General features: G+C 68.3%; 45 protein-coding genes and 1 riboswitch (2 of these 46 running past the window's edge). Of the genes, 14 read left to right on the plus strand and 31 right to left on the minus strand.

Features of this window, described 5'->3' with window-relative positions:
• A protein-coding gene (locus ACFFGN_RS30735; RefSeq protein ID WP_380054846.1) for a 3-methyladenine DNA glycosylase crosses the window boundary here: on the plus strand, window positions 1–325 show its end. Its footprint begins 545 nt before the window's first position; the window shows 325 of its 870 coding nt (coding positions 546–870); the start codon falls outside the window, past its left edge; the stop codon is at window positions 323–325.
• Between the two features lie 681 nt (window positions 326–1,006).
• Here ACFFGN_RS30735 and ACFFGN_RS30740 read toward each other — a convergent pair.
• Entirely contained in the window at window positions 1,007–1,462 is a 456-nt protein-coding gene (locus ACFFGN_RS30740; RefSeq protein ID WP_380054849.1) for a GNAT family N-acetyltransferase, read from the minus strand.
• A gap of 112 nt (window positions 1,463–1,574) precedes the next feature.
• On the opposite strand from ACFFGN_RS30740, the gene ACFFGN_RS30745 reads away from it, so the two are divergent.
• From ACFFGN_RS30745 to ACFFGN_RS30760, 4 genes are all read left to right on the plus strand, one after another.
• On the plus strand, window positions 1,575–1,937 hold the full coding sequence (locus tag ACFFGN_RS30745) for a hypothetical protein (protein WP_380054851.1): 363 nt from the start codon (window positions 1,575–1,577) through the stop codon (window positions 1,935–1,937).
• A gap of 187 nt (window positions 1,938–2,124) precedes the next feature.
• The gene (locus tag ACFFGN_RS30750) at window positions 2,125–2,706 is read left to right on the plus strand and encodes a DinB family protein (RefSeq protein ID WP_380054854.1); all 582 of its coding nucleotides are present in this window, start codon (window positions 2,125–2,127) and stop codon (window positions 2,704–2,706) included.
• 117 nt (window positions 2,707–2,823) lie between these two features.
• Window positions 2,824–3,065: riboswitch (cobalamin riboswitch) on the plus strand.
• Window positions 3,066–3,105: 40 nt separating this feature from the next.
• Window positions 3,106–5,622: a ribonucleoside-diphosphate reductase subunit alpha gene (locus tag ACFFGN_RS30755; protein ID WP_380054856.1), complete on the plus strand. Its 2,517-nt coding sequence runs from the start codon at window positions 3,106–3,108 to the stop codon at window positions 5,620–5,622.
• On the plus strand, window positions 5,619–6,674 hold the full coding sequence (locus ACFFGN_RS30760) for a ribonucleotide-diphosphate reductase subunit beta (RefSeq protein ID WP_446685227.1): 1,056 nt from the start codon (window positions 5,619–5,621) through the stop codon (window positions 6,672–6,674). Before ACFFGN_RS30755 ends, ACFFGN_RS30760 begins: the two co-directional genes overlap by 4 nt.
• Here the strand turns inward: ACFFGN_RS30760 and ACFFGN_RS30765 are convergent.
• Window positions 6,671–7,342, minus strand: a complete 672-nt coding sequence (locus ACFFGN_RS30765) for a response regulator transcription factor (protein WP_380054859.1) — start codon at window positions 7,340–7,342, stop codon at window positions 6,671–6,673. The two genes, ACFFGN_RS30760 and ACFFGN_RS30765, sit on opposite strands and share 4 nt — an antisense overlap.
• Window positions 7,343–8,566: a sensor histidine kinase gene (locus ACFFGN_RS30770; RefSeq protein ID WP_380054862.1), complete on the minus strand. Its 1,224-nt coding sequence runs from the start codon at window positions 8,564–8,566 to the stop codon at window positions 7,343–7,345.
• A gap of 211 nt (window positions 8,567–8,777) precedes the next feature.
• On the opposite strand from ACFFGN_RS30770, the gene ACFFGN_RS30775 reads away from it, so the two are divergent.
• Window positions 8,778–9,749, plus strand: coding sequence for an SDR family NAD(P)-dependent oxidoreductase (locus ACFFGN_RS30775; protein WP_380054865.1), 972 nt, complete (start codon window positions 8,778–8,780; stop codon window positions 9,747–9,749).
• Window positions 9,750–9,759: 10 nt separating this feature from the next.
• On the opposite strand, the gene ACFFGN_RS30780 is transcribed toward ACFFGN_RS30775, so the two are convergent.
• The 6 genes from ACFFGN_RS30780 to ACFFGN_RS30805 all read right to left on the minus strand — a co-directional run bounded on the left by ACFFGN_RS30780 (window position 9,760) and on the right by ACFFGN_RS30805 (window position 14,763).
• A complete protein-coding gene (locus ACFFGN_RS30780) occupies window positions 9,760–10,080 on the minus strand; it encodes a hypothetical protein (protein WP_380054867.1) in 321 nt (106 codons plus the stop codon).
• Window positions 10,077–11,666 carry a citramalate synthase gene (cimA, locus tag ACFFGN_RS30785; RefSeq protein WP_380054869.1) on the minus strand — a complete coding sequence of 530 codons (1,590 nt, stop codon included), beginning with the start codon at window positions 11,664–11,666 and terminating at the stop codon, window positions 10,077–10,079. The genes ACFFGN_RS30780 and cimA overlap by 4 nt, the downstream gene beginning before the upstream one ends.
• 243 nt (window positions 11,667–11,909) lie before the next feature.
• Window positions 11,910–12,305, minus strand: coding sequence for a hypothetical protein (locus tag ACFFGN_RS30790; RefSeq protein ID WP_380054872.1), 396 nt, complete (start codon window positions 12,303–12,305; stop codon window positions 11,910–11,912).
• A 122-nt stretch (window positions 12,306–12,427) separates the two neighbouring features.
• Window positions 12,428–13,519 carry a branched-chain amino acid aminotransferase gene (locus ACFFGN_RS30795; protein WP_380054875.1) on the minus strand — a complete coding sequence of 364 codons (1,092 nt, stop codon included), beginning with the start codon at window positions 13,517–13,519 and terminating at the stop codon, window positions 12,428–12,430.
• Between the two features lie 51 nt (window positions 13,520–13,570).
• Window positions 13,571–14,614 carry a 3-isopropylmalate dehydrogenase gene (locus ACFFGN_RS30800; RefSeq protein WP_380054878.1) on the minus strand — a complete coding sequence of 348 codons (1,044 nt, stop codon included), beginning with the start codon at window positions 14,612–14,614 and terminating at the stop codon, window positions 13,571–13,573.
• Window positions 14,611–14,763, minus strand: a complete 153-nt coding sequence (locus tag ACFFGN_RS30805) for a hypothetical protein (protein WP_380054881.1) — start codon at window positions 14,761–14,763, stop codon at window positions 14,611–14,613. Before ACFFGN_RS30805 ends, ACFFGN_RS30800 begins: the two co-directional genes overlap by 4 nt.
• A 254-nt stretch (window positions 14,764–15,017) precedes the next feature.
• Here ACFFGN_RS30805 and ACFFGN_RS30810 point away from each other — a divergent pair, with 254 nt between their 5' ends.
• Complete coding sequence (locus tag ACFFGN_RS30810) at window positions 15,018–15,584, plus strand: O-methyltransferase (protein ID WP_380054884.1); 567 nt, start codon at window positions 15,018–15,020, stop codon at window positions 15,582–15,584.
• Between the two features lie 216 nt (window positions 15,585–15,800).
• Here ACFFGN_RS30810 and serA read toward each other — a convergent pair whose 3' ends face one another.
• The 5 genes from serA to ACFFGN_RS30835 form a co-directional block, all read right to left on the minus strand.
• Window positions 15,801–17,402 carry a phosphoglycerate dehydrogenase gene (gene serA / locus ACFFGN_RS30815; protein WP_380054887.1) on the minus strand — a complete coding sequence of 534 codons (1,602 nt, stop codon included), beginning with the start codon at window positions 17,400–17,402 and terminating at the stop codon, window positions 15,801–15,803.
• 121 nt (window positions 17,403–17,523) lie between these two features.
• Window positions 17,524–18,651: a S1 family serine peptidase gene (locus ACFFGN_RS30820; protein WP_380054890.1), complete on the minus strand. Its 1,128-nt coding sequence runs from the start codon at window positions 18,649–18,651 to the stop codon at window positions 17,524–17,526.
• Window positions 18,652–18,838: 187 nt separating this feature from the next.
• A complete protein-coding gene (ilvC, locus tag ACFFGN_RS30825) occupies window positions 18,839–19,858 on the minus strand; it encodes a ketol-acid reductoisomerase (RefSeq protein ID WP_380055119.1) in 1,020 nt (339 codons plus the stop codon).
• Between the two features lie 36 nt (window positions 19,859–19,894).
• On the minus strand, window positions 19,895–20,551 hold the full coding sequence (gene ilvN, locus ACFFGN_RS30830; RefSeq protein WP_446685228.1) for an acetolactate synthase small subunit: 657 nt from the start codon (window positions 20,549–20,551) through the stop codon (window positions 19,895–19,897).
• 13 nt (window positions 20,552–20,564) lie between these two features.
• Window positions 20,565–22,310 carry an acetolactate synthase large subunit gene (locus ACFFGN_RS30835; RefSeq protein WP_380054893.1) on the minus strand — a complete coding sequence of 582 codons (1,746 nt, stop codon included), beginning with the start codon at window positions 22,308–22,310 and terminating at the stop codon, window positions 20,565–20,567.
• Window positions 22,311–22,682: 372 nt separating this feature from the next.
• Between ACFFGN_RS30835 and ACFFGN_RS30840 the strand changes: the two genes are divergently transcribed.
• The gene (locus tag ACFFGN_RS30840) at window positions 22,683–26,417 is read left to right on the plus strand and encodes a S8 family peptidase (RefSeq protein WP_380054896.1); all 3,735 of its coding nucleotides are present in this window, start codon (window positions 22,683–22,685) and stop codon (window positions 26,415–26,417) included.
• 59 nt (window positions 26,418–26,476) lie between these two features.
• Here ACFFGN_RS30840 and ilvD read toward each other — a convergent pair whose 3' ends face one another.
• Complete coding sequence (ilvD, locus tag ACFFGN_RS30845; protein ID WP_380054899.1) at window positions 26,477–28,174, minus strand: dihydroxy-acid dehydratase; 1,698 nt, start codon at window positions 28,172–28,174, stop codon at window positions 26,477–26,479.
• Between the two features lie 142 nt (window positions 28,175–28,316).
• Between ilvD and ACFFGN_RS30850 the strand changes: the two genes are divergently transcribed.
• Window positions 28,317–29,123: a metal-dependent hydrolase gene (locus ACFFGN_RS30850; protein ID WP_380055122.1), complete on the plus strand. Its 807-nt coding sequence runs from the start codon at window positions 28,317–28,319 to the stop codon at window positions 29,121–29,123.
• Window positions 29,124–29,432: 309 nt separating this feature from the next.
• Here the strand turns inward: ACFFGN_RS30850 and ACFFGN_RS30855 are convergent, their stop codons facing one another.
• The 6 genes from ACFFGN_RS30855 to ACFFGN_RS30880 form a co-directional block, all read right to left on the minus strand.
• Entirely contained in the window at window positions 29,433–31,205 is a 1,773-nt protein-coding gene (locus tag ACFFGN_RS30855; RefSeq protein WP_380054902.1) for a DNRLRE domain-containing protein, read from the minus strand.
• Window positions 31,206–31,353: 148 nt separating this feature from the next.
• On the minus strand, window positions 31,354–37,488 hold the full coding sequence (locus ACFFGN_RS30860) for a DNRLRE domain-containing protein (protein ID WP_380054905.1): 6,135 nt from the start codon (window positions 37,486–37,488) through the stop codon (window positions 31,354–31,356).
• Between the two features lie 254 nt (window positions 37,489–37,742).
• Window positions 37,743–38,741: a helix-turn-helix transcriptional regulator gene (locus ACFFGN_RS30865; protein WP_380054908.1), complete on the minus strand. Its 999-nt coding sequence runs from the start codon at window positions 38,739–38,741 to the stop codon at window positions 37,743–37,745.
• 219 nt (window positions 38,742–38,960) lie between these two features.
• Window positions 38,961–39,245, minus strand: a complete 285-nt coding sequence (locus ACFFGN_RS30870; RefSeq protein ID WP_380054911.1) for a ubiquitin-like small modifier protein 1 — start codon at window positions 39,243–39,245, stop codon at window positions 38,961–38,963.
• Window positions 39,245–40,333: a WD40/YVTN/BNR-like repeat-containing protein gene (locus ACFFGN_RS30875; protein WP_380054913.1), complete on the minus strand. Its 1,089-nt coding sequence runs from the start codon at window positions 40,331–40,333 to the stop codon at window positions 39,245–39,247. The genes ACFFGN_RS30870 and ACFFGN_RS30875 overlap by 1 nt, the downstream gene beginning before the upstream one ends.
• 21 nt (window positions 40,334–40,354) lie before the next feature.
• Window positions 40,355–41,284, minus strand: a complete 930-nt coding sequence (locus ACFFGN_RS30880; protein ID WP_380054916.1) for a 2-hydroxyacid dehydrogenase — start codon at window positions 41,282–41,284, stop codon at window positions 40,355–40,357.
• 97 nt (window positions 41,285–41,381) lie between these two features.
• On the opposite strand from ACFFGN_RS30880, the gene ACFFGN_RS30885 reads away from it, so the two are divergent.
• From ACFFGN_RS30885 to ACFFGN_RS30895, 3 genes are all read left to right on the plus strand, one after another.
• Window positions 41,382–42,737: an FAD-binding oxidoreductase gene (locus ACFFGN_RS30885; protein WP_380054918.1), complete on the plus strand. Its 1,356-nt coding sequence runs from the start codon at window positions 41,382–41,384 to the stop codon at window positions 42,735–42,737.
• The gene (locus ACFFGN_RS30890; protein WP_380054921.1) at window positions 42,734–44,026 is read left to right on the plus strand and encodes a class I SAM-dependent methyltransferase; all 1,293 of its coding nucleotides are present in this window, start codon (window positions 42,734–42,736) and stop codon (window positions 44,024–44,026) included. The genes ACFFGN_RS30885 and ACFFGN_RS30890 overlap by 4 nt, the downstream gene beginning before the upstream one ends.
• 73 nt (window positions 44,027–44,099) lie before the next feature.
• Window positions 44,100–45,263 (plus strand): PQQ-dependent sugar dehydrogenase, encoded by a 1,164-nt coding sequence (locus tag ACFFGN_RS30895; protein ID WP_380054924.1) that lies wholly within the window; start codon window positions 44,100–44,102, stop codon window positions 45,261–45,263.
• Window positions 45,264–45,346: 83 nt separating this feature from the next.
• On the opposite strand, the gene gatB is transcribed toward ACFFGN_RS30895, so the two are convergent.
• The 3 genes from gatB to gatC are packed head-to-tail and all read right to left on the minus strand — an operon-like array spanning window position 45,347 to window position 48,650.
• On the minus strand, window positions 45,347–46,849 hold the full coding sequence (gene gatB / locus ACFFGN_RS30900) for an Asp-tRNA(Asn)/Glu-tRNA(Gln) amidotransferase subunit GatB (RefSeq protein ID WP_380054927.1): 1,503 nt from the start codon (window positions 46,847–46,849) through the stop codon (window positions 45,347–45,349).
• On the minus strand, window positions 46,846–48,351 hold the full coding sequence (gene gatA, locus ACFFGN_RS30905; protein WP_380054930.1) for an Asp-tRNA(Asn)/Glu-tRNA(Gln) amidotransferase subunit GatA: 1,506 nt from the start codon (window positions 48,349–48,351) through the stop codon (window positions 46,846–46,848). The genes gatB and gatA overlap by 4 nt, the downstream gene beginning before the upstream one ends.
• On the minus strand, window positions 48,351–48,650 hold the full coding sequence (gatC, locus tag ACFFGN_RS30910) for an Asp-tRNA(Asn)/Glu-tRNA(Gln) amidotransferase subunit GatC (protein WP_380054932.1): 300 nt from the start codon (window positions 48,648–48,650) through the stop codon (window positions 48,351–48,353). The genes gatA and gatC overlap by 1 nt, the downstream gene beginning before the upstream one ends.
• A gap of 257 nt (window positions 48,651–48,907) precedes the next feature.
• On the opposite strand from gatC, the gene ACFFGN_RS30915 reads away from it, so the two are divergent.
• Window positions 48,908–49,555, plus strand: coding sequence for an ACT domain-containing protein (locus tag ACFFGN_RS30915; protein WP_380054935.1), 648 nt, complete (start codon window positions 48,908–48,910; stop codon window positions 49,553–49,555).
• Window positions 49,556–49,747: 192 nt separating this feature from the next.
• Here the strand turns inward: ACFFGN_RS30915 and ACFFGN_RS30920 are convergent, their stop codons facing one another.
• The 3 genes from ACFFGN_RS30920 to ligA form a co-directional block, all read right to left on the minus strand.
• Complete coding sequence (locus tag ACFFGN_RS30920; protein WP_380054938.1) at window positions 49,748–49,981, minus strand: hypothetical protein; 234 nt, start codon at window positions 49,979–49,981, stop codon at window positions 49,748–49,750.
• The gene (locus ACFFGN_RS30925) at window positions 49,981–51,342 is read right to left on the minus strand and encodes a PT domain-containing protein (RefSeq protein WP_380054940.1); all 1,362 of its coding nucleotides are present in this window, start codon (window positions 51,340–51,342) and stop codon (window positions 49,981–49,983) included. Before ACFFGN_RS30925 ends, ACFFGN_RS30920 begins: the two co-directional genes overlap by 1 nt.
• A gap of 102 nt (window positions 51,343–51,444) precedes the next feature.
• Window positions 51,445–53,574: an NAD-dependent DNA ligase LigA gene (ligA, locus tag ACFFGN_RS30930; RefSeq protein ID WP_380054943.1), complete on the minus strand. Its 2,130-nt coding sequence runs from the start codon at window positions 53,572–53,574 to the stop codon at window positions 51,445–51,447.
• A 100-nt stretch (window positions 53,575–53,674) separates the two neighbouring features.
• On the opposite strand from ligA, the gene ACFFGN_RS30935 reads away from it, so the two are divergent.
• A complete protein-coding gene (locus ACFFGN_RS30935) occupies window positions 53,675–54,319 on the plus strand; it encodes a flavin reductase family protein (RefSeq protein ID WP_380054946.1) in 645 nt (214 codons plus the stop codon).
• On the opposite strand, the gene ACFFGN_RS30940 is transcribed toward ACFFGN_RS30935, so the two are convergent.
• The 4 genes from ACFFGN_RS30940 to ACFFGN_RS30955 all read right to left on the minus strand — a co-directional run.
• Window positions 54,284–55,081: an alpha/beta fold hydrolase gene (locus ACFFGN_RS30940; RefSeq protein ID WP_380054950.1), complete on the minus strand. Its 798-nt coding sequence runs from the start codon at window positions 55,079–55,081 to the stop codon at window positions 54,284–54,286. The genes ACFFGN_RS30935 and ACFFGN_RS30940 overlap by 36 nt on opposite strands.
• Before the next feature lie 65 nt (window positions 55,082–55,146).
• The gene (locus ACFFGN_RS30945) at window positions 55,147–56,151 is read right to left on the minus strand and encodes a uroporphyrinogen decarboxylase/cobalamine-independent methonine synthase family protein (protein WP_380054953.1); all 1,005 of its coding nucleotides are present in this window, start codon (window positions 56,149–56,151) and stop codon (window positions 55,147–55,149) included.
• Window positions 56,148–57,236: a tRNA 2-thiouridine(34) synthase MnmA gene (gene mnmA / locus ACFFGN_RS30950; RefSeq protein ID WP_380054956.1), complete on the minus strand. Its 1,089-nt coding sequence runs from the start codon at window positions 57,234–57,236 to the stop codon at window positions 56,148–56,150. The genes ACFFGN_RS30945 and mnmA overlap by 4 nt, the downstream gene beginning before the upstream one ends.
• A gap of 3 nt (window positions 57,237–57,239) precedes the next feature.
• On the minus strand, window positions 57,240–57,671 hold the 3' end of the coding sequence (locus ACFFGN_RS30955) for a cysteine desulfurase family protein (protein WP_380054959.1). The gene runs 774 nt beyond the window's last position; only the last 432 of its 1,206 coding nucleotides appear in the window; its start codon lies beyond the right edge, outside the window — the gene reads right to left on this strand; its stop codon occupies window positions 57,240–57,242.

Genomic DNA, 57,671 nt, shown 5'->3' on the forward strand with positions numbered 1-57,671 from the left:
CCTGCAGCCGCGTCGCGAGACCCAGCCGTTGCTGGAACAAGGTGGTTGCCTGCACGCGAACATGGACCTCTACAAATGGGCGTCCAAGCTGATCCCGTTCACGCCGGGCGACCTGCTGCTGGACTGCTTCGAACTGGCCCGCGACATCCGCGAACTCGACATGCGCGCCTCGCCGTACGACCTCCAGCCCCTCGGCTACGACCCCATCCCCATCGAAACCCCCGCCGGCAAAGCCGGCTACGCCACCGCCCAACGCACCTTCGCCACCCGAGCCCACCCCCTCCGCCACCGCCTCACAGCCCTCTGCGAAACCCTGCTCCCCTAACTTCTCTCGCTTACGCCCCGCCGCGCGGACGCGTCTGGCCCCGGACCGCGATGGTCGGCGGGAGTGTGCCCAGCGAGGCCCGCCGAGGTGCGCCCGGCAGAGTGGCTGGCCACCGTCGAGGTGGGTTACCACCTCGGATTCCGAGGTGGTAACCCACCAGCCCAATGGCTAGCCACGCGCAGGACACACCGCGACGGGGTTCGGCGCGACTGCCGGGGTTCGGCGCGGCTGCCGGGTTTTGCGCGGCTGCCGGGGTTTTGCGCGGCTGCCGGGTTTTGGGGTGCCCGCTGCCGAGTTGTTTGACCGCTACCCGGTTGCAGCCAGGTACTCGCACAAAAACTCGGCAGCCGACCGCAATCACCCGATCACCAACCACGCGGTCCAACTGGCAGCCAACCCGACCCACAGCCCGCCAAACCTCGACGCGTGGCGCACGGCAACCCTGGCCCGCAGCGCGGCAGCCCGTCGCGTGGCACGTGGCGGGTGGCGGGTGGCCAGCCTGATGCGAAGCGCGATAAGCCTGCGCAGCGTCCGCGCCAACCCGGCGCGGGACGTGCGGGACCTCCCGAAACCCGGCCAAATCCCACCCGATTCCCGCCCGCCTTAAGCGGATCCAGGCCAAACGCTCCATACCGGATCGATCTAGCGACACCGCACGCCAGTGAGACGCAGGGCGCAAACTCAGAGGTCGCGGAGGAAGCGGGAGGACTTGCCTGCCTGGTCGAGGTAGCCGCGGGCTAGGTAGAAGTCGTGGGCTCGCGCGCGGCGGTCGCTGCTGGTGACCTCCATGCGGGAACAGCCGCGTTCGATGGCGAAGGCCTCCGCGGCGGCGACCAATTCTGCGCCGATACCGCGGCCGCGCGCTTGGTCCGCGACAACCAGCGCCACGATCCGGGCCCAGGAGCCATCCTTCTCGAAGAAGGGGCTGACATGTACGGCGATCACGCCCAGCAACTCGGCAGCTTCGGTCGCTTGCTCGACGGCCTGTTCGGCCACGAGGACCATGCTGGCGGGGTTGTCGGCGAAGGTCTTGAGGCGGGCCTCGACTGATTGCACGCCGTCCTGGGGATAACCCAACTCGTCCAGCAGGCTGGCGATCGGGGCAGCGTCGGCACTCTCGGCTGGTCGTATCCGCATGGCTGGGAATCCTGCCACGGCATGGCAGGTCCCGGACACGTACCGATGGCGGAGGTCAAACGCTTGTAGGTTCTGGCGGTCTGATCGGCCGTCGCCTGAAACCGGAGAGTGCATGAACCGCCTGAGCAAGTTGACCCTCGCCGCCGTCGTTGCCGCCGTGCCCGCGATCCATGGCGGCACCGTCGCCGAGGCGGCCCCGGCCGCCGAGACCGGCGCGGCGATCCAGTGCTACGCGATGCCAGGTGGCGGGTGGATTCACAACGCCCGGACCACCAGCGCCGCGCCGAACCGCATCGGGCCGTACGAGGCGTGCCGCAACACCGGCACGATCGCATCCGGCCGTACGGTCGCGCTCGCCTGCTGGCTCTACAACGACTACAACAACCTCTGGTACAAGACGAACAGCAACACCTACATCTACAGCAGCCACTTCAGCTCATCGGTGAAGGACCGCCTCTCCCCCTGCGAGGGCTGACAACACCACCAACGCCCGGGTCCTCCACGCGAGGCCCGGGCGTTTTCACGTGCCGGCAGGACCTGGGCGCACGCTTGTAGCAGACGGCTGCAGTCAAACGCGTGATCGACACGCCAAGGGTTTGACTTCGCCATCTTCGCCAACAATACTTCGAACATACGTTCGATACGGGGTGAGGAGAAGTGGCATGCCAGAGCCGTTTGACTGGGAGATCCTGCACCGGCAGTCGGCGATGGCGATGGTGCGAGGGCAACTCGGGTTCAGCTGGCTCGTCCTGTCGGGGCGACTGGCCGAATTGACCGATGAGCAATACTTCTGGCGCCCAACTCCAGAGGCGCTGACCGTCGTACGGCGGCACTATGCGGGCCGCTTCCGCCTGCACGGGACAGGCGAGTGGACGGCGCAATGGCCGAACGAGCCGGATCATCGCGGGCCACGGACGATCGCCTGGCTGATCGCGCATCTGACCGAGACGTTCTTCGAGCGCTGGGAGTGGACCTTCGGCGAGAGCAGGCAGAGCCGGACGGACATCACCCTGCACGGCAACGCGCGTGATGCCGTCGCCTGGCTCACGCACTGGGTCGAGGCCTGGCAGCAGTCGATAGCCGAACTGCCTGAGGAGGATGTGATGCGAATAGGCCTGAGCCAGGCCACCGGACTGGACGCGGCATCACCATTCGGCCACGTCGTTCTGCAGCTGAACCGCGAGCTGATCCACCACGGCTCCGAGATCATGACACTGCAAGACCTGCACGCCCTGGCGGCCTGACCCACCCTGGCGACCCACCGGCCCGACCAGCCTGACTGGCCGTGGCGGCCTGACCGGCGGCCGAACTCGGCGGCGACACGCGTGTGCCGGTGGCCAAGATTTGCCCAGCGCGCGGCTAGCATCACTACCGCTAGTGGTCCTGAGCGACTAGCACCACAAGGTGTAGTAGTTCAGGGGTAAGAGGGAATCCGGTGGAAAACCGGAACTGCCCCGCAGCGGTGACCGGGAACGACAGCCGTCCAACGGTTCCAGCAGGAACCGCCGACAGCACTGGACCAGCCAGGTTCGGGAAGCGACGGCCGGTAGGACCGAGAGGTATGCCCGGGAGTCCGAAGACCTGCCATTGGCGCGCGCACCGCCGGTGCGCGCCGCCCGAGGCACTCGCGAGGAGAGAGAGCTTTGACCATCACTTCGGTCCCCCGAAGCACCACCGAAAGCAGCACCGCAAGCAGCACCCGAAGCACCACCGTCAGCCCTCAGCTGGAAATGGACCGACTGCGATTGATCGTGGCCGAGGCCGCTGCCGGGCTCGGCTCGGTCGACCCCGAGCTGATCCTGACGGAGACGCTGGCCACCTGCTACGACGACATCACCCAGGACGAGATCGAGCAGGCGCTGATCATGGCCGCGCGCTCGTTCGTCGAGACCGAGCCGGAGTACGGGTTCGCCGCCGCCCGGCTGCTGCTCGACCGGATCCGCCGGGAGGCGCTCGGCCGCGTGCACGGCGAACCGCGCCAGGCGAGCCAGGCCGATATGGCCGCGGCCTACGTCGAGTACTTCCCGGCGTACGTCGAGACCGGTATCGCGGCGGGTCTGCTCGATCCGGCGCTGGCCGGGTTCGACCTCGGCCGGCTGGCCCGGGCGATCCGGCCCGAGCGGGACCTGCAGTTCGCGTTTCTCGGGCTGCAAACGCTGTACGACCGGTATCTGCTGCACATCGACAAGGTCCGGTTCGAGCTGCCGCAGGCGTTCTTCCTGCGCGTGGCGATGGGCATGGCGCTGCGCGAGCACGACCGCGAGGCGCGCGCGATCGAGTTCTACGAACTGCTCAGCTCGTTCCGCTTCATGTCCTCCACGCCAACGCTGTTCAACTCCGGCACCACCCGTCCGCAGCTGTCCTCGTGCTTCCTCACCACGGTGGAGGACGACCTCGCCGCGATCTTCTCCGGCATTCGCAACAACGCGCTGCTCGCGAAGTACTCGGGTGGTCTCGGCAACGACTGGACGCCCGTGCGCGGGATCGGCGCCAAGATTCGCGGCACGAACGGCGAGTCCCAGGGCGTCGTACCGTTCCTGAAGATCGCGAACGACACGGCCGTCGCGGTCAATCAAGGCGGGAAGCGCAAGGGCGCGGTCTGCGCGTATCTCGAGACCTGGCACATCGATATCGGCGAGTTCCTCGACCTGCGCAAGAACACCGGCGACGAGCGCCGCCGGACCCACGACATGAACACGGCCAACTGGGTGCCCGACTTGTTCGTGCAGCGAGTCGAGGCGGACGAGTCGTGGACGCTCTTCTCCCCCGACGAGACACCCGACCTGCACGAGTTGTACGGCGAGGCCTTCGCCAAGCGCTACACCGAGTACGAGGCCGCCGCCGATCGCGGTGAGATCCGGGTCTTCCGCAGGATCCGCGCGGTAGACCTGTGGCGGCGGATGCTGACCGTGCTCTTCGAGACGGGCCATCCGTGGATCACGTTCAAGGACCCGTCGAACCTGCGCTCCCCGCAGCAGCACGACGGCGTGGTGCACTCGTCGAACCTGTGCACGGAGATCACGCTGAACACCAGCGCCGACGAGACCGCCGTCTGCAACCTCGGCTCGATCAACCTGGTCGCCCATCTGACCAGTGACGGCCTCGACGCCGATTTGGTCCGCGCGACCGTGCGGACGGCCGTGCGCATGCTCGACAACGTCATCGACGTGAACCTGTACTCCACGCCCGAGTCCGAGCGAGCCAACCAGCGGCACCGGCCGGTCGGCCTCGGCCTGATGGGCTTCGCCGACGCGCTTTTCGCCCTGCGAATCCCCTACCAGTGCGAAGCGGCGGTCGAATTCGCCGACATCTCGATGGAACGGATCAGCTACCACGCGATCGAGGCCTCGTCCGAGCTGGCCGCTGAGCGCGGGCGTTATGCCAGTTACGACGGTTCGCTGTGGAGCCAGGGCATCCTGCCGATCGACTCGCTGGAGTTGTTGCGCACGGCAAGGAACGGCGATCTCACCGTCGACACCGGCCAAACGCTCGACTGGGACACCCTCAGGGCCAAGGTACGCCGTGACGGCATGCGCAACTCCAACGTGCTGGCGATCGCGCCGACCGCGACGATCTCCAACATCTGCGGGGTGAGCCAGTCGATCGAGCCGATCTACCGCAACCTGTTCGTGAAGTCGAACATGTCCGGCGAGTTCACCGTCGCAAATCCCTATCTGGTCAAGGATCTCAAGGCGCGCGGACTGTGGGACCAGGCGATGGTCTCCGATCTCAAGTTGTACGACGGTGTGCTCGCGCGGATCGACCGGATTCCGGCCGACCTCAAACAGCTGTACGCGACGGCCTTCGAGATCGACCCGCTCTGGCTGATCAAGGCTGGTTCTCGCCGTCAGAAGTGGATCGACCAGTCGCAGTCGCTCAACCTGTACATGGCGGCGCCCTCGGGCAAGGCGCTCGACGAGTTGTACCGGTCCGCCTGGCGCTACGGCCTGAAGACGACGTACTACCTGCGTTCGCTGTCCGCCACGCACGTGGAGAAGTCGACCCTTCAGGGCACCGACGGCCGCCTCAACGCCGTACCCGTCGCCCCGCCAACGTCAACGTCAACGCAGGCGCCGACGCCACCGCCACCGCCACCGCCACCACTAAAGCCGGCCGACGTCTGCTCGATCGAGAACGAGGATTGCGAGGCCTGCCAGTGAGTGTCACCGGGCTGGGCGAGATCACCCTCGGCGCCGGCCGGGTCGAGGTCAGCGACAAGGCGATGATCAACTCGCGCGCGGATGTGAACCAGCTGCTGCCGCTGAAGTACCAGTGGGCCTGGGACAAATACCTTGCCGGGTGCAACAACCACTGGATGCCCACCGAGGTGTCCATGCAGGCGGATATCGCGTTGTGGAAGAGCAGCGACGGCCTCACCGCGGACGAACGGCTGATGCTGAAACGCAACCTGGGCTTCTTCGCGACCGCCGAGTCGCTGGTGGCGAACAACATCGTGCTCGCGGTCTACCGGCAGCTGACCAATCCCGAGTGCCGGCAGTACCTGTTGCGCCAGGCCTTCGAGGAGGCCGTGCACACGCACACCTTCCAGTACATCTGCACCTCGCTCGGTCTCGACGAGGGCGAGCTGTTCAACATGTACCGCGAGGTGCCGTCGATCTCCGACAAGGACGCCTGGGCGCTGAAGTACACCCAGCACCTGGAGGATCCGGACTTCCGCACCGGTACGCCGGGAGCCGATACGGATTTCCTGCGGGACCTGATCGCGTTCTACGTGGTCTTCGAGGGGATGTGGTTCTACACCGGCTTCGCGCAGATCCTGTCGCTCGGCCGGCGCAACAAGATGGTCGGTATCGCCGAGCAGTACCAGTACATCCTGCGCGACGAGTCGATCCACCTGAACTTCGGCATCGACTGCATCAACCAGATCAAGCTGGAGAACCCGCACCTGTGGACGGACGCGTTCCAGGCCGAGGTGCGGCAGATGCTCGCCGAGGCGTGTGAGCTCGAGGTGGCCTACGGCCGGGCCACCCTGCCGAACGGCATGCTCGGGCTGACGGCCGAGCTCTGCGAGCAGTACATGCACTTCATCACCGACCGGCGGGCCGAGCAGATCGGTCTCGCGCCGATCTTCGGCGAGACCCGCAACCCGTTCGGCTGGATGTCGGAGGTGATGGATCTGAAGAAGGAGAAGAACTTCTTCGAGACCCGCGTCATCGAGTATCAGACCGGATCCGGCCTCAGCTGGGACTAGCCGGAGTTGTGCTGGTGAACGAAAACGGCGAGCTGGGTTCGGTCTCGTAGCTTCAGCTGGCCGAGGATGCTGGAGATGTGGGTCTTCACGGTGCCCTCGGAGATGATCAGCTCCCGGGCGATCTCCCGGTTGCTGGCACCGAGCGCGACCAGGCGCAGGACCTCGCGTTCCCGGTCGGTCAGCCGCGCGATTTGCGGCTGCACCGGCCGGGAGGCGGGCCGGGCGGCGGCGGCCGTGAGAACGGCGACGACCTTGGCCGCGGCGGCGGGTGACAGCTGAACGATGCCGCGCTGGGTCAACCGGATCGCTTCGGCGAGGTCGCGGGCGGGCAGGTTCTTCAGCAGGTAGCCGGCCGCGCCCGCCTGCAGAGCTTGCAGCACGTACTCGTCGTCGTCGAACGTGGACAGGATCAGGACCTTGACGCTCGGCCGGATGCGCGCGATCTCGGCGGTCGCCTGAATCCCGTCGAGCACCGGCATCCGAATGTCCATCAGGACGACGTCCGGGCTCAGGGCCTCGACCTGTCGTAGCGCTTCGGCGCCGTCGGCCGCGGTGCCCACGACGTCCAGCCCCGGTTGGCGTTCAAGGATCGCGGTCAGGCCGTCCCGCATCAGTTCCTGGTCGTCGACGACGAGCAGCCGGATCGTGTCGATCGGGTCCGTTTCCACTCAGGCCTCTCCGTTCGCCGCGCGGGGCAGGGTGATCGCCAGCCGCGTGCCACCACCGGGGGCTTCGAGCAGGTTCAGCCGGCCGCTCACCAGCTCGACCCGTTCGCGAACACCGCGCAGACCGTTGCCGGGGGTGATCGGAGGGCCGATCCCGTCGTCGTCCAGCGTCAGCTCGGCCGCCCGATCTCCCAGTTCTACCGTGAGTCGTACGTGCTGGGCGCCGGCATGGCGCTGAACGTTGGTGAGCCCTTCCTGGGCGGCGCGGTACAGGGCGACCAGTTGCTGCCCGGAGTACCGGTGCTCGTCGCCGGTGATGGTCAGTTCCAGCTCGAACGGCAGTACCTCGAGATCGGCCGCCAGTGAGCGCAGGGCCGGCCCCAGCACGAACGGCGCCCGGTCGCGGCGCAGCGTGTCGACGGACTGGCGCACGTCCGTAAGCGCTTGGTCGGCCAGCCGTTTCGCGTTGCCGATCGCGGTTGCCGCGACGTCCTGTTCGGGTGGCAGCAGCACCTGCGCCTTCTCCAGCTGGACGCTGATCACCGTGAGGTGGTGGCCAAGGCTGTCGTGGATATCGCGGGCCAGCCGGTTCCGCTCCTCGATCGCCGCCAGCTCGGCCACCCGGGCTTGGGAGTCGACCAGGTGGTCGTGCGAGGTGCTGAGTTCGTCGAGCAGCCGCTCAGCGCGTCGACGGCTGGCCTGCTCGCGCCGGATCAGCAGCCCCGTGGTCGTGACCAGCATCAGGGCCAGGGCGAACAGCGCGTACAGATGCAGGTCCTCCGCCCCGGCCGTCCAGAGCGTTTTGCCCTTGGAGAACCGGATCGTGAACCAGGCCAGAATGGCCAGGCAGACCGACACACCGGCCCGCGCTCCCAGCCACGACACGGCAGGGTACGGCAGCGCGAGGTACATGATCGAGGCGATCCTCAGCCCGTCGACCTGAGTCAGAACCTCGATCAGCCCGGCCTGAATCGCCAGGGCAGCAACGGCGACACCCAGCGGCGGCTGATCGCGATACCGCCGGTCGACTCCGAACTGCACGGCCAGCACACCGGCGACCGTGGTCAGGGCCAGCGCCGTCGGCAACCACGAGCCGTTCGGACCACGCAGGTCGCGGCTGGCGATGATCGGCAGGAAACTGAAGCCGATCGCCGCGGTCGCCAAGACGGAAACCGGCCATGGCGGCGCGGACAACCGCCGTACCGCGGGGTGCAGGTCGTGGGACATGGTGCCCTTCGCTCCGGAAACCGTCTCAGTGCATCACATCGCAGGCGCACCGCCATCGCCCAGAAGGCCGGATCGGCTCCGACCTAAGGCCTACACCGAAGGTCGTAATGGCCGGAGACCTAGGTCGGAGCAGCTTCGGCCTTCGTGCCGATGTGGCGACCTGCCCGTCGTTTCTAGGGTCGAAGTGATCGACGAGACGAGAGGCACAGCAATGACAGGCACGACGGAAGAGCAGCAGGACCCGGCCCGTACGACGGAGCCGGACCGCCGAGTGCGTCGCAGAGCGGTGATGGTGGGAGCGGCCGCGGCGACCGCGTTGGTGTCCGGCACGGCCGGGGCCGTCGGCGGGCGGCTCACCGCCGACGCGGGCCCACAGATGAGCGCGCCGCCGGCCGACGGTAGCCGGTTCGCGAACAAGGTGGTGCTGATCACCGGCGCGACCTCGGGCATCGGGCGCGCGGCAGCGGTCGCCTTTGCCGCGGAAGGAGCCAAGGTCGGGTTCTGCGGCCGGCGCGAGCAACTCGGCCGGCAGGTCGAGCAACAGATCCGCGCGGCCGGCCACGAAGCCACCTACGTCCGGGCCGATGTCCGCGAGGAAGACCAGGTGGTGCGATTCGTGAACGCCGTTGTCGCCCGCTATGGACGGCTCGACGTGGTGTTCAGCAACGCGGGGATCCATCACGTCAAGCCGGTGCACGAGATCACCACGGCGAACTGGGACGACGTGCAGAACACCAATGTGCGTGGCGCCTACTTCACCCTCAAACACGGCATCCCGCATCTGCTCAAGGACGGCGGCAACGTCGTACTCACCGCGTCGATCAACTCGATCGCGGTGCGACCGGGGTTCGCGGCGTACGGCGCCAGTAAGCATGCGCTGATCGGCCTGATGCAGGCGGCCGCGCTGGACTACGGCGCGCACGGGATTCGGGTGAACGCGGTGCTGCCCGGGCTGACCGATACCGAAATGGCCCGCCGGATTTCCGGGACCGAGTCGCTGCCCGACTCCGTTTACCGGGCCGGGATCGCGGCGGTGGCCCGGTCCCGCGCTCCAGCGGCCGCCCGGGTCGGCAAGCCGGAGGAGATCGCCGCGCTTGTCGTCGACATGGCCTCCGACCGTTTTCCCTTCATGACCGGCTCCGCCCTGGTGATCGACGGCGGCGCCACCGCCTCGCTGCCCTAATGGCCAGCCGTCAGGAGTGGGTGACGTCGAGCACGCCGATGATCTTGCGCAGGCGGGCGGCGACGCGTTCGGCGTGGAAGCCGTCGCCCTCGACGACGGCCCGCAGGGTGCCGGTCTCGAAGCAGAGCCGGAGCTCGCGCACGTCGTACGGGTTGAGCTGTACGGCGACCCGGGCGAACAGGCCTTCCACCTCGACCACGCGAGCGGTGAAAACGGTGAGGGTGCGCTCCGGCAGTGCCTCGACCGCCTGAGCGGCTTCGGCGGCTTCGGCGGCTTCGGCGGCTTCGGCGGCTTCGGCGGCTTCGGCAGTACGAACGGCGAGCGTGGTCATCGCGGAACCTCCTTGTGGCGCAGCAGACCGTAGGTGAAGCCATCGACGAGTGCCTCCCACGAGGCCTCGACGATGTTGTGCCCGACGCCGACGGTGAACCACGAGCCTTCGCCGTCGGAGGTCTCGATCAGGACCCGGATCACCGCGTCGGTGCCGTGGCCCTGGTCGAGAATGCGGACCTTGTAGTCGAGCAGTTCGAACTTGCCCACCACCGGGTAGGCCTTCTCGATCGCGGTGCGCAGCGCGTGGTCCAGCGCGTTGACCGGGCCGTTGCCCTCACCGGTGACGATCTCGCGCTCGCCACCCGCAACGAGCTTGACCGTCGACTCCGACACCGCCTCGCCGTCGGCACGTGACTCGGTGATGACCCGCCAGGACTCGACATCGAAGAAGGTGACCCGCTGACCGGTGACCTCCTCGGTCAGCAACAGCTCGAACGACGCGTCGGCCGCCTCGAACGTGTACCCGCGAGCCTCCATCTCCTTGACCCGATCGGTGACCCGCGAGACCAGTTCACGGTCGCTGCCGAGATCGAAGCCGAGTTCGCGGCCCTTCAGCTCGATACTCGCCCGGCCGGCCATCTCCGAGACCAGCATGCGCATGTCATTGCCGACCAGCGCGGGATCGGTGTGCTGGTAGAGGTCCGGGTCCACCTTGATGGCGCTGGCGTGCAGCCCTGCCTTGTGGGCGAAGGCGGACACACCGACGTACGGCTGCCGGGTCGACGGCGGCACGTTCGTCACCTCGGCGATCGCGTGCGCGATCCGGAAGGACTCGGCCAACCGGCCGGGCGGCAGCAGGGTCATACCGCGCTTGAGTTCGAGGTTGGCCACGACGGCGAGCAGGTCGGCGTTGCCGGTGCGCTCGCCGTACCCGTTGACCGTGCCCTGGACGTGGGTGGCACCGGCCTCGACCGCCGCGATCGAGTTCGCGACCGCACAACCGGCGTCGTTGTGGCAGTGGATGCCGAGCCGCGCGCCGGTCGACTGCAGCACGTCGTGCACGATCTCCTGCAGCTCGCGCGGCAGCGTTCCGCCGTTGGTGTCGCACAGCGCGACCACGTCGGCGCCGGCCTCGGCCGCGACCCGGACCACCTCGAGGGCATACGCACGGTTGGCGCGGTAGCCGTCGAAGAAGTGCTCCGTGTCGAGGAAGACGCGCTGGCCGCTTTCGCGCAGGTGGCGCACGGTGTCGGCGACCATGGCCAGGTTCTCGTCGAGCGTGGTGCGGAGGGCCCGCTCGACGTGGGCGTCATGGCTCTTGGCGACCAGGGTCACCACGGCGGCCCCGGACTCGCGCAGCGCCGCGACCTGCGGGTCGTCCGCGGCCACGGTGCCGGGCTTGCGGGTCGCTCCGAACGCCGCGAACACCGCGTGGCGGAGGTCGAGCTCGGTCCGGGCCCGCTCGAAGAACTCGGTGTCCTTCGGCACCGCGCCCGGCCAGCCGCCTTCGATGAAACCGACGCCCAGGTCGTCCAGGTGCCGCGCGATGGCCAACTTGTCGGCCACGGAGAGCGCGAGGCCCTCCTGCTGGGCGCCGTCGCGCAGGGTGGTGTCGTAGACGTGGAAATCGTCGGCTTCGGTCACGGTTCTTCGCCTCCGCGGCAGCTTGGTTCAGGGCTCAAAAAGGCAAACAAAAAACCTCCCGCGAATGCGAGAGGTCTGCGCGCTCAGGTACTGCTGGCTGAGCGCGCTTAACGAATAATGACCCGGAACTTGTTCATGACATCTCGGATACTGCCATATCCGGCCCAGCCATCGGCGAAGTGTCTCGAAAAGTGAGCAACCAGTACGCCGCGGAGTACTGCCGCGCGTGCGGGCGTCCAGTTTTCAGGCGGTGAGCGACCAGCCCGGGTCGTCCCAGGCGGCGTAGAAGTCGTCGCGGGTCAGGTCCCGAAGGCCCCAGGCCTCCCGGTCGAGCGCCTCGGAGGTGAGATAGCCCGCGTCGTCCTCGATGCGCTTCCACCAGTACCGGGTGATCTCGCCGTCCTCACCGGCACCGAGCTGGCGGACCACGACCCACTCGCCCTCGTGCCAGACGGCCTCGAACAACCAGTCCGTGCCGTACTCGTCCACCCGGGCGCCGTACGTCCTGGCCGTCGTACCGCGGTCGAGGTCCCGGATCAGCTCGACGGTCGCGCGCATCGCCCGCACCGTTTCCGGCGGCCATTCCCGCCGTACTGCCAGCTCCGCGTAATACGCCTCGACGTCCTCGGGAAAGCTCACAAACGCCCTCTCAGCACTGGTACATCCCATCAATTGCACTCATCGGTCCGAATCCGCCCCGAGACGCAGGCCGGATTCGGACCGATGAACGACTTTAGGAAACGACTTTGATGCGAACGGCGTCAGCAGATGCGGGTCATCCAGTTGTGGGTATCGGCCGCGCGACCGTACTGGACGTCGAGCAGGGCGGTCCGGACCGCGGCGGTGACCGGGCCGGCCTCGCCGTCGCCGACCTGGACCTCGCCACCGTGCCACTTCAGCGAAGCGACCGGGGTGATCACCGCGGCGGTGCCACAGGCGAACACCTCGCGGATCCGGCCGGAGGCGGCGCCGTCGCGCCACTCGTCGATCGAGATCTTCCGCTCGGTCACGGTGTGGCCGAGATCGGTGACGAGCTTGAGGATCGAGTCCCGGGTGATGCCCTCGAGAATCGTGCCGGACAGCTCAGGGGTGACCACCGAGTTGTCGTCCAGTACGAAGTAGAGGTTCATGCCGCCAAGCTCCTCGAGCCACTTGCGCTCGATCGCGTCCAGGAAGGCGACCTGGTCGCAACCCTGTTCGACGGCCTCGGCCTGCGCGACCAGCGAGGCGGCGTAGTTACCGGCGGCCTTCGCGGCACCCGTACCACCCGGGGCGGCGCGGGTGTACTCCTCGCTGAGCCAGATCCGGACCGGCTTCACCCCGTTGGGGAAGTACGACCCGGCGGGCGAGGCCATCACCAGGAAGGTGACCTGCGCGGACGGGCGGACGCCGAGGTACGGGTCGGACCCGAACATCACCGGCCGCAGGTACAAGGAGGACTCGCCACCGGCCGGCACCCAGTCCTTGTCGATCGTCACGACCCGGCGGACGGCGTCCAGGAACGCCTCCTCCGGGAGTTCCGGCAACGCGAGGCGCTGGGCGGACCGGTTGAACCGGCGCGCGTTGGCCTCGGGCCGGAAGGCGTGGATCGAGTCGTCCGGATGGCGGTAGGCCTTCATGCCTTCGAAGATCGACTGGGCGTAATGGAACACCGCGGTCGCGGGAGAAAGCTCCAGCGGACCGAAGGCGGTGATCCTCGCGTCGTGCCAGCCCTGCTCCTTGGTCCACGTGGCGATGGCCATGTGGTCGGAGAAGTTTTGCCCGAATCCCGGGTTCGCCAGGATGGAGGCGCGCTGGTCGTCGCTGGCCGGTTTGGTGTTGGGCTCAACGGTGAACTGCAGATCGGCGCTCATAGCCGCACCGTACCTCTAGAGCAAGTGGTCAGGCGAGACGTGCACACGGCGTCACCCGGCCGCGCGCTTGGTGATCGCGTCGCCGATCTCCGCGGTGGTCCGCGGCGCGCCAGTGCGCTCCTCGATATCCGCGGTCACGGCGGCCTCGATCGCCCGGGCGGCCCCGACCAGGCCGAGGTGCTCGCACAGCAGCGCCGCCGACAGGATCGCCGCGGTCGGGTCTGCCTTCTGCTGACCGGCGATATCCGGCGCGGAGCCGTGCACCGGCTCGAACATGCTCGGCACGGACCGGTCCGGGTTGATGTTGGCGCTCGCGGCCAGCCCGATGCCACCGGTGATCGCGGCGGCCAGGTCGGTGAGGATGTCGCCGAACAGGTTGTCGGTGACGATCACGTCGAACCGGGCCGGATCGGTGACCAGGAAGATCGTTGCCGCGTCCACGTGCAGGTAGTCCACCGCGACCTCGGGAAACTCCGTCGCGACGGCGTCGACCGTGCGCTTCCACAGGTGACCCGCGTGCACGAGCACGTTGTTCTTGTGTACGAGCGTGAGCTTGCGCCGTGGCCGGGCCTGCGCGCGGGCGAACGCGTCCCGGACGACCCGCTCGACGCCGTACGCCGTGTTGACGCTGACCTCGGTCGCGATCTCCGCGGGCGTACCGACGCGCAGGGCGCCACCGTTGCCGACGTACGGGCCTTCGGTGCCCTCGCGCACGACCACGAAGTCGACCTCACCCGGGTTCGCCAGCGGCGAGCCGACCGAGGGGTAGATCTTCGAGGGCCGCAGGTTCACGTAGTGGTCGAGCGTGAAGCGCAGCTTGAGCAGCAACCCGCGCTCGAGCACACCGGACGGAACCGTCGGGTCGCCGATCGCGCCGAGCAGGATCGCGTCGTGGCCGCGAATCGCCTCGAGCTCTTCATCGGGCAGCGTGTCACCGGTTTTGTGCCAGCGGGCGGCGCCGAGATCGAACTCGGTCTTGTCGAACGTGATGCCCTGCGTGGCGCTGACCGCGTCAAGGACCTTGAGGGCCTCGGCCGTGACCTCCGGGCCGATCCCATCGCCACCGACCACGGCCAGCTTGAAGTTCTTGCTCACTTGGTGGGTTCTCCCCCATTATCGCGACGGTTCATCGCCTCTTGGACGGCCTCGCGGTCAGCCGGACCCGGCGCGGGACGCCGGCGTCGTTCCGCCTTGCGCTCGCGTGCGTCGATGGTCCGCCACTGGGCCGGATACATGTCGTACATGCTGCTCTCCCGTTGGTTCGCTTCTTGTGGAAAGACGGCCGACGAAAACGCACGGGCGGGAGGTACGCCTCAACCCGCGCCGGGATGTCGGCCTTAGCGAGCCCCGGCGCGGCAGCGAAGAATGCGTACCGCGAACTGCATGATTTGTCGAAGATACTCCGGCGTGCGACTAAATCGCCAGCATGCGGGCATTCCATCTCGGGATGTGGGATGTCGTTGCCAACTCTGGCCCAGAGCTGTGCGAGTCTCAGCCGGTGAGCGCTCCCCCAGAACTCCCCCCGCTGGTCTCAGCGGCCCTCAGCCTGTCCGGTCGTCGCGGTTTTGTCAGTGCGACCAGGAACGAAACAGGCCGTCTGCTGGCCACTCTCGCGGCCTCTCGACGCGGCACTCTCGGCGAACTCGGCACCGGTTGTGGCGTCGGTTCGGCGTGGCTGCGCAGCGGCGCCGCCGAGGGTACGAAGATCGTCACCGCCGAGAGCGATCCCCAGCTGGCTCAGGCCGTGGCCGAGCTTTTCGCCGCGGATGATCGCATCGAGGTGCTGGAGGCGGACTGGACGGCGCTGATCGAGCGCGGCCCGTTCGCGCTGCTGTTCGTGGACGCGCGCGAGGCGAAGCTCTCCGCCCGGGACGTGGTGGCCGAGGCGGTCGAGCCCGGCGGTTTCGTTGTACTCGACGACTTCACGCCGTCGATGGTCTGGCCCCCGATGTACGAGGGGCGCGTGGACACGTTGCGGCAGGAGTGGTTGATGGACAAGCGTTTCACCACCGTCGAGGTGATGGTCGCGCCCGACGCGGCCGTTCTGCTCGCCACCCGGCGCTGACCCGACACCCGTCTCGACGCCGACCCGTCACACGTTGAATTTTGAGGGGTCTCACATCCTGGTCGAGCCAGCCGGGTGGCCCTTGAACTCCGTAGCCTGAACCAACGGTTTGCCGCCCGCAGGCGCATGGCGGCCGACCAGGGCCCGATCCCCTCCCGCCGGGAGGGATCGGGCCCACCTTCATGTCAGGCCGGCTTTGTTGTCAGGCCGGTCGGCTCAGGCTTCGAGGTCGACCGTGCGGGCGGTGTCCGCCTCGACCGCGGTGGCGATGTCCTGCAGCAGGCTCGGGTTGATGCTGGAGTCGACGCTCAGCGCGACCAGCGCCTTACCGCCCTTGCGGTCCCGGCTGACCTGCATACCGGCGATGTTCACGTCGGACTCACCGAGAATGCGGCCGACGGTACCGACGATGCCCGGGCGGTCCTCATAGCTGAGGAACGCCAGGTGCGCGTCGAGCGGGACCTCCACGTCGAAGCCGTCGACCTCGACCAGGCGCTCGTCCTGCTTGACGCCGACCAGCGTGCCGGAGACCGATACCTGCTCCCCGTCGGCCAGCGTGCCGCGCAGCGTGATCAGGTTGCGGTGGTCCGGGCTGTCGTGGTCGGTGACCAGGCGAACCTCGAGGCCACGCTCGGCCGCGAGCAGCGGCGCGTTCACGTAGGACACGTTCTCCTCGACGACGTCGGCGAAAACGCCCTTGAGCGCGGCGAGTTCGAGCACCTTGACGTCGTACTGGGTGATCTCGCCGCGGACCTCGACGTCCAGCTGCTGCGCGACCCCGCCGGCCAGGGCGGTGAAGATCCGGCCCAGCTTCTCGGTCAGCGCGATACCCGGCCGCACGTCCTCGGCGATGACGCCGCCCTGCACGTTGACCGCGTCCGGTACCAGTTCGCCGGACAGCGCGAGCCGGACGGACTTGGCGACGGCGATACCGGCCTTCTCCTGGGCCTCGTCGGTGGAGGCGCCCAGGTGCGGCGTGGCGACGACGTTCTCGAACTCGAACAGCGGGGAGTCGGTGCACGGCTCGGTCGCGAACACGTCGACACCGGCACCGGCGACGCGGCCTTCCTTGAGCGCGGTGTAGAGCGCGTGCTCGTCGACGATGCCGCCGCGGGCCGCGTTCACGATGATGACCTCGGGCTTGACCTTGTGCAGCTGCTCGTCACCGATCAGGCCAAGGGTTTCCGGCGTCTTCGGCAGGTGCACGGAGATGAAGTCGCTGGCCGCGAGCAGCTCGTCCAAGGTGGCGAGGCGAACACCCATCTGGGCGGCGCGACCGGCCTGTACGTACGGGTCGTAGGCGATCACGTTCATGCCGAAGGCCGCGAGGCGCTGCGCGACCAGGACGCCGATCCGGCCGAGGCCGACGATGCCGACGGTCTTCTCGTACAGCTCGACGCCGGTGTATTTGCTGCGCTTCCACTCGCCGTTCTTCAGCGACTTGTCGGCGGCCGGCACGCGACGCGCAGTGGCCAGCAGCAGCGCGACCGCCAGCTCGGCGGCGCTGACGATGTTCGAGGTCGGCGCGTTCACGACCATCACGCCGGCCTGGGTGGCGGCCTTCACGTCCACGTTGTCGAGGCCGACGCCCGCGCGGGCGACAACCTTCAGCTTCTTCGCCGCGGCCAGCGCCTCGGCGTCGACCTTGGTCGCACTGCGGACCAGGATCGCGTCGACATCGGCGATGGCCGGCAGCAGCTCAGCGCGATCGGCGCCGTTCGCGTGCCGGATCTCGAAGTCGGGACCAAGGGCCTCGACGGTGGCCGGAGAGAGCTCCTCGGCGATCAGAACGACCGGACGGGTGGCAGCAGCAGTCATGGGGCAATCCTCAGCAGTTGCGGAAGGGCTCGTTGGAGACTGAGCACCGCGCTGTGCCCGCTGGTAACGATGCTACCCGTTCGGTTCAGCACGTGCAGACGGGGGCTCGCTGTGCGAAACGTCACGCACCGTCACAAGGCTCGACCTTCGGAGACAGACCCGCGAGCTTCAGCACGCCACCGTCGGGCATGAGCGTGTAGACGATGTTCCACCGCGCGCAGGTCAAGCCGCCGTCGATACTGGCCGCCGGCCCGTCGCTGCTGTGGATGGTCGTGAAGATCATCCGCGCCCGGGCCCCGTTGCCGAACTGCGTGATGTCACTGACTCGCGGACCGAACAGGTACGTCGTGCGGTGCTGCTGCCGGATCGCGTCCTCCGGAGCGACGGCCAACTGGCGGCCGGTATAGGTGGCCCGGATGGCTTCCGGCTGGTGCGCGTTGACGGCCCGGACGTAGCGCTGGAACGTCTGCATCACCTGCGCCGACAACTCCGACGGGGCTTCCTCGAGCGTCGGGGTGACCGGGTCGTCCTTGGGGCCCCACGCCTCCGGACAGAGGGTCGCGGTCGGGCTGATCGGTGGCGAGGCACCGAGATACGGTTCGAGCTCGGCAGCGGTCAGGTAGTTCCCACCCGGCGTCGCCATCCCGGCGACCTTGTCGTCGGCGGTCACCAGCGGAGCCCCGTGCAGAGCCGTGTGTACCGAGCTGGCGAGCCGGTTCCCCGGGGTGATCGCCACCTTCACCGTGCCGCTGCCGACATCCTCGGTACCGATGTACCGATTGCCGGTGCCGACGAGGGCCATCTCTGCACCTACGGCCGGCGCCTTTTTTGTCCGTGGGGGCGCCGATACGTCGAGCGGGGCGCTGATCCGCAGCAGCGCCAGGCCATCGTCGTTGGTGCTGGTACCAATCACCGTGGCGCCGCGGACCTGGCCGTCGGCGGTGACGATCGCGACCGAAACCGGGCCGTAGATCGCCGAGGCGACGGTGACGACCTTGTTGTCGCCGACCAGGAAACCCGTCGCGCGGCCCGTGCCTGAGCAGGTGGTCGCCAATACGGTGACCACGCCGGCGCCGACCGCGCGTTCGGCTTCGAGCGGGTCCACGATGCCGTCGTCGGTCTGGAGCAACCAGCCGACGCCCACACCCGCCGCCGCGACCACCAGCACCAGCGGGATCAGGAACCACGCCCGCGGGCCTCGTCGCCGTACGGGAGCCACTGGGACTCGCGGCGTACGGCTCTGGATCACCGTCTGCGGTCGGACAGGTTCCGCGCCGCCGGGCACACGCCGAGGCGGCCGCGGCAGGTCGCGCCTGTCGTCCGAGGCCATCTACCGCCACCCGATGGAGATCACGGCCCCGATTCTCTCATCCGGACAGGGTGATGCCCGGCCATCCAGGCGGATGACCGGGCATCTTTCAGATCTGGCCGAACCGTCAGCGGGCGGCGGTGCCCTCGACGTAGTCGTCGTCGTGCGACTTGACCCACGCCATCAGCGCGCGCAGTTCCTTACCGGTCGCCTCGATCGGGTGCGACTCGCTCTTCTTGCGGAACTCGGCGAACTCCGGCGCGCCCGCGTCCTGGTCGGCGATGAACCGGTTGGCGAAGGTGCCGTCGACGATGTCGTTCAGCACATCCTTCATCCGGGCCTTGACCGACTCGTCGATGACGCGCGGACCCGACACGTAGTCGCCGTACTCGGCGGTGTCGGAGACCGACCAGCGCTGCTTGGCGATGCCACCCTCGTACATCAGGTCGACGATCAGCTTCAGCTCGTGCAGGCACTCGAAGTACGCGACCTCGGGCTGGTAGCCGGCCTCGGTCAGCGTCTCGAACCCGGCCTGGACCAGCGCGGAGACACCACCGCAGAGCACGGCCTGCTCACCGAACAGGTCGGTCTCGGTCTCCTCGGTGAACGTGGTCTTGATACCGCCGGCGCGCAGGCCGCCGATGCCCTTCGCGTACGACAGCGCGAGGTCCCACGCCTTGCCGCTCGGGTCCTGCTCGACCGCGACCAGCACGGGCACGCCCCGGCCTTCGGTGAACTCGCGGCGGACCAGGTGGCCCGGGCCCTTCGGCGCGACCATGAACACGTCGACGCCCGCCGGAGGCTTGATGTAACCGAAGCGGATGTTGAAGCCGTGGCCGAAAACGAGCGCGTCGCCGTCGACCAGGTTCGGCTCGATGGCTTCGGTGTACAGGCTGCGCTGGGCCGGGTCCGGCGCGAGCACGACGATGACGTCGGCCTCTTCGCAGGCCTCGAACGGCGTGAGCACGCGCAGGCCCTGGGCCTCCGCCTTGGCCCGGGACTTCGAGCCCTCCGGCAGGCCGACGCGCACGTCGACGCCGGAGTCGCGCAGGGACAGCGCGTGGGCGTGGCCCTGGCTGCCGAAGCCGAGCACGGCCACGTTGCGGCCTTGGATCACCGACAGGTCGGCGTTGTCGTCATAGAACATCTCTGCTGCCACGGTGTAGCTCGTCTCCCTTGAAATTTATGCTTGTGCGGATTGCGGGGCCGCGCGATGACCCGGGGGCGGCGTCGGCACCGGGTGATGAGGCGGATGCGGGGTGGAGTTCGCGGGGGCCGGACGGGCCTGCAGCGCGGGTGCGCCGGTGGCCACGTGCGGCGGTGGCACCGGCACCGGCCGCAGGGTGCGATCGGTGATGGAGCGGCTGCCCCGGCCGATCGCGACCATGCCGGACTGGACCAGCTCCCGCACCCCGAAGGGCTCCAGCACACGCAGCATCGCCTCGAGCTTCTCGGGATTACCGGTCGCCTCGATGGTGATCGCGTCGGGTGCCACGTCGACCACCTTGGCACGGAACAGCTGGACGGTCTCCAGCACCTGTCCCCTGCTCAGGGTGTCCGCCTTCACCTTCACCAGCAGCAGTTCGCGCTGCACGGTGGCGGTGGGCTCGAGTTCGACGATCTTGATCACGTTCACCAGCTTGTTGAGCTGTTTGGTGATCTGTTCCAGCGGCTGCTCGTCCACGCTCACCGCGATGGTCATCCGGGACACCTCAGGGTGTTCGGTCGGACCGACCGCGAGCGAGTCGATGTTGAAGCCCCGCCGGGAAATCAGCGCGGCCACGCGGGCCAGGACGCCGTGCTTGTTCTCGACCAGGATCGACAGAGTGTGTTTAGTCATCGGACAGCTCCCCTCACAACTCTTCTGAGTCCCACTTCGGCGCCATGTTGCGCGCGATCTGGATGTCGTCATTACTGGTGCCGGCGGCAACCATCGGCCAGACCATCGCGTCGCGGTGCACGACGAAGTCGACCACCACGGGGGCGTCGGTGACGGCCATCGCCTTCTCGATGGTGGCGTCGACCGATTCCTTGTCCGAGCACCGCAGCCCGACACAGCCCATCGCCTCGGCCAGCTTGGCGAAGTCCGGGATGCGCGCGGAGTGCAGGTCGGTGTTGGAGTAGCGCTTGTCGTAGAACAGCGTCTGCCACTGCCGAACCATGCCCAGCGACTGGTTGTTGATCACGGCGACCTTGATCGGGATGCCCTCCAGCGCGCAGGTGACAAGTTCCTGGTTGGTCATCTGGAAGCAGCCGTCGCCGTCGATCGCCCAGACCGTCTTGTCCGGTACGGCGACCTTCGCGCCCATCGCGGCCGGCACCGAATAGCCCATCGTGCCGAGGCCACCCGAGTTCAGCCAGTGGTTCGGCTTCTCGAACGGCAGGTAGTGCGCCGCCCACATCTGGTGCTGGCCGACGCCGGAGGTGTAGATGGCGTCCGGGCCGGCGATCTGGCCGATGCGCTGGATCACGTACTGCGGGGAGAGCGTGCCGTCCTCGGGCTCGTCGTACCCGACCGGGTACTTGGCGCGCACCGACTCCAGCAGACCGCGCCAGGCCGAGTAGTCCGGCGTGGTGCCACCGGCGATCTCGGTCTTCAGCGCGCCGATCAGGTCGACGATCACCTCGCGGCAGTCACCGACGATCGGCACGTCCGCGACCCGGTTCTTGCCGATCTCGGCCGGATCGATGTCGGCGTGAATGACCTTCGCCTCCGGGGCGAACGACTCCAGCTTGCCGGTCACCCGGTCGTCGAACCGCGCACCCAGACAGATCAGCAGATCGGACCGCTGCAGCGCGCCGACGGCCGAGACCGAACCGTGCATGCCGGGCATACCGAAGTGCAGTTCGTGACTGTCGGGCAACGCGCCGCGCGCCATCAAGGTGGTGACCACTGGGATGCCCAGCAGTTCGGCCAGTTGCTTGAGTTCCTCGTGCGCCTTCGCCTTCAACACGCCGCCGCCGACGTACAGCACGGGCTTTTCCGAGGCGGCGATCAGCCGGGCCGCCTCGCGCACCTGCTTGGGGTGCGGCCGGGTGACCGGGCGGTATCCGGGCAGCGAGAGCTCGGTCGGCCAGCGGAAGTCGACCGTGGCCTGCATCGCGTCCTTGGTCACGTCCACCAGCACCGGACCGGGGCGGCCGGTCGAGGCGATGTGGAAGGCCTCGGCGATGGTCGAGGCGATCTCGTTCGGATCGTTGACCAGGAAGTTGTGCTTGGTGATCGGCATCGTGATACCGCGGATGTCCGCCTCCTGGAAGGCGTCCGTGCCGATCGATGCACTGGCCACCTGACCAGTGATCGCGACCATCGGCACCGAGTCCATGTAGGCGTCCGCGATCGGCGTGACCAGGTTGGTCGCGCCCGGGCCCGAGGTCGCCATACAGACACCGGTCTTGCCGGTGGCGGTGGCGTAGCCCTGGGCCGCGTGACCCGCGCCCTGCTCGTGCCGTACGAGGATGTGGCGGATCTGGGTGGAGTCGAGCATCGGGTCGTACGCCGGCAGGATCGCGCCCCCGGGAATGCCGAAGACGGTGTCGACACCGGCATGTTCCAACGCGCGGATCAGGGCCTGTGCCCCGGTCAGCTGCTCACTCATGACTGCCTTTCCTGTTCATTCAACACGGCCCGCTCCCTCATTCGAAGCTGTCCCAGATCTGTGTGGAGAAATCGCCCAGAGAACAAAAAACCCCCTTCGCCGGGTTGGCTGAAGGGGGCGCGCTCGACTCTGTGGTCGCGTCAGTCGGCGCGCCGCACAAGTACGAGGAGAATCGTTCGCATGCGGCCACCTTTGCCGACTCCCCTCGATCCGGTCAAGCCTGCCGGGAATCCGTCCCACTCCGTGAGATCCGCGTCTTACTCTACAGCGCTCTTCGCCTCTGCCGACAGTGGCGTCCGTTCGCATGCAGCCAAAGCACCCCGGCGACCCGTATACCAAGTGACCCGCAGTCCCCTGTGAGGAGACCGGTAGATGCGAACACCCCGTCCGATCGTCGTGGCCACGGCCATGGCGACCACCGCCGTGCTGCTGGGAAGTCCCGGCAGCCTCGCCGGTGCCGAACCACCCAAACCCGTAGTCAGCAAGGCGGATTCCACCCAGCCGTCGCGCTGGATCACCCTCATCACCGGCGACCGCGTGCAGGTCACGCCCCAGCCGGGCAAGCCCGACGCGGTCCACTTCCATCCCGCGAAGAACAGCAGGTCCCGGGGCGCGGTGATCTCGCGCACCGGCGACGGGCACACGCTCGTCGTACCGACCTCGGTGGCCGCCGACGTAGCCGCCGGGCGGCTCGAAACGGCGCTGTTCGACGTGACCACCCTGCTGGCCGAGCGATACGACGACGCCCGGTCGAAGGTGATGCCCGTCATTCTCAGCTACACCGGTCCGGCCACCACGGCGCGGACCCGCGCCGCCCAGGACAAGCCGGCGGGCGCGGCCCGGACGCGGGTGCTCAACAGCATCGGCGCCCGCAGCGTGGCCGTCACCAAGACCAGCGCCACGGCGTTCTGGTCCTCCGTCACCGCGCCCGGCAAGCACCAGGTCGAGGCGACGGTCGCGAAGATCCGCCTCGATCGCCGGGTGAAGGCCTCGGTCGATCTGAGTGTGCCGCAGATCGGCGCACCCGCTGCCTGGCAGCGCGGTTTCACCGGCAAGGGCGTGAAGGTGGCGATCCTCGACACCGGGATCGACACCGGCCATCCCGACCTGGCCGGCAAGGTGATCGCCCAGGCGAACTTCTCCGAGAGCGCCGGCACCACCGACCAGCAGGGTCATGGCACCCATGTCGCCGCCACCGTCGCGGGCAGTGGGGCGGCCTCCGGCGGCAAGTATCGCGGCGTGGCGCCGGACGCCTCCTTGCTGAACGGCCGGGTGCTCGACGAGTCCGGCTACGGCACCTTCTCCGGCATCATCGCCGGGATGGAGTGGGCCGCGATCGGCCAGGGCGCCGACGTGATCAACATGAGTCTGGGCGGTGGACCCAGTGACGGCACCGATGTGATGTCGCAGGCAGTGAATACGCTGAGCCGGCAGACCGGCGCCCTGTTCGTGATCGCGGCGGGAAACTGCTTCCTGCCCGAACCGCAGTCGGTCTCGTCACCGGCCTCGGCCGACCTGGCCCTGGCCGTGGCGAACCTCGAACGGGATGGTTCGCTGGCGCATTCCTCCTGTCATGGGCCGCGACGGCGTGACTTCGGGCTCAAGCCCGAGATCGCCGCACCGGGCAGCGGTATCGTCTCCGCCCGCGCCGCTGGGACCGAGCTCGGTCAGCCCGTCGGGGAGCACTACACCACCTTGACCGGCACGTCGATGGCGACGCCGCACGTCGCCGGTACGGCCGCACTGCTGGCCCAGCAACACCCGGATTGGACCGGCGAGCAGCTCAAGACCCGTCTGATCACGACGTCCGACCCGCAGCCCGGCAGCACCGTGAGCCAGCAGGGTACGGGCCGGGTGGACGCCGATCAGGCCACCGCCACGAATGTCAGCGTCGACACGGGCGTCCTCGACTTCGGCTTTCTCCAGTGGCCCCACGACGACCAGGGGCCGATCACGAAGCGGCTGACCTATCGCAACGCCGGTACGACGCCGGTCACGCTGGCTCTCAAGGCGGAGCCGGCCGGTCCCACCTTCAGTGCCGGGACCTTGACCGTGCCCGCGGGCGGACAAGCCGCGGTGGACGTGACGGTCGATCCGGGAACCTCCACCGGGCACAAGGCCGGGCGGGTCCTGGCCACCCCCGAAGGCGGCGGCGATCCGGTCGTCAGTCCGTACACCTGGTTCCTCGAGGACGAGCGGTATGAGCTGGCCATCACCGGAATCGACCGCGCCGGCTCTGCCGCCAATGGCCCGGTGGTGTTCAGCCGGCCCGATGGCGGCGGGCGGACCGATCTCGACCCCGAGACCACCCGGATCGTGAACGGCAAGCTGACCGTCCGGGTGCCACCCGGCGTCTACGACGTGACGTCGCTGTTGAAGATGGAGGCGACGGACACCGCCACGGACAACTTCTCGCTGGTCGCGGCTCCCGAGGTCAAGGTCACCGGCAACACCGCGATCACCCTGGATGCCCGGACCGCCGTCCGCACCGCCGCGGCACCGGCGGATGTGCCCGGTCTGAACGCGCGGGAGGTCACCGTCACCTACGTGCGCACAGATCCGAACGGCCGAGCCGTCGGCTGGCTGGGCGCCGTTTTCAACGGGCCGCCCTTGGACTTCTTCGCCACCCCGACCAAGCCGGTCTCGGTCGGCGGCCTGGAATACGCCGTGGGTGGACGGCTCGAGGTCCCGCCGTACGTGGCGACCGTCGGCGGCAAACCGCTGGAGGTGGCCGCCGTGTCCTGGGCGCCACGGTTCACCGGCCTCAAGAACCTGGTGGCTGTCGATGCAGGCGACGGCTCGGCTGGAGAACTCACCGATGTGCGCGGCAAGCTGGCTGTGATCCGGCATGACCCCGAGGACGGGTGGGCCGATCCGATCATCCTCGCGGCCCAGGCGGCCGGCGCCGCCGCGGTGCTGCTCTACAACCCCAACGCCCCGGGCCTGATCGGTGGCCAAGGAAGCATCGGCGGTGACGGTGTCACCGTTCCGGTACTGCAGACGAGCCGCGTGACGGGAGCCCGGTTGGTCGGCCTGATCGCGCAGCAGCCGGTCACCGTGCGGATCCTCGGCGTGGCCGAGACGCCGTTCGTGTACGACCTGATGCATCCGTGGAACGACGCTGTGCCCGCCGATCCGCGGTACCGGCCGCGAACCGCCGACCTGGCCCGGGTGGACGAGACCTTCGGGTCGCACGAGCCGGGTATGCGGATCCAGGAGTTCCGCGAGGGCAGGACGCCAAACAACTGGGTCGTCAACGGATTCCACGATCTGGCCGTGATGATGTACGGCCCCAGCAAGCGCACCTCGTTCCTGTCGACCGATCACGTCAGCTGGACCCAAGGTGTGCTGCCCAGTCTGAGCGAAACCGGCTACACCAGCTGGTACGCCGGGAACCCGGCTACGTATCAGCAGGGTCAGCGGCTGACCGAGAAGTGGTTCACGCCTGTGGCGACCAGCAGCCTGCCGGACACCGACAGAACCTTCCTCTCGGTCAATCGAGTGCACGGGGGCGTCCGGGCATGCTTCAGCCCCCTGGACAACCCGGGTCAGCATGCCGAGTGGTCGCCCGCCGGTGACTTCCAGATGACGTTTCGCCGCAACGGCAGCGAGTTGCCGTCCATAGACAGCCATTGTGCCCAGGCCAGCATTCCCGACGGGCCGGCGGACCTCGAGATCGACCTGGACGTTCGGCGCAAGCAGCACTTCTGGAAGTACTCCACCCACGTTCGATCGACGTGGGCCTTCCGGTCCGCGGGCGGCGCCGATGAGGTCATGCCGGTGGTGCTCGCCGATCTGGACGTTCCGTCGGCGAACAGCCTGAACCAGGTGAAGGTCGGCAAGCCGACCGGGATCACCCTTGGCCTGCGTCACCAGAAGGGCTCGAAGTCCTCGGCGTTCACCTCGGCGAAGCTGGAGCTGTCGTACGACGGCAGCACGTGGACCTCGTTGCCGCTGACCTCGGCCGGCGCCAACCGGTACACCACGACCGTGACGCATCCCGCCACGCAAGCGGGCAAGGCGCCCTCGCTGCGTTTGCAGGTCACCGACGCCGCCGGTGGAAAGCTCACGCAGGAGGTGACCGCCGCCTACGGCCTGATCGACTGATTCCTTCCGAACAAAGCTCCGCGTCGCGAAAGAAGCCCTTTCGCGACGCGGAGCCACGTTCAGATGCAGACGGCGCCTTGGGAGGCGGAGCCGACCAGACGGCGGTACTTGCCGAGCACGCCCTTGGTGATGGCGGGGGTCTTCGGGGTCCAGCCCTCGCGGCGGCGTTCCAGTTCCTCGGGCTCCACGTGCAGCTCGAGGGTGCGGTTCTTCACGTCCAGCGTGATCCGGTCACCGTCGCGCACGAACGCGATCGGCCCGCCGTCGACGGCCTCGGGCGCGACGTGGCCCACGCACAGGCCCGTCGTACCACCGGAGAACCGGCCGTCGGTGAGCAGCAGCACGTCCTTGCCGAGGCCCGCGCCCTTGATCGCTCCCGTGACCGCGAGCATCTCGCGCATCCCGGGACCACCCTTCGGCCCTTCGTACCGGATGACAACGACGTCGCCGGCCTTCATCGAACCGTCCTCGACCGCGTCCATCGCGCCACGCTCGCCGTCGAACACCCGGGCCGTGCCTTCGAAGACGTCGGAGTCGAAACCCGCGCTCTTCACCACGGCACCTTCGGGCGCGAGGGTGCCGTGCAGGATGGTGATACCGCCGGTGCTGTGGATCGGCTTGTCCAGCGCGCGGATGATCGTGCCGTCGACGTCCGGCGGGTTGATGTCGGCCAGGTTCTCCGCCATCGTGCGGCCGGTCACGGTCATCACGTCACCGTGCAGCAGGCCCGCGTCGAGCAGGGCGCGCATGATGACCGGAATACCGCCGACGCGGTCCACGTCCGTCATCACGTAACGGCCGAACGGCTTCAGGTCACCCAGGTGCGGGATCTTGTCACCGACCCGGTTGAAGTCGTCCAGGGTCAGCTCGACCTCGGCCTCGCGCGCGATCGCCAGCAGGTGCAGTACGGCGTTGGTGGAACCGCCCAGTGCCATCACGACGGCGATCGCGTTCTCGAACGCCTCGCGGGTGAGGATCTGGCGCGCGGTGATGCCCTGGCGGAGCAACTCGACGACGGCCTCACCGGACTTGCGGGCGAACCCGTCGCGGCGGCGGTCCACCGCAGGCGGCGCGGCCGAACCCGGTAGCGACATCCCGAGCGCTTCGGCGGCCGAGGCCATCGTGTTCGCCGTGTACATGCCGCCGCAGGCGCCTTCACCCGGGCAGATCGCACGCTCGACCGCGTCGACTTCCTCGCGGGTGATCAGCCCGCGCGCGCACGCACCGACGGCCTCGAAGGCGTCGATGATCGTGACGTCCTTGTCGCCGAGCTTGCCCGGCATGATCGAACCGGCGTACAGGAACACCGACGAGACGTCCAGCCGCGCGGCGGCCATCAGCATGCCCGGCAGCGACTTGTCACAACCGGCGAGCATTACCGAACCGTCGAGCCGCTCGGCTTCGACCACGGCTTCCACCGAGTCGGCGATGATCTCGCGGCTCACCAGCGAGTAGTGCATGCCGACGTGGCCCATCGAAATGCCGTCGGACACGCTGATCGTGCCGAACTCGAGCGGATAACCACCGCCCGCGTGCACGCCTTCCTTGACCGCCTTCGCGAGCCGGTCGAGGGACAGGTTGCAGGGGGTGATCTCGTTCCAGCTCGACGCTACGCCGATCTGCGGCTTGACCCAGTCGTCGTCACCCATGCCGACGGCACGGAGCATGCCGCGCGACGCGGTGGCTTCGAGCCCGTCGGTGACGACGCGGCTCCGGGGCTTGATGTCAGGAGTGCCAGACGGAGTATTCGTGGACATGCATCTCACTGTATGGCCAGTGCCCCGGCGCCGCCGATCCGGGACCGGGAACTGTCGGTGCGCGCTGACATACTCGGCCGCTGCATGCATAACGGACGAAAGGCTGTTGAGTGACGCGTTGTGGTGGGGGTGGCGCCCGATGATGGGCCGTTCACATGCCTTGTCGGGTTGGTGCGCGGGACTGGCCGTGGCGCCGTTGGTGGGTCTGACCTCGATGGCCGAGATCGTGCCGTTCGCCGCCGCGACCGCGGGCTACGCGCTGGTGCCGGATCTCGATCACCCCGGCGCGAGCGCATCGCGGCTGCTCGGGCCGATCACTGGTCTGGTGTCCCGCGCGGTGCGCACCTTCTCCTCGATTTTGTACGCCGCGACGAAAGGCCCGCGCGACGAGGACAGCACGGGCAAACACCGGCACGCCACCCACACCCTGGCCGCGGCCTTGCTGCTCGGGTGGCTCGCGGCCGGGGCCGGCGCGAGCGGTGGGCAGTGGGCGGTGTTCGGGGTGGCGCTGTTCGGGCTGATCCTCGCGGCCGACGTACTCGGCGACTGGGTGCTGATCGTGGCCGCCATCGCCGGCTTCTGGACCGTCTCGGGAACGCATCTGCCTGGTGCCGACGCGGCGGTCGCCCTGCAGCAAGGCTTTGACCAGATCGGCAGCTGGATCGGCGCGGCTGTCGCGGTCGGGATGTTCGTGCATTGTCTGGGCGACAGTCTGACGAGGTCCGGCTGCCCGTGGCTGTGGCCGTTGCCGATCCGCGGCGAAACCTGGTTCGAAATCCGCCCGCCTCGCCGTCTCCGCTTCTCCACCAACAGCTGGGTAGAACGCCTCATCATCGCCCCCGCCCTCCTCCTCGCCGGCGTCCTCCTCCTGCCCGGCGCCATCCCCATCGCCCAAGACCTCACCGCCAAACTCGTGATCGCCTACAACAACCAAGAAGCCACGCCCTAGTGACGAGGTGAGTGCACCTCCACGGCTGCCCGGACGCCCTCGGAGAGCGGACGGTGGCAACGGACGGCCGCGGAGACCGGTACAAGCTGCCGCGCTTGGCCCGCCGCGACCGGGGATCCAGGTCTCTGCCGCATCCCACCTGCGCGCGAGTGGTCGCGTGCGCACGCGAGTCGTCGGCGGGTGGGCGATCCCCGCGGTCAGTGCGGCGACTACGGCCGTGATGGCACGACGGTGTCCGCGGATCAGGTTAAGCCCCGGGCAGTGTTGTGTTGGAGGGAAGGTGGTTTCGGGGTGCGGGATTAGCGTTGGTTACATGGTGTCGATGGTGAACTCGCACCAGGGGGACCATTCGCCGGGGGTGGTGCCGTCGGTGCCTCGGACTCGCCAGGCGTAGCTGCTGTCTTCGGTGAAGGCGTCGTCGGGAATAGTGGTGCCGAGCCAGGAGCCGGAGGCGCCAGGGCCTTCGGTAGCGGTGGTGCTGATGATGCCGCCGACCACCTTCCACTCGAAGGTGGCGTAGACCGGTACGCCTTGGGTATCGGTGATTTGCGCGCGCAGTTGCGGCGTGAGGCTGTACATGTACGGCCGCTCCGCCCCCGTCGCGCAGACCGTGTCCGGCGCTGTCGCCTGCAGATCCACCGCGGTCTTCGTCTGGTAGGTGATCGTCACCGTAGGCGGGTTGGCGGCGGCTTCGCGGGAGGCGAATCGCTTCCAGCCGTAGTTGTCGGTTTCGCTCGCGGCGCTGATTCCGATGTTGGTCTTGGTCAGGCGATTCGCCACCGTGTACTGGAATGCCGCCGTGACCGGGATCGTCACCCAGCCGGCCCCGCAGGAACTCGACCAGCCCTTGGTCTGGGTGGAGGTGCCGACCTGTTCGTACTGCACCGGGCGTTTCGTCCACCGGACCGTATTCGTCACGTCGGCGACCCGGTGGGCCACCCAGCCTTTGGCCGTGCAGGAGTACGAGTGATGGGACCACAGGTTCAGCGTCGCGGCCTGGACCTGCTTGTCCCACAGCCATTCCTGGTTGTGGAAGCTCAGGTACGACTTGGCCTTGTTCGCCCCGGAGTCGTACGTGCCGATCTTCAGCTCGGTCGCGGCCGACTGGTCATTGGTGTAACTGGATTGCACAAACGCGTCGAAGTTCGCGCCCGCGCTCTGCGAGGGGTCGATCGTCACCGGGTAGACGGTCTTCGGATCGGTCAGGAACGCCGCGTCGGGCGTGAGCACCAGCGCGTTCTTCGCGAGGCCGAGGCCCACCGGCGCCCGCCGCAGGTGTTCGCCGGTCACCCGATCGACGGTCGAATCCCACATCACCGGAGCCGGTACGTCGTGGCTCTCGGTGGCGGACGAGACATTCAAACCGCCCGCGCCATCCAGCCGCGCGGTCAAACCGCTTGTTCTCCAGGGCATCTTGAACTGCCGCAACTGTTTCGCGGCCTGGCGGTTCTTCACCAGCAGGTACTGCTGGTACCCGGTTCGGGTCGCCTCGACGACCAGATCGACACCGGGTTTCACCTCGCGATAGGTGGCCGTGGTCCCGTTGAGCTCGGGAGCCGGCAACGGACCGGACCACCCCAAGGTGGAACGCCGGCCGGGCTGGCCGAGTGCGATCAGGTCGTGGTCCCCCGGTCCCGCGGGCCCGGACAGCTTCAGGCCAAAGGGGTGGGCCTTGGCCGCGATCGAGCCGTCGGCCTGCCGTACCAGTGACACGTCGACGGGCGTCCACGCGCCGTTGGCGTCGCGCATCCGTACTGGACCACCGGCGATCGTCGCCTCGATCCGGCCGGACGGCAGTGCGCGGTACTCAGTGGTGTCGGTGGTCTTGCTGGTAATGAGAACTGGCCTACCGGTCGCCTTGGCGGTCGCGACCGCTGAGGCTTCATCCGATACCTCCGAAGCGGATACCCGCGAAGCAGATACCTGCGAAGTAGATACCTCCGAAGCAGCGATCGGCCGGGCGACGGCCGGTTCGTTCAGTGCGCCGGCGACCAGGGCCAGGCCGACGGCCGGAACGATCCAGCGCATCGAGCGGGTTCCGGGACGAACACGCAGCGGACGTGGGCGGAGATCAGGGGACATGCGCATGACCTTTCTGGGCAGGGAAAGTTCACGTGTAGCTGGGACGGTCCGCCGATCCCGCGAACCCGGGTGGCCCAGTTGCGGGCCACCCGGGTTCGGATCGGCGGATGGGATCAGCGGGTACGACTACCCGCGATCTTCTTCGGGTCTATCTACTGCGGCTTGACGGCGATATCGGCCGCGGGCCAGGAATGTGGAACAACCACTTCTTGACCCGCTTCCAGGCGTACGTCGTGACGACGCCGAACGCACAACCCTGAATGCCCCAGCGGCCGATCTTGTACGGGAGGCGCTTGTACTTGGCCCAGAAGGACTTCCGCAGCATTCCGGCGCCCGCACCCTTGATGCAGGCCTTCACGTACTTGTTCTTGACGACCTTGCGCCAGACCCAGCGCACGTACTTGTTGCGCTTGACCTTCTTCTTCCACTCCTTCAGCTTCTTCGCGGCCGCCTTCATCACGCAGCGCTTGGTCCAGCACATCCACTTGCCGTCGAGGTCGGTCTTGTCGACCGGGTCGGCACAGACGTACTCGTAGGCGTTGCAGCCCGCGCCCCAGATCGGGTCGATCTGCAGGAAGCGTCCGGTGGTCGGGTTGTAGAGCCGGACACCCATCAAGACGATGCCGGACGGTGCGTCCGCGGCCCGCTGTTGCGAACCGAGCCAGCCGTAGCGCTGCTTGCCGACGGCCTCGGGGTCGCCGAGTTCGCCGTACTCGTTGGCCTCGCTGGTGCTGGACAGCCCCTCGTCGCCACTGTGGATCGTGGCCACGATGTCGCCGGACAGGTCGGCGATCTGCCATTCCGGTACGCCGCTGTCGCTGTCGAGGATCGCGGACATCCCGGACAGGCCAGGAACCACCCGGGTGAAGCGTGCCGCACCCTCCTGGGTCCACACCGGTGAGTCGTCGTCACCGTCGTAGTGGTTGACGTTTGTGACCACCTCGCCGGTCGAGTTGTCGGTCCAGGACCGGATCCGCTCGCCGGTGACGTCGAGGGCGTAGTCGGTTGTGCGGCCGTTCTGGGTGACCGTGTCGACCAGGTCGTCCGCGTGATAGGTGACCGTCACGTTGCCGGCCCCGGGTGCTCCCGTGTCGATGGCCGGCAGCGTCGTGGTGCGGCCCAGTGCGTCGTACGCGTAACCGGCGGTGGTGACCCGGTTGGCCGCGTCGTACGTCCAGGTGCGGGAAGTCGCCGGAGTCGTCGTCTGGCAACTGCCGTCGGCGGCCGGCCCGTACTCCGAGCTGCTGGTCCGGTCGGTCGCGGTGTTGAACCCGTAGGTCCGGGTCACACACTTCTCCCCGACGGTTTCCTGGACCGCGGTGACCCGTCCCGCCGCGTCCTGGTGGTAGAGCTGGCTGGACAGGGTGGACACCCGCCGGGCCGTCTGGCCGGTGGCCGTACCTGTCACCGCTTCGCTGAACAACGTGCAGTCGCCGGAGGTACACCCGGGCTTGCTGTAGGTGATGGCAGCCGCTTCGCCACTGCCGTCGTACCGGGTGTCGACCTTGACGCCGTTCGGCCACGTCTCGCTGACCACCTGGCCGTCGGCGTTGTGCGTGCCGGTGTAGGTGCCGGTGTGGCTGTCGGTCACCGAGGTGAGCAGACCGCGGTAGTCGTAGCCGTGGGTTCGGGTGGCCTTGCCATCCGAGGTGGTCGCCGGCCGGCCGACCAGATCGTAGGTGGTGGTGGACAGGTTGCCGTCGGCATCCTTGTAGGAGGTGATCCGGCCGAGAGTGTCGTAGGTACGGACGATCTCGGCGGTGACCGTGCCGTTGACAACCGACTGGGTACGCAGCACGTTGCCGGTGAGCGGGTCGTAGATGGTGCGCTGGACCGGAATCGCCGCTCCGAGCCCTGCTGCCGCGACAACGCTGACCTCGGAGATCCGGCCCGCCGCGTCGAACTTCGTGGTGCTGGTTCGCAGTGTTCCGGCACTGGTCTTCTCGATCAGTACGCGCTGCTGGTTGTACATGTCGTACGTCTGCACCTTGACCGGCAGTTCCGGCCCGGTGGCCGCTTGACCGCCCGGCTGGATCCGGCAGACCAGGTTCGCCCACTCCGGGCGCAGGTCGCACTCGCTGTAGCCCGAGCCGGCGGTGGCCCGGTAGTAGATCAGCTTCTGCGTGGCCGGGGTGTTCGTGGTCGTACCGCCCGCGACCTGCGTGGTCGAGGTTTCGAGCCCGGTGACCGGGTCGAAGGTGGTACGGACCGTCTGGTTCAGTCCGCCCGGGTCGGTGGTCGTCACCGTCGGCGTGCGCAGTGCCCAGTTGTAGCCCGTGGTCGTGACCCGACGGTCCGCCTCGACGGCAGTACCGCTCGCGCCCCAGAGCCGAACCTGCGTCTCCGTGGTGGTGACCACGTTGTACGGACCACCACTGGCCGGCGCGCCCTGGTCGTAGGTGTTGCGAGTGAGGTGCCGGCCCTGGACCGTGGCGCCGGTACTTAGGCGGACCTCGGTCTCAGGTCCCAAGGTGGACTCGAGCCGTTCCCCATCCAGCGAGTAGTTGTTCACGGTGGAGTAGGCCTGCGCCAGGGTTCGTTCCGCGACGTCGTTGTCCGCCTGCGAGTGGTTGAGGGCCCGGTGGCGGTTCTCCGCGGTCAAAGCGCGTACGGAGTTGCCGTAACCGTCGAACCAGCTCGTGGTGATGTGACCACCCGGTGCGGCCGTGTTGACCTCGCGGCCGTTGGCATCCAGGTAACTGATCGTCGCGCGTTCCCAGTTCGACGGCAGCGTGCCGGTTGCGGGGTTGCCGCTGGGCACCTGGTCCGCCGGGAAGACGGCAGAGGCGTCGGTAGGTGCTTCTGCCTGGCCCCACCGCTTCGTCTGGCCAGGCGACAGGTCGTACGGCGCACCTGCTCCGGACAGCGGCACCTTGTAGACAACGGTTTCTACCGAGGTGCCGGCGGTCAGGGCAGACCGGGACACCTTGGAGATCCGGCCGATGGCGGGATCGTTCGGCAGCGTCGTGTAGCTCAGCTGCCAAGGCTCTTGCCCGGCCGTCTTGGCCGTCGAGAGAACACCGTCGGACTGGTAGCTGTAGACATCACCGATGCGGTTGCTGCCAGAGTCCAGCCGGGGGTCCCAGGCCGAGCGCAGACGGCCCGCGTTGTCGTAGCTGTACCGCGCTACCGCGACCGTGCGCAGCGCCGGGGTGGCCAGGTCGGGATCCCAAGCGGTGAAGGAGATCTCCTTGACCCGCCCGAGGTAGTCACCCCAGGTCGCGTCGGTGGTACCGGTGGCCGTGGTCGCCGTCGCGTAGGTGAAGTTCAGCGCGCGGCAGCCGCGGGTCATCGTCGCGCAGTTGACGCCATCCGGAACCGGGGCCAGCATGCGGACCGGTCGTACCACCTCGGCACCACCGATCGTCACCTTCTCCCAGTTGTAGGTGGTGGTCTGGTTGCTACCCGGTAGCGTCGTCGCCTTCGGGTAGTACTGCCCTGCCGCGGTCCCGGTGACCCGGCCGAACGTCACGATCGAGCCCTGCTCGTCCGTGAGCTTGTACGTGTCCGTCGTACTCGCGTACGACAGCTTGAGGCTCGCCTGGCCGACCTCGGGGTCGAAGTTGACGCCGTCGCGAGCCGTGAAGCCGACCGTGTCACCCTCGGGCGTACCAACCTGGATGAGCGTTCCGAAGACGTCGAGAGACGTGTACGGCGTTTGAGCCTCGTCCACGACTGCGCCGGAGATCCAGCCCGGGCCGAACATGCCCGACGAGTCGGTCGAGGCGGACTGGCGGGTGTTGTAGGTACGGCTGACGGTCAGGTCACTGCCGTAGGAATCGACCGACACGTCGGTCTCGGACATGGTGAGGTTGCCGGTGAGCAGGTTGACCTCACCCGGGCCGACGTCCTCCGAAGCAGCCGTCGCGAGGTTCCGGTCGAAGGTGAGCTTCACCGCGCCCGAGGACGCGGCCGTGCCACCGGTGAAGTTGCCCCGGATCTGGACAGGCCCGTCACGCGGGATCGACTGCGCGTCGATCGCGGCCAGCGTGGCCTCCAGGTCCCAGTTCAGCTTGGGGAACTGCCCGTTGCCACTGGTCGGCAGCGGCCACGTCACCGCGCCACCACCGGCGGCGACCTTGACGTGAGCGGTCGGGATCGTCACCCAGGCGTCCGTGTCGCCACGACGCCACTGGTAGGTGACACCGGTGGCGGTACTACGGCCCGTGCCGACGATCGCCGTCTTGGCCGCGCTGACGTCACCGTTCTTCGGCGCGATCACCGCGCCTCCGCCAACAGCGAACTCGTACGCCGTCAGCGGCGACCGGTTACCGGCCCGGTCCCGGGTCCGGACCCACAGCGTGTGCGGTCCATCGGCGGTCGGGGTGATGCTGATGCTGGTGGTCGCTCCCGGGGTGGAGGCGTTGACCACCTCGTCCGGCGGGTTGGTGTCGACGCCGTACTCGTACGCCACGACATCGCTCGCACCCGAGGCACCGAAGGTGAAGGTGCCGGCGGTTCCGGCTGCACCTGACCACTGGCCCACGGGGTAAGTCGTGGACGAAACGGTCGGTGCGGACGCGGGTGCCACGGTGTCGACGGTGAACTCACACCAGTCCGACCACGCGCCGGGCGTCGTACCGTCCGTGCCCTGTACTCGCCAGGCGTAACTGCCGCCCTCGACGAGAGCACCGGCTGGAATCGTGGTGCCCATCCAGGCACCGGACGCGCCCGGGCCTTCGGTGGCGGTCGTGGTCAGTCCACCGATCGGCTGCCACTCGAAGTTGCCGTGCACCGCCGCGCCGAGGCCGTCGCTGATCTGCGCGCGCAACTGCGGCGTACGGGTCGAGATGTACGGACGGTTGGCGCCGGTCGCGCAGACCGTTTCGGGCACGGTCGTCCGGGCGGTCACGGCAGTCTTGGTCTGGTAGGTGATCGTCACCTTCGGCGGGTTGGACGCGGCCTCCCGAGAGGCGAACCGCTTCCAGCCGGCGTTGGTGGTCTCACTGGCAGCCTTGATGCCGATGTTGGTCTTGCTGGCATGGGTGGTCGCCGTGTGCTGGAACGCCGCGGTGACCGGGATCGTCACCCAGCCGTCGCCGCAGGAGGTCGAGAAGCCCTTGGTCTGCGTCGAGGTACCGACCTTCTCCAGCTCGGCCGGCTGCGCGTTCCAGCGCGCCGCGTTGGTGACCTCGCCGGTGCGCCACGCCTCCCAGCCCGCGGCCGCACACGAGAACGAGTGGCTCTCCCACAGGCTCAACGTGGCGGCCTGGATCTGCTTGTCCCACAGCCATTCCTGGTTGTCGAACCGCAGGAATGACCTGGCCTTGGTGGCCCCGCCGTCGAACGTGCCGAGCTTCAGCTCCGTCGACGCGGACTGGTCGCTGCTGAAGGTGTTCTGTACGAAGGTGTCGAAGCTCGCGCCCGCGCTCTGCGACGGGTCGATCGTCACCGGGTAAACGGTCTTCGGGTCACTCAGGAAGGCGGCGTCCGGGGTAAGGACCAGCGCGTCCTTGGCCAGGCCGAGCCGTACGGGGGCCCGGCGAGTGTGCTCACCGGAAGCCTTGTCGACGGTGGCGTCCCACATGAGCGGGGCCGGTACGTCGCGATCGGCCACGCCGGCGGAACGGACCGACAGGCCGCCCTTGCCGTCGAGCTTGGCGGTCATACCGTCGGCCTTCCACGGCATCCGCAACTGCTTGAGCTGGGCGGCGGCCGCCCTGCTCTTGACCAGCAGGTGCTGCTGGTAGCCCGTTCGGGTGGCCTCGACGACGAGGTCGACGCCGGGCTTCACCTCGCGGTAGGTGGCGACGTTGCCGTCGAGTACGGGCGCGGGCAACGGCCCGGACCATCCGAGGGTGGAACGCTTGCCCGCCGTACCGAGGGTGACCAGGTCGTGGTCCGTTTTGCCCTTGGTGGCGCCGGCGAGCTTCAGGCCGTACGGGTGGGCCTCGGGCGCGATCGACCCGTCGGGCTGACGAACCAGCGTCACGTCGACGTCGGTCCATTCACCGTCTTCGTCGCGCATCCGGACCGGGCCGGCGGCGACGGTCGCCTCGATCTTGCCCGACGGCAGTGCGCGGTACTCGGTCGTCTCGGTGGTCTTGCCGGTGATCAGCACCGGCTTGCCCGTCATCTTGGCGGTGACGACGGCCGCGGCCTCATCCGGACGTTCGAGCGGCAGTTCAACGGGCGCGTCCGGCTGTTCGGCCGGAATGGCCACGGAATTCGGCGCCTGCACAATGGTGGCAACAAGTGCCACCCCTACGGTGACGCCGATCCAGCGCGCGGATCTGGGACCCGGATAAGCCCGGGACAAGCGGGTTTTGGGGACAGGAAACATGGGCGGTGACCTCCTGGGACGGCTACTGCGCACCAGCGTGGGGCTCCGCCACTGACCCCGACAGGTCACTACTGGACAAGTTCCAGAACTGGCCAGTCCGATGCTGGCCAGGCCCGACACTGGCCGAAACCCGACAGCCTGCCGCCGCAGGTTCCTGCCGGGCACAACGAAACAGCCCGCCGACGTCAGGTTCTTGCGAACACAGCGAAGCAGCCCGCCGGCGCGAGGCCGAGCGGGCTGCTATTTCGCGGAGTTCAGCCGAGAAGGCCGAGGCGTTGCGCGGCGGCGCCGGCGGCGAACCGGGTGGGGGCGCCAACAAGCTCCATCACCGTGGAGATGTGCCGGCGGATCGTCCGCACACTGAGGCCGAGGTGGCGAGCGATCGCCTCGTCCTTGAGACCGTGGACCAACAGGGACAGGACTTCGCGTTCGGTCGCGGCGAGCTGGTTCGGCCCTGGCGTGGACCGCTCGGTGCCTGACAGCACGACCGGGGTCGCGGCCGCCCATAGCTGGTCGTAGTACTGAGTCAGCGCGGCGATGAGCACCGCCGAACGAACGAGCAGAGCACCGCTCATGCCCGTCGGCACCAGTCCGACAAGGGCGAAATGGTCGTCCACGATGAGCAGGCGCGCCGGCAGGCTATGCACCGTACGGACCTCGACCCCTGCCGCGACGGCGGCTCGAACGGCTTCGGCTCCGCGCGGATCGGCCAGGAACTCCGGCGTACAAAGCTCGCGGAAATGCATTGAGTCACAGGCACTCGCGAGCGGCGACGGCAGGATCGGCGCGGTCTGATCGGGATCGTGCACGGCGATCGAGCGGTAGGTGCATTGCACGGTGTGGATCGAGGTCATCCAGCGTTCGGTGATCTCGTCGCGATCGGTCAGCAGCTGAGCCAGCAGGGACGGAATTTCGCTCGCCTGCCGGTCGTGCAGCTGCCGCCGGTGATGAAGCTCGGCGGCCGCGACGTAGCCCTGGACGATCCGATCCTGCTGGCGGCTGAGTTCGCGCTGGACCTGGGTGAGCAGACCGGTTGTCGCGATCAATGGATCAACCGGCCGCAGCGTCTCGACGCCTTGAAACCGGTGTAGGTAGGCGAGCTGCCGGGTGATCAGTTCCTGACCGATCTCGTCGTTCTCCGCCCAGGCGGCTTGACCGAGATCGACCAGCTCGAGATAGGCGTCGGCGACCGGCGCCGGGAGTAGGTCGCGGAAGAGCTTCTCGTGCTCGGAAAGGTCTGGCTGGCGACCCATACTCAGATTGGCAACCACGGCGTCCCCCACCACAGTCGGCCACCTCGCGGTGGCAGCTATTCGTGGCCAAGAAACTACCATTGGTCACCGATTACTGTCAGGATCTTTCCGATTACTGCCCGGATGTTCGCCCGGCGTTCAGCGCCCAGCAACGGGCCTCCACGTCTATTTACGCTGAAAAAGACCCGTTCCGGCTCGGCGATGCAGCTTCCTGCCAGCTCAGCCGCCCGCAACCGACGGGAGCACCAGCAGCTCGGCTCCGTCGTCGAGTGGAGTGTCGAGCGCCCGCAGATCGCGGATGTTGTCGTTGCCGAGGAAGACGTTCACGTGCCGGCGAAGGGCGCCTTGCTCGTCGGTGAGGCGGCGGCGCAACGCAGGGTGCTCCGCCTCCAGCACCTCGACAACGCGCCCCACCGTCGATCCCGCCGGTACGTCGACCTCAACGCGCTCGGCGCCACCCGCGAACGGCCGCAGCACCGTTGGCAGGCGGACGGTGACGGACATCAGATCACCGCCGCCCGCACCGTCAGTACGTCGGGCAGATGCCGGGCCAGCTCGGTCCAGGTGTCACCGGCATCGGCACTCGCATAAACACAACCGTCCCGGGTGCCGACGTACACACCGGCTTGTTCCGCGTTGTCGGTGCACATCGCGTCCCGGAGGACAGGAGCGTACGACGGGACCTGTGGCAGGCCCTTCGTCAACGGCTCCCAGGTCTCACCGGCATCGCGCGAGCGGTAGACCCGGCAGGTGGCGTCGGTCGGGATGCGATTGCCATCCGCGATGAGCGGAAAGACGTACACCGTGTCGGGCTCGTGCGGGTGCACCGCGATCGGGAAGCCGAAGTCCGATGGCAGGCCGTTCGCGATCGACTGCCAGTTGGCGCCGCCGTCGTCGCTGCGATACACGCCGTGGTGGTTCTGCGCGAACAGGCGATCGGGGCGGCTCGGATGCGCCGCGATCTTGTGCACGCACTGACCGAACTCCGGATCCGGATCGGGCAGGAAGTACGCCTTGATGCCCTGGTTCGCCGGTCGCCAGCTCTCACCGCCGTCGGTGGTGCGGTAGACGCCACCGGTGGACATCGCCACGCTCACCTGGTTCGGATCGTCCGGGTGTGGCAGCACGCTGTGAATCGCCTGGCCGCCGAAGCCGGCCCCCCAGTCCTTGCGATGCGGGTGGTCCCATAGCGCGCGCACCAGCTCGAACGTCACGCCCCCATCGGCCGAACGCCACAGCGACGACGGCTGGGCGCCCGCGTAAACGACGCCGGGCTGGTTCGCACCGGCGGGCTGGATCTGCCAGACCCGCTCGAGCGAAGCCTCCGCGTCGGCCGGGAACCCGATCGAACCCTGCGGCGGCTCGTCCCAGGTTTTGCCGAGGTCGTCGGAATGGAAGACGGCGGGCCCCCAGTGCTCACTGGTGCCGCCCGCGAACACCCGTGGCCGCTCCGCGCGCGTGTCGATTCCCACGGAGTAGACACCCTGCATCTCGAAGTGCGGGCCGGTCAGCTCCCACTTCCGCCGGTCGGCGTCACTGTGGCCGATCCAGAGCCCCTTCTTGGTCCCGATCAGCAGTACGGCCTCGGACATCACGTTCCTCCAGTACTAGCGCTAGCGCGGTGGGCCTGCCACCACGTTGATCAACGGTTCACCCTTCGCATATCGCTCGAGCTGGGCGCGCACCAGCCGGGCCACCCGCGGCGCGAAGGCGGTCGAGGCGCCACCGCGATGCGGATTGATCAGTACGTTCGGAGCCGACCACAACGGGTGGCCGCTGGGCAATGGCTCGGGGTCGGTGACGTCGAGGGCGGCGCGGATGCGGCCGGTGCCGAGCTCGGCGATCAGGTCGTCGGTGTTCACCACGACACCGCGGGCGACGTTCACCAGCAGGGCGCCGTCCTTGAGCCGGGCCAGGAACTTCGCATCCACCATGCCCTTGGTCTGCTCTGTCGCCGGGGTCAGCACCACCACCACGTCGGCCGTCGGCAGCAGGTCGGGCAGGTCCTCGATCGGATGCACCCCGTCGCGGGCCCGCCGGGCCACCCGGATCACGTCGCACTCGAACGCGGCCAGCCGACGCTCCAGCGCCTCCCCGATCGAGCCGTACCCGAGGATCAGCGCCGTCCGGTCGGCGAGCGAGTCATCGGGCCGGTCGAGCGGCGGCCAGACCTGCTCGTCCTGGTTCCGCACGGCGAGCGGAATTCGCCGGTAGGACGCGAGGATCAGCGCCACCGCCAGCTCGGCGGTCGAGGCGTCGTGCACGCCGCGGGCGTTGCACAAGGTGGTGTCCGCGCCGACGAACGGCAGGAAGTTCTCGAATCCGGCGGTCTGGGTCTGCACCACCTTCAGCGCGGGCATGTCGCCGATCACCTCGACCACCTCTGGCCCGCCGAGGTAGTGGGGCACGTAGTACTCGATCTCGTCCAGCCCGTCCGGGCGCGGACCGCCGTCATAGAACGTGACGTCGAACCCGCTCGGCATACCACCGAGGAACGTCTCCGGGTCCTGCCACGGCAGCAGGATCTTCACATCGTCAGCCATGTCCCGAACCTACCTTTGCCCGCCGACAATTTCCGTCCGGGTTCCGCGCTGGGAAAACGCCCTGCGCGGATCGGGTCCCGCGCCGTACTCTGGATAGGTGCCTCCGACAATGGACCACCGGTCGGCCGTCGAGAAGCTTCGATCGTCGTACCGCGAGATTCCCTCGGGCCGGCCTGTCCGGCTGGCGAAGCGCAGTTCCAACCTGTTCCGGCCGCGAGCCGCGATCGACACGCCCGGGCTGGATGTCAGCGGCCTGACCGGGGTGCTGTCGGTCGACGCGGAGGCCCGGACCGCTGACGTGCAAGGCATGTGCACCTATGAGGACCTGGTCGCGGCGACGTTGCCGTTCGGCCTGGTGCCGAAAGTTGTGCCACAGTTGCGCACGATCACGCTCGGCGGTGCGGTCAGCGGACTCGGCATCGAATCGTCGTCGTTCCGCGCGGGCCTGCCGCACGAGTCGGTCGTCGAGATGGACATTCTCACCGGCGCCGGGGAGATCGTCACCGCCCGGCCCGACAACGAACACGCCGACCTGTTCCGCACCTTTCCCAACTCGTACGGCTCGCTGGGCTACGCCACCCGATTACGCATCGACCTCGACCGTATTTCGCCGTACGTCGCGCTCCGGCATGTTCCGGTCAAACTGGACGACCTCGGCACGGTGATCGCCGAGATCATTGCCGAGGGCAAGTTTCAGGACGAGCCGGTGCACTTTCTGGACGGCGTGGCGTTCAGCCCGGACGAGGCCTATCTGACGCTCGGGCGCAACAGCGACGCGGTGGCCGAAACCAGCGATTACACCGGCCAGCGGATCTTCTATCGGTCGATCCGGCAACGGTCCGCCGACGTACTGACCGCCAACGACTACCTCTGGCGCTGGGACACCGACTGGTTCTGGTGTTCCTCGGCCTTCGGCGCGCAGAACCCGTGGATCCGGCGACTCTGGCCGCGGCGGTTCCGGCGCAGCGACGTGTTCCACAAGCTGGTGGGCCTGGAGAACCGCTGGCACATCGCCGCCCGGATCGACGCACGCAAGGGCAAACCGCCCCGCGAACGCGTCGTTCAGGACGTCGAGATCCCACTCGACCGGTTGGCCGGCTTCCTGCGCTGGTTCGACGCCGAGGTCGGGATGCGGCCGGTCTGGCTCTGCCCGCTGCGCGCTCAGCAGGACTGGCCGTTGTACCCGCTCAAGCCCGGCGAGACCTACGTGAACGTCGGGTTCTGGGGCACGGTGCCGATCGCCCCGGGCGCGGCCGACGGTGACGTGAACCGCCGGATCGAGGCCGCCGTGGCCGATTTCGCCGGGCATAAATCGCTCTACTCCGACGCTTACTACGACCGCGAGACGTTCGACCGGCTCTACAACGTGCCGGAATTGACCGAGGTGAAAGCACGCTACGACCCGCAGTCCCGGCTGACCGGGCTTTACGAGAAGGCGGTGACGCGCCGATGACGGCGACGATGAACCCGACTCAGGTATTGATCGCGGATGCCCTGACCGCCGTCACCCCGGCCGGTCTGCCGTTCCGCTTCACAGCGTACGACGGAAGCTCGGCCGGTCCCGAGGACTCGGCCGTGCACATGCACCTCGCGAACGAGCGCGGCCTGTCGTACATCCTCACCGCGCCGGGCGATCTCGGCCTGGTCCGCGCGTATGTCGCGGGCGACCTGGAGATCGAGGGCTCGCACCCCGCCAATCCGTACGAGCTGATGCGGTTGATGCTGCGCCAGTTGTCGTTCCAGCGGCCCACCCCCGCCGAGGCCCTGCGGATCGTGCGCGGCCTGGGGTGGAACCACCTCAAGCCGCCGCCTCCGCCGCCGCAGGAGCACCTCCCCCGCTGGCGCCGGACCTTCGAGGGCCTGCGGCACTCCAAGACCCGGGACCGGGCCGCGATCCAGCATCACTACGACGTGTCGAACACCTTCTACGAATGGGTGCTCGGGCCGTCGATGGCCTACACCTGCGCGGTCTATCCGAGCGCGGACGCGACGCTGGAACAGGCCCAGGCGGAGAAGTTCGACCTGGTCGCGCGCAAGCTGGACCTCAGGCCTGGCATGCGCCTGCTCGACGTGGGGTGCGGCTGGGGTGGCATGGTCCGGCACGCCGCCCGCGAGTACGGCGTACAGGCCCTGGGCGTGACGTTGTCGTCCGAGCAGGCCGCATGGGCCCGGGCCGCGATCGAGCGCGACGGCCTGGGTGGTCTGGCGGAGGTGCGGTTCGGGGACTACCGCGATATCGCCGAGCGGGAGTTCGACGCGATCAGCTCGATCGGGCTGACCGAGCACATCGGCGTGCGGAACTACCCGGCGTACTTCGGTTTCCTGCTGGACCGGCTCAAGCCCGGCGGCCGTCTGCTCAACCACAGCATCACCCGGCACGACAACCGTCTCCGGCCGACCGGCGCCTTCATCGACCGGTACATCTTTCCCGACGGCGAACTGACCGGGTCCGGCCGCATCATCACCGAGATGCAGGACACCGGCTTCGAGGTCAGGCATTCGGAGAACCTGCGCGAGCACTACGCCAAGACCCTTGCCGCCTGGTCGGACAACCTCCAGGCCCACTGGGACGAGGCCGTCGAAGAGGTCGGCCTGGCCACCGCGAAGGTCTGGGGGCTGTACCTGGCCGCCTGCCGGGTGGGGTTCGAGCGCAACGAGGTCCAGCTGCACCAGGTCCTCGCGGTGAAGCTGCATCCGGACTCCACCTCCGACTTCCCGCTGCGACCCACCTGGCTGAGCTGACGCCTTACGCCGGGCTTTCGGTCGGGGTGGCTACCGTGGGCCTCTCGGTTTCCAACGGAAGGTGCTCGGGCGGATGAGTCGGCGGGTTTTCTGGGGTGCGACGGTGGTCGCGATGGCCTTGGTCGTGAGCGGTTGTTCCGGCGACGGCGAGGCCACGCCAACTCCCGGTGGTGCACGCACGACCACGCTGACGCCGGAGACGTCGTCCCCACCAACGACTCCTGGTACGACGACCAGTGCTCCGGCCGGCTCCAAGCGTGCCGCCAAGGTGGTGGTCGCGGGGACCGTCGCGACGGGTCTGGAGGTGCCGTGGGGTTTGGCCTTCCTGCCGGACAAGTCCGCGTTGGTGGCCGAACGGGATTCCGGCAAGGTCAAGCGGATCGCCGGGTCCGAGGTGACCGAGGTCGGCACGGTCCCCGAGGTGGACCCGTCGTCGGAGGGCGGCCTACTCGGCCTGGCGGTCGATCCCGACTTCACCGGCAATCCGTACGTGTACGCGTACTACAGCACCGGCAACGACAACCGGATCGCCCGCTTCACCTGGCAGGACAACCGGTTGTCCGGGGCCCGGGTCATTCTCGACGGCATCCCGATGGCCGCGGTGCACAACGGCGGCCGGATGAAGTTCGGCCCGGACGGTTTCCTGTACGTCGGCACCGGTGACGGCCGCGAGGGCGAGAACTCGCAGAGCGACGACAGCCTGGCCGGCAAGATCCTGCGCATCACCCGCGACGGCGAGCCCGCCCCGGGCAATCCGCGCGCCGGTTCGCCGATGTTCAGCAAGGGCCACCGCAACGTGCAAGGACTCGCCTTCGCGGGCAACCAGTTGTACGCCGCGGAGTTCGGGCAGGACCGCTGGGACGAGCTGAACGCGATCAAGCCCGGCGCCAACTACGGCTGGCCGGCGGCCGAAGGCAACGAAAACGTCGACGGCATGACGAACCCGATCGCCCAGTGGACCCCCGACGTGGCCTCGCCCTCAGGTATCGCGTTTGCCCAGGGCAACATCTTCATGGCGGGCCTGCGCGGAGAACGGCTCTGGGTGATTCCGGTCGACAACGAAGGCCGTCGTACCGGCGAGCCCGTGGCCTACCTGACCAACCAGTACGGCCGGCTGCGCACGGTCGAGGCCGCACCGGACGGCTCGGTCTGGCTCACCACCTCGAACACCGACGGCCGCGCCGACCCCCGCGACGGCGACGACCGCATCCTGCGGCTGACCGTCACTCAGGGATAAACCATCGGCCGCCGCTCAGCGGCCCGGACATGACCAGCGGCGCGGTGCTCTAGGCGCCGCGCCGCTGGATCAGCCGTAGTTGGTCAGATGCCGAGCTTGGCGTTGACCAGTTCGCGAACCTTGGCTGCGTCGGCCTGGCCGCGCATGTCCTTCATCACCGCGCCGATCAGCGCACCCGCGGCGGCGGGCTTGCCGGAGCGAACCTTCTCGACCACGTCCGGGTTGGCCTCGATCGCCTTGTCGACGGCGGCCTGCAGGGCCGAGTCGTCCGAGACGAGCTGAAGGCCACGGGCCGCGACGATCTCGGCGGGCGTGCCTTCGCCCTTCACCAGGCCGTCGAACACCTGCCGCGCGAGCTTGTCGTTCAGCTCACCGGCATCGACCAGCTTCTGCACGGCCGCGACCTCGGCCGGGCCGACACCAAGTGCGTCGACGTCCTTACCGGCTTCGTTCGCCGCACGGGCGAGCTCACCGAGCCACCATTTCTTCGCGGCCGCCGGGGCCACGCCGAGGGCGACGGTCTGCTCGATCACCTCGAGCGTGCCGCCGTTCACGACGTCGCGCATCTCGAGATCGGTGAAACCCCACTCGGTCTGCAGCCGGATCCGGCGCGCGGCCGGCGGCTCGGGCAGCGTCGCGCGCAGTTCCTCGACCCACTCCCGCGACGGCGCGACCGGAACCAGGTCGGGCTCGGGGAAGTACCGGTAGTCCTCGGCGTCGGACTTCTCCCGGCCCGCGGTGGTGATGCCGGTGTCCTCGTGCCAGTGGCGGGTCTCCTGGATGATCTTGCCGCCGGAGGCCAGTACGGCCGCCTGCCGGGTGATCTCGTAGGTGACCGCCCGTTCGACCGAACGGAACGAGTTCACGTTCTTGGTCTCGGTGCGGGTGCCGAGCGTGGTGCTGCCGGTGGGCTTGAGCGACACGTTCGCGTCGCAGCGCAGCGAGCCCTGGTCCATCCGGACGTCGGACACGTCGAGCGCCAGCAGCAGATCGCGCAGCATGCTCACGTAGGCCTTTGCGACCGCGGCGGCCTTGTCACCGGGGACCTCGATGGTCTTGGTGACGATCTCGATCAGCGGAATGCCCGCCCGGTTGTAGTCCACCAGCGAGTGCGAGGCGCCGTGGATCCGGCCGGTCGCGCCACCCACGTGCAGCGACTTGCCGGTGTCCTCCTCCATGTGCGCGCGCTCGATCTCGATCCGGTAGGTCTCGCCGTCCACGACCACCTCGGCCCAGCCGTTGAAGGCGATGGGCTCGTCGTACTGCGAGGTCTGGAAGTTCTTCGGCATGTCCGGGTAGAAGTAGTTCTTCCGGGCGAACCGGCACCACTCGGCGATCTCGCAGTTCAGCGCGAGGCCGATCTTGATGGCCGACTCGACGGCGCGCGCGTTCACCACCGGCAGCGCGCCCGGCAGACCGAGGCAGACCGGGCAGGTCTGGGTGTTCGGTTCGGCGCCGAACTCGGTCGGGCAGCCGCAGAACATCTTCGACTTGGTGTTCAGCTCGACGTGCACCTCGAGCCCGAGCACCGGGTCGTAGTTCGCGAGCGCGGTGCCGATGTCCAGCACTTCAGCGGTGACAGTCATCGGGAGACCTCCAGCTCCGGAGCCTTGGACATCAACGTGCCACCCCACTGTTCGGCCAGGGCGGCCTCCAGCGCGGCACCGACGGTGTAGAGCCGGTCGTCGCGCAGCACCGGCGCCATCACGTGGAAGCCGACCGGCAGGCCGTCCTCGTCCGCGAGGCCGCACGGGAACGAGGCCGCGGCGTTGCCGGCCAGGTTCGTCGGGATCGTGCACAGGTCGTTCTTGTACATCGCGATCGGATCGTTGACCCGCTCGCCGATCGGGAACGCCGTGGTCGGCGTGGATGGCGAGACCAGCACGTCGACCTGCTCGAAGGCACGCTCGAAGTCCTGCACGATCAACGTCCGGACCTTCTGGGCCTGGCCGTAGTACGCGTCGTAGTAGCCGCTCGACAGCGCGTGCGTACCGAGCATGATCCGGCGCTTGACCTCGGCGCCGAAACCGGCGGCCCGGGTCATGCCCATCACCTTCTCGGCGTCGTTCAGGCCGTCGTCACCAACCCGCAGGCCGAACCGCATCGCGTCGAACTTCGCCAGGTTGGACGAGGCCTCGCTCGGCAGGATCAGGTAGTACGCGGGCAACGCGTACTCGAAGTTGGGGCAGGAAACCTCGACCACCTCGGCGCCGAGCTTGGTCAGCAGCTCGACCGCCTCGTGGAAACGCGCCTCCACACCCGGCTGGTAGCCCTCGCCACCCAGCTCCTTGACCACACCGATGCGCAGACCCTGAACATCGCCACGACGCGCGGCCTCGACCACCGGCGGAACCGGCTGATCGATCGAGGTCGAGTCGCGCGGGTCGTATCCCGCGATGGCCTCGTGCAGCAGAGCCGCGTCCAGCGTGGTCCGGGCGCAGGGGCCCGGGGTGTCGAGGCTCGACGCGAGCGCGATCAGCCCGTAGCGGGAGGTCCCGCCGTACGTCGGCTTCACACCCACCGTGCCGGTGACGGAACCTGGCTGGCGGATCGAACCACCGGTGTCGGTCCCGATCGCCAGCGGCGCCTCGTACGACGCGAGGGCCGCGGAGGAACCACCGCCGGAACCGCCCGGGATCCGGTTCAGGTCCCACGGGTTGCGGGTCACGCCGTACGCCGAGTTCTCCGTGCTGGAGCCCATGGCGAACTCGTCCATGTTGGTCTTGCCGAGAATGACGATGCCGGCCGCGCGCAGGCGAGCCACCACAGTCGAGTCGTACGGCGGCTTCCAGCCCTCGAGGATCTTCGAACCGGCGGTGGTCGGCACACCCTCCTGGGCGAGCACGTCCTTCAACGCCAGCGGTACGCCGGCCAGCGGGCCGAGTTCGTCACCCGCGGCGCGGCGGGCGTCGACCGCGGCGGCCTGCGCGAGCGCGCCTTCGGTATCCACGTGCAGGAACGCGTGCACGGACTCGTCCACGGCGGCGATCCGGTCCAGGTGGGCTTGGGTGATCTCCACCGAGCTGACCTGGCCGGACGTCATCAGCTCCGTCAGTTCGACGGCGGTCTTGCGGGTCAGGTCGCTCATCACGCCTCCTCGGTCAGGATCCGCGGCACCCGGAAGCGCTGGTCCTCGGCGGCGGGCGCGCCGGACAGCGCCTGCTCGGGGGTGAGGCACGGCACGATCTCGTCCGGGCGCATCACGTTGGTCAGCGGCAGCGCGTGCGACGTCGGCCGGATGTCGCCGGCCGCCGCGTCGCTGACGTGCGCGACCCAGCCGATGATCAGATCGAGTTGCGGTGCGAGGTGGTCGAGCTCGTCATCGCTGAGCTCGATCCGCGCCAGGCGCGCGAGATGCGCGACCTCGTCACGGGTAATCGATGACATGGAGATGGTCCAATGGTCGAAACGCGAAGCTTGACGGCCCGCAGGTCTAACATCTGCGGACGGTTCATCCTAGTAGTCACCGGGGACAGGTTTTTCCCTGGCCGGAGCGCGATGGCCCGCGAAGGCCGGTGGAGCGCTCGTGACGGTGTGAATTGCCCACCTGATGAGAGTGACTGCGCACAAACGTGCCGCGCTCTGTAACATTGGCCGCGACAGGGCGTAACACGTGGGGTTTTTCGGTGGGAGATGATCGGTCGGTGTTCCTGCTGCGTGTGATCCTTCCCGACCGCCCCGGTTCGCTCGGCACGGTCGCGTCCGCCCTCGGTGAGGTGGGTGCCGACATTCACGCCATCGAGATCGTCGAGCACCGCCGTGAGAACGGCACCGCCGTCGACGACGTGGTCGTCGATCTGCCACCCGGCGTGCTACCCGACCGCCTGGTCTCCGCCTGTAACAGCGTGCCGGACGTCGAGGTGATCTGGTTCTCCCGCTACGGCGCCGGTGGCGGTCTGCACATGGACCTCGAAGCCGTCGAGCAGATGACGTCTGCGCCGGCCGAGGCGATCGACATCCTGGTGGAGCAGGCTCCGGCGGTACTGCACGCCGACTGGGCCGCCTTGCTGGACGGCACCGGTAGTGAGGTCAAGGTCGCGCTGGAGACCAGCGCGACGCCGCAGTTCGGCCAGATCGCCGAGCAGTGGCTGCCGATGGAGCGGGCCACCGCGCTGTCGGCTCCGGACGGCCAGGGTCTGGCCGAATCCGTGCTGGTCGCGGCTCCGCTGGATTCGGATCGCCGCATCCTGGTGATCGGGCGACGTGGCGGGCCGGAGTTCCTCGGCTCGGAGGTCGCGCGGCTCAGCTACCTGGCCAGCCTCGCCGTCGCGATCCGCGCCGGCGTCAGCTGACCTTCCACTCCCCCATCTGAGTAAGCGCGCAGCCCCCGGCGGCCGCACCAACTGCCTGCAGCGTCGAGCACTCCGGTCTCACGGTCGGTCCACCCCAGCCTCAGGCCACCTCGGCCTGGTCTCAGGTCACCTCCGCCACAGCCTCAGGCCACCTCGGTCTGGGTTCCGGTCCGCGCCACGGTCGGGACAGCGTCAGGTCAGGTGGAAGTAGAACAGCGTCAGCACGCCCACGAGCAGGACCAGCACCAGACCGCCGACGACCGAAACCATCAGCACCGGGAACTGATCCCCGCGGGGATCCGGCAGATCAAAATCCGTCGGACCCCACGGGCCACCGCTTTCGACGCGCCCAGCCGCCTCCTCGGGCGGCCGGGCCACCTGGCCCGGCCTTTCCTGAGGCGGCTGGTACTCGCCGTTGTTCGTCATCAGGCGTAGTACGACTCGTTGTCGATGTTGAGATCGATCGACAGGTAGTCGCTACGAGGGCGGTGGACCAACTCGACCCGCCAGCCGTTCACGTAGGCGACGTGGCTCTTGCCGTCCTGGTGGTTCTTGGCCCAGGCCTGAATGGCGGGCAGATCGGCGCCCTTGGCCGCGGCGAGCGCATCGGCCTGCACCGTCGGGAAGGCGGCCTTGGCTTCCTCGGTCGAACCGTTCACGCCGATACGCAGGGAGCGGATGTTGCTGCCCTGGCTGGCGTAGGTGTAGATCCGCTGCGAGCCGTAGCTGCCGAAGCTCTTGCGGCAGGAGCTGCTGCACTCGTAGCCCTTGGCCTTCAGCGCCGTCTGCAGTTCTGCCTCGGCGGTCTCCAGCTGCTTGCGCGGGATCTGCAGCTCGTCGGTGCCGTCCTTGTGGCCGCGCAGGCGCAGGGTATCGCCACCGTTGTTCAGGTTGAGGTCACCCCAGCCGAGCTCGATCTCGGCCGTCTTCTGGCCGGAGGCGACGGCCGCGCGGACCTTCTGCAGGTCCGCGCCGAGAGCCTCGGTCGCCAGCGCGTTGATCGCGGTGTCGAAGGCCTTGGCGCCGTTGTTGACGTTCTCGCGGTCGTAGGTGCGCATGTTCATGTTCATGATCACGCCGTCGGCCTGGAACTGGAACCGCACCTCGGCCTCGGTCGAACCGTTGTAATTGAAGCAGCCCCGGTGCGCGCCCTGCGGCCCGTTGAACAGGTCGCTGCACTCGTAGCCGGCGGCCGTCAACTTGTCGGTCGCGGTCTTGGCCTGACCGGTCGCGTTACCCAGGCCGCTGGTCGGCTGGCCGGACGGCTGACCGCTCGGCTGACCGCTCGGCTGAGCGGACGGATCGGCGCTCGGGTCGGTCGTCGGCGCGGTCGTCGAGGTGGTCGTGGTCGGGTTGCTGGACGGCTCGTCGCCACCCATGCCCCGGATCACGAAGAAGATGATCAGCGCGATGACCAGCACACCGGCGACGGCACCACCGATGATGAGCAGGTTCTTGTTACCACCACCGCCACCGGGCGGACGCTGGCCCGGCTGCCAGGGCTGCTGGCTGTGCTGCTGCTGCCAGCCCTGCTGACCGGGCTGACCGCCCGGCTGCTGACCCCACGGCTGCTGGTTGTAGCCGCCGTAACCGGGCTGAGTGGGCTGGTCCTGCTGGCCCCAACCACCCTGCGCTGGCGGCTGACCCCAGCCGCCCTGAGGCGGTTGGCCGGGCTGACCGTGCGGCGGTTGGCCGGGCTGCTGGCCCCAGCCGCCCTGTCCCGGCTGGCCCCCGGGCTGCCCGCCCTGCTGCCCAGGACCCCACGGCCCCTGCGGCGGCGTAGTCATATTGCGCTCCTTAAGAAACCCTTTGGTCGGGACGAAACTAACAGTCGGACGGATCAGCGGCTTCGCTGGATCCCATCTGTCTCACGATCGAGACCAACGGGCTCACCCGGGCTCGGCCGGTGGGTTCGTGATCACCGCCGTGGCGGCCTCTGGCCCGTCGGCCAGCAGCACCGCGAAACCGGCCGCGTCCAGGATCGGTACGCCGAGCTGAACGGCCTTGTCGTACTTGGATCCGGGCGAGTCACCGACCACCACGAACGAGGTCTTCTTCGAGACCGAACTCGCCACTTTGCCACCTCGCTCGGTGACCGCCTCGGCCGCCTCGTTGCGGCTGTAGCCCTCGATCGTGCCGGTGACCACGATCGACAAGCCGGCCAGGGTCTTCGGCAGCCCGGAGTCCTTCTTCTCCTGGCGCATCACCACCCCGGCGGCCCGCCACTTGGCCACGATCTCGCGATGCCAGTCGACCGCGAACCACTCGATCACCGCATGCGCGATGGTCGGCCCGACACCTTCGACCTGGGCCAGCTCGTCCTCGCTCGCGGCGGCGATCGCCTCGATGTCGCCGTACGCCTCGGCGAGCGCCTGCGCGGCGGTCGGGCCGACGTGGCGAATGCTCAGGCCGACCAGGACCCGGGCGAGCGGTTTCTCCTTGGCCTGTTCGAGATTGGCCAGCAGGCGGCCCGCGTTCGCCGACAAGGTCCCGGCTTTGGTGGTGAAGAACGCACTGCGGGCCAGGTCCTGCTCGGTCAGGCCGAACAGGTCGCCCTCGTCGTCGATCAGGCCGTCCTCGATCAGCGCGTTGGCCGCCTTGAAGCCGAGCACCTCGATATCGAACGACGATCGCCCGGCGAGGTGGAACAGGCGCTCGCGCAGCTGTGCCGGGCAGGACCGGGAGTTCGGGCAGCGGATGTCGATATCCGCCTCCTTCTCCGGTCGCAGCTCGGTACCGCAGACGGGACAGTTCACCGGCATGACGAACTCCCGCTCGCTGCCGTCGCGTAGCTCCACCACCGGCCCGAGGATCTCCGGGATCACGTCACCGGCCTTGCGCAACACGATGGTGTCGCCGATCAGCACGCCCTTGCGCTTGACCTCCTGCTGGTTGTGCAGGGTCGCGAACTCGACGGTGGATCCGGCCACCCGGACCGGTTCCATCACGCCGAACGGCGTCACCCGGCCGGTGCGCCCGACGTTCACGTCGATGTCGAGCAGCTTGGTGGTCACCTCTTCCGGCGGGTACTTGTACGCGATGGCCCAGCGCGGCGCCCGGGAGGTGGATCCGAGCGCGCGTTGCAGATCCACCTCATCGACCTTGACCACCACGCCGTCGATCTCGTGGTCGACCGAGTGCCGGTTCTCGCCGTAGTAGGCGATGAACTCGTTCACCTCGGCGAGCGAGTTGACGCGTTTGGCCCGGTCGCTCACCGGCAGGCCCCAGGCCTTGAGGCTTTCGTAGGCCGCCGAGAGACGGGCCACGTGATAGCCGTCGACCTTGCCCAGGCCGTGCACGATGAAGCGCAGCGGGCGTTGCGCCGAGACGCGTGGGTCCTTCTGCCGCAGGGATCCGGCCGCGCCGTTGCGTGGGTTGGAGAACGGCGCCTTGCCCGCCTCGACGAGCTGGGCGTTCAGCTGCTGGAAATCCTCGACGCGGAAGTAGACCTCGCCCCGCACCTCCAGGAAGTCCGGGATGTTGTCACCGGTGAGCTGGTTCGGGATGTTCTTGATCGTCTTGACGTTGGGCGTCACGTCCTCGCCGGTGCGCCCGTCGCCGCGGGTGGCGCCGCTGACGAGCCGGCCCTTCTCGTAGACCAGGTCCATCGCGAGACCGTCGACCTTGAGTTCGCACAGGAAGCCGCTCGCCTCGATCTGCGCGGCCGTCACCTCGCGCTCGAGGCGCTTGGCCCAGGAGTCCATCTCCTCGGCGGAGAACGCGTTGTCGAGGCTCTCCATCCGCGTCGGGTGCTGGACCGGCGTGAACAGGGTCGCGATCGCACTGCCGACCTTTTGCGTCGGTGAATCCGGCGTGCGCAGCTCGGGGAACTCCTGCTCGATGCCTTCCAGCTCGTGCATCAGGGCGTCGAAGTCACCGTCGGAGATCGTCGAGCTACCCATGTAGTAGCGCCAGCGGTGCTCCTCGATCAGCTGGCTCAGCTCCGCATGCCGGTCGCGCACCTCCGGCGCCGGCGCGGGCCGCTCGGCCGCCGTCGTCTCAGGCATCTCCGTACTCATAGGCAGAACCTACCGCCGGGCACCGACAATTTGGCTCCACCTCACACGCTTCGCGGCTACGGCGTTCTATCCCCGAACCGTCCGCCGGTGAAAGGTGATCATGAAACGCGTCGTCAATCTCAAGGCCCTCTACTTCGGCACCCCTGTGGTGCTGGTCAGCTCCCGCAATCTCGACGCCAGTACGAATCTCGCGCCGATGTCGTCGGCCTGGTGGCTGGATCGCACCGCCGTACTCGGCATGAGCGTGTCGTCACAGACCGTGCGCAACCTGATGGAGCGGCCCGAGTGCGTGCTCAATCTGGCGGACGCCTCGATGGTCGGCGCGGTGGACCGGATCGCGCTGATGACCGGACGGCCGGACATACCCGAGCGCAAGCGGCAGCGTGGTTACACCTACGAGCCGGACAAGTTCGCCGCCGCTGGGCTGACGCCCGTGGACAGCGATCTGGTCGCGGTCCAGGGCGTGCACGAGAGCCCGATCCGGATGGAAGGCGTGGTCGAGGCGATCCGGCCCATTGCCGACGGCAACCTCCGCACCCTGGAGATCCGCATCCACCGCACGCATGTGGACGCCGACCTGGTGATGCCGCTCAAGGACCACTACATCGATCCGGTGAAGTGGGACCCGTTGATCATGAAGTTCACCGAGTTCTTCGCCGGCGGCCGCCTGATCCACCCGTCTGCACTCGCCCGGGGCTGGGAGATGCCGCTACTGAACGAAGAACTCGCTCAGAACGGGCGCTAGCGCCTTGGCCGATACGTTGTGGCTCTGCCCTGGCAAGACCTTGTACGTCGCATCAGGCAGTACGTCGACCAAGGCCTTCGTACCTGTCTGAATCGCCGCAGGGGCCTTGCCACCGGCAATAGCGAGAGTGGGAACCTTGACCGGCTCCCACTCCTCCGCCACCAACGGGCGGCCATTGGCGGCAGAGCCGAGTACGGCCGTGTCGTACGGCAGGGTGTGGGCCAAGCCGGTGAGGTTCTTCCAGACCGGCAGGAGCCGCATGATGGCGATAGCAAAGCCGGGAGCGCCCATGCCCTTCGTCATCATGTACTTCACCGCTTCGCCTCGCTTGTCCGCGGCAACCAACTCCTGCAGCCGTACGGCGAAGTCGGCGGGCGGAAGCGGCGCACTCGCGTCCACGCGGAACGGCGGGTCGTAGAGAGCCAGCTTGTTCATCGGGACGCCCGCGGCGGCAGCCCGAAGCGAGAGGATCGCGCCGGACGAGAGACCCCAGACATTCGCCGTACCGCCTGCGACGTCGACGACGGCCTGGAGATCCTCGATCTCGCGCTGGACGTCGTACGGCTGGTTGTCGCCGCTGTCGCCTCGGCCGCGCCGGTCGTAGTTGTAGACGGTGAAACGGGTTGAAAGCTCCGCAGCCAGCTTCTGCAGCATCGGGAACTTTCGGTAGCTGAAGGCGCCTGCGACCAAGACAACGGCTGGACCTTCGCCGGTCTTGTCGTACGCGATCGAGGTGCCGTCAGCGGACTTCACGGTGAGCATGAGATCTCCAAGGGGTGTTCCGACCTATCACCAGTGCGTCGAACCACTTCGACCGTTTCAGACACTCAGGCTTGAGATTTTTCGCCGAGGATGTCGGCGATCCGTCGCAAGGTCTCCAGCCGGGTCCGGGCGTCCGCCGGGGAATCGCCGGCCAGCCCGCACGCCGGGGTGATGACCACCTCCGCGAGCCGAGAGACCGTCAGCCCGAGGCGATGCCAGCGCTCGGCGAGGGCCTCAGCCGGTTGTTCCGGTCGCGGGATCGGGCCGGACGTCGGCAGGGCCCCGGCGTACAGCACGAGACCGCCCTCGACCGCCTCGGCGACGCGGTCCCAGCCTTCGTCGTTGACCAGCGCGAGATCAATCGCGACGCCCTCGGCACCGGCCTTGCGGAACACCTCGATCGGCGGATTCGCGGCACAGCAGTGCACCAGCGTGTGCGCCGGCGCCGCGGCCTCGATCGGACGGCTCAGCAGCTCGACGGCACCAGGCCCATCGACACTTCGGTGCTTACCCCAGCCACTCGCCGTCGGAATGGCCCCGGCGAGTACGGCGGGTAGGGCCGGCTCGTCGAACTGGATCACCAGATCGGCCTGCGGGACCCGCTTCCGCAGTTCGGCGACGTGCTGCTCGATCCCATAGGCAAGGGCCTCGGCCAGATCACGCCGGGCGCCATGGTCGGCGAGGACCTTGTCACCCCGCGGGCGCTCGATCATCGCGGCCAGCGTCCACGGCCCGGCCACCTGCACCTTGAACGGGCCGCCGTACCCGTCGGCCAGTTCCTCCAGGGTGTCGAGGTCCTGGTTCAGCAAGGACCTGGCCCGGCGCTGGTCAAGGCTGCCGCCAACTCCCGTACCGCCGGTGAGACGCCAGCCCGCGGGCTGCAGATCGACCGTCAGCTCGGCCAGTACGGCGACCGCCCGGCTGACCATGTCGCCGTACGGACGCGCGGGCAGTTCCGGCAAGAAGGGCACCGTGACCGCGTCGAGCACGAACTTGGTCCACTCGCGCAGGTCCTCCCCCGGCAGCGAGCCGAGGCCCGTGGTCGGGGCGAGCCCGAACGGACTCGTCATACGGTCTGGGTGGCGCGCTCGACCGAGTCGATGGTGGCGGAACCGATCACGCGGGTGCCGTCGTACAGCACCACGGCCTGACCGGGCGCGACCGCGTCGGCAGGCTCATCGAAGTCGACCAGCACCTTGTCGCCGTCGAGCCGGGCCGTCACCGCGACCTCGTCGCCGTGCGCGCGCAACTGGGCTCGGCAGCTGATCGTTGCCTCGGGCACCGGACCGCACCAGCGCGGCTGCGAGGCCGAGAGCCGCCGGACCGCGAGCTCCTCGCGGGAGCCGACGGTGACGGTGCGATCGACCGGCGAGATGTCCAGCACGAAGCGGGGCTTGCCGTCGGCCGCGGGCGTACCGATCCGCAGGCCCTTGCGCTGGCCGACCGTGTACCGGTGGGTGCCTTCGTGCTCACCGAGCTTCACCCCGGCCGAGTCGACGATGTCGCCCGGGTTCGGGCCGAGGCGCTCGCTGAGGAAATCCGGGGTGTTGCCATCGGCAACGAAGCAGATGTCGTGGCTGTCCGGCTTGTCCGCGACGGCCAGGCCACGGCGCTCGGCCTCGGCCCGCACCTCGGCCTTCGGGGTGTCACCGAGCGGGAAGAACGCCCGGGCCAGCTGTTCCTGGGTCAGCACGCCGAGCACGTAGGACTGGTCCTTGTCGTGGTCCACCGCCCGATGCAGCTCACGCCCGGCGGCGGTCTCGACGATCTGCGCGTAGTGCCCGGTGACGACGGCGTCGAAGTCGAGGGCGAGGGCCCGGTCCAGCACCGCGCTGAACTTGACCTTCTCGTTGCAGCGCAGGCACGGATTAGGCGTCCGGCCGGCGGCGTACTCGTCGACGAAGTTCTGCACGACGTCCTCGTGGAAGCGTTCGGCCAGATCCCAGATGTAGAAGGGAATGCCGATCACGTCGGCGGCCCGGCGCGCGTCGCGGGAGTCCTCCAGCGTGCAGCAACCGCGCGCCCCACTGCGGTAGGACTGCGGGTTGCGTGAGAGGGCCAGGTGCACCCCGACCACCTCGTGCCCGGCTTCGGCCATCCGCGCCGCGGCGACGGCCGAATCGACCCCACCCGACATGGCGGCGAGTACCCGCATCTGTCAGCTCACCTTCCGTATGTTCTGCAGGCCCGCGGAGAGCGCACGCTCCACGACGGGCCCGATGTGGTCCAGCACGGTATCGACATCCGCCTGCTCAGTGGTGTGCCCCAGCGTGAATCGAAGCGAACCACGCGCCCGCTGGTCGTCGTACCCCATGGCGAGCAGGACGTGACTCGGCTCGGCCACGCCCGCGTTACAGGCGGAGCCGGTCGAACACTCGATCCCCCGGGCGTCCAGCAGCATCAGCAGCGAATCACCTTCGCAACCGCTGAAGGACAAGTGTGCGTTATTGGGCAAACGGCCGGCCGGATCACCGGACAGCTGCGCCTGCGGAACCAGCTTGAGCACGCCTTCGATCAACTGGTCGCGCAGCTCGGTGAGGCGGGCCGCCTCCGCGGGCTGCTGCAGGACCGAGTGCTCCGCGGCCACCGC

It is taken from the genome of Kribbella deserti, from assembly GCF_042434725.1.
Taxonomy (GTDB): Bacteria; Actinomycetota; Actinomycetes; order Propionibacteriales; family Kribbellaceae; genus Kribbella; species Kribbella deserti.

What these genes read in the sequence shown, in the direction of transcription:
- ACFFGN_RS30740 (WP_380054849.1), bottom strand. Translation starts at nt 1,462, where the DNA reads ATGCGGATACGACCAGCCGAGAGTGCCGACGCTGCCCCGATCGCCAGC.
- ACFFGN_RS30745 (WP_380054851.1), top strand. Translation starts at nt 1,575, where the DNA reads ATGAACCGCCTGAGCAAGTTGACCCTCGCCGCCGTCGTTGCCGCCGTG.
- ACFFGN_RS30750 (WP_380054854.1), top strand. Translation starts at nt 2,125, where the DNA reads ATGCCAGAGCCGTTTGACTGGGAGATCCTGCACCGGCAGTCGGCGATG.
- ACFFGN_RS30770 (WP_380054862.1), bottom strand. Translation starts at nt 8,566, where the DNA reads ATGTCCCACGACCTGCACCCCGCGGTACGGCGGTTGTCCGCGCCGCCA.
- ACFFGN_RS30775 (WP_380054865.1), top strand. Translation starts at nt 8,778, where the DNA reads ATGACAGGCACGACGGAAGAGCAGCAGGACCCGGCCCGTACGACGGAG.
- ACFFGN_RS30780 (WP_380054867.1), bottom strand. Translation starts at nt 10,080, where the DNA reads ATGACCACGCTCGCCGTTCGTACTGCCGAAGCCGCCGAAGCCGCCGAA.
- ACFFGN_RS30795 (WP_380054875.1), bottom strand. Translation starts at nt 13,519, where the DNA reads ATGAGCGCCGATCTGCAGTTCACCGTTGAGCCCAACACCAAACCGGCC.
- ACFFGN_RS30805 (WP_380054881.1), bottom strand. Translation starts at nt 14,763, where the DNA reads ATGTACGACATGTATCCGGCCCAGTGGCGGACCATCGACGCACGCGAG.
- serA (WP_380054887.1), bottom strand. Translation starts at nt 17,402, where the DNA reads ATGACTGCTGCTGCCACCCGTCCGGTCGTTCTGATCGCCGAGGAGCTC.
- ilvC (WP_380055119.1), bottom strand. Translation starts at nt 19,858, where the DNA reads ATGTTCTATGACGACAACGCCGACCTGTCGGTGATCCAAGGCCGCAAC.
- ilvN (WP_446685228.1), bottom strand. Translation starts at nt 20,551, where the DNA reads ATGACTAAACACACTCTGTCGATCCTGGTCGAGAACAAGCACGGCGTC.
- ACFFGN_RS30835 (WP_380054893.1), bottom strand. Translation starts at nt 22,310, where the DNA reads ATGAGTGAGCAGCTGACCGGGGCACAGGCCCTGATCCGCGCGTTGGAA.
- ACFFGN_RS30840 (WP_380054896.1), top strand. Translation starts at nt 22,683, where the DNA reads ATGCGAACACCCCGTCCGATCGTCGTGGCCACGGCCATGGCGACCACC.
- ilvD (WP_380054899.1), bottom strand. Translation starts at nt 28,174, where the DNA reads ATGTCCACGAATACTCCGTCTGGCACTCCTGACATCAAGCCCCGGAGC.
- ACFFGN_RS30850 (WP_380055122.1), top strand. Translation starts at nt 28,317, where the DNA reads ATGGGCCGTTCACATGCCTTGTCGGGTTGGTGCGCGGGACTGGCCGTG.
- ACFFGN_RS30855 (WP_380054902.1), bottom strand. Translation starts at nt 31,205, where the DNA reads ATGTCCCCTGATCTCCGCCCACGTCCGCTGCGTGTTCGTCCCGGAACC.
- ACFFGN_RS30860 (WP_380054905.1), bottom strand. Translation starts at nt 37,488, where the DNA reads ATGTTTCCTGTCCCCAAAACCCGCTTGTCCCGGGCTTATCCGGGTCCC.
- ACFFGN_RS30865 (WP_380054908.1), bottom strand. Translation starts at nt 38,741, where the DNA reads ATGGGTCGCCAGCCAGACCTTTCCGAGCACGAGAAGCTCTTCCGCGAC.
- ACFFGN_RS30870 (WP_380054911.1), bottom strand. Translation starts at nt 39,245, where the DNA reads ATGTCCGTCACCGTCCGCCTGCCAACGGTGCTGCGGCCGTTCGCGGGT.
- ACFFGN_RS30875 (WP_380054913.1), bottom strand. Translation starts at nt 40,333, where the DNA reads ATGTCCGAGGCCGTACTGCTGATCGGGACCAAGAAGGGGCTCTGGATC.
- ACFFGN_RS30880 (WP_380054916.1), bottom strand. Translation starts at nt 41,284, where the DNA reads ATGGCTGACGATGTGAAGATCCTGCTGCCGTGGCAGGACCCGGAGACG.
- ACFFGN_RS30890 (WP_380054921.1), top strand. Translation starts at nt 42,734, where the DNA reads ATGACGGCGACGATGAACCCGACTCAGGTATTGATCGCGGATGCCCTG.
- ACFFGN_RS30895 (WP_380054924.1), top strand. Translation starts at nt 44,100, where the DNA reads ATGAGTCGGCGGGTTTTCTGGGGTGCGACGGTGGTCGCGATGGCCTTG.
- gatB (WP_380054927.1), bottom strand. Translation starts at nt 46,849, where the DNA reads ATGACTGTCACCGCTGAAGTGCTGGACATCGGCACCGCGCTCGCGAAC.
- gatA (WP_380054930.1), bottom strand. Translation starts at nt 48,351, where the DNA reads ATGAGCGACCTGACCCGCAAGACCGCCGTCGAACTGACGGAGCTGATG.
- gatC (WP_380054932.1), bottom strand. Translation starts at nt 48,650, where the DNA reads ATGTCATCGATTACCCGTGACGAGGTCGCGCATCTCGCGCGCCTGGCG.
- ACFFGN_RS30920 (WP_380054938.1), bottom strand. Translation starts at nt 49,981, where the DNA reads ATGACGAACAACGGCGAGTACCAGCCGCCTCAGGAAAGGCCGGGCCAG.
- ACFFGN_RS30925 (WP_380054940.1), bottom strand. Translation starts at nt 51,342, where the DNA reads ATGACTACGCCGCCGCAGGGGCCGTGGGGTCCTGGGCAGCAGGGCGGG.
- ligA (WP_380054943.1), bottom strand. Translation starts at nt 53,574, where the DNA reads ATGAGTACGGAGATGCCTGAGACGACGGCGGCCGAGCGGCCCGCGCCG.
- ACFFGN_RS30935 (WP_380054946.1), top strand. Translation starts at nt 53,675, where the DNA reads ATGAAACGCGTCGTCAATCTCAAGGCCCTCTACTTCGGCACCCCTGTG.
- ACFFGN_RS30940 (WP_380054950.1), bottom strand. Translation starts at nt 55,081, where the DNA reads ATGCTCACCGTGAAGTCCGCTGACGGCACCTCGATCGCGTACGACAAG.
- ACFFGN_RS30945 (WP_380054953.1), bottom strand. Translation starts at nt 56,151, where the DNA reads ATGACGAGTCCGTTCGGGCTCGCCCCGACCACGGGCCTCGGCTCGCTG.
- mnmA (WP_380054956.1), bottom strand. Translation starts at nt 57,236, where the DNA reads ATGCGGGTACTCGCCGCCATGTCGGGTGGGGTCGATTCGGCCGTCGCC.